The 41,841-nt window shown below is 45.8% G+C and carries 32 protein-coding genes, 5 tRNA genes and 6 pseudogenes; 7 read left to right on the top strand and 36 right to left on the bottom strand.

What is annotated here, in order from left to right; genetic code table 11:
- The 4 genes and pseudogenes from JCM12259_RS17285 to JCM12259_RS07125 form a co-directional block, all read left to right on the top strand.
- Positions 1-284 (top strand): annotated as a pseudogene (locus JCM12259_RS17285) (hypothetical protein); the annotation flags it as partial.
- 350 nt (positions 285-634) lie between these two features.
- A complete protein-coding gene (locus tag JCM12259_RS15825; protein ID WP_148299593.1) occupies positions 635-1,186 on the top strand; it encodes a DUF6261 family protein in 552 nt (183 codons plus the stop codon).
- Positions 1,186-1,455: a hypothetical protein gene (locus tag JCM12259_RS15820; protein WP_051559227.1), complete on the top strand. Its 270-nt coding sequence runs from the start codon at positions 1,186-1,188 to the stop codon at positions 1,453-1,455. The genes JCM12259_RS15825 and JCM12259_RS15820 overlap by 1 nt, the downstream gene beginning before the upstream one ends.
- Before the next feature lie 219 nt (positions 1,456-1,674).
- The gene (locus JCM12259_RS07125; RefSeq protein WP_025065936.1) at positions 1,675-2,547 is read left to right on the top strand and encodes a sigma-70 family RNA polymerase sigma factor; all 873 of its coding nucleotides are present in this window, start codon (positions 1,675-1,677) and stop codon (positions 2,545-2,547) included.
- A gap of 155 nt (positions 2,548-2,702) precedes the next feature.
- Here JCM12259_RS07125 and hutI read toward each other — a convergent pair.
- The 9 genes and pseudogenes from hutI to JCM12259_RS07080 all read right to left on the bottom strand — a co-directional run bounded on the left by hutI (position 2,703) and on the right by JCM12259_RS07080 (position 14,738).
- Positions 2,703-3,949 (bottom strand): annotated as a pseudogene (gene hutI, locus JCM12259_RS14365) (imidazolonepropionase).
- A pseudogene (hutH, locus tag JCM12259_RS14360) lies at positions 3,930-5,422 on the bottom strand (histidine ammonia-lyase). Before hutH ends, hutI begins: the two co-directional pseudogenes overlap by 20 nt.
- A gap of 152 nt (positions 5,423-5,574) precedes the next feature.
- Positions 5,575-7,584 (bottom strand): urocanate hydratase, encoded by a 2,010-nt coding sequence (gene hutU / locus JCM12259_RS07110; protein ID WP_025065935.1) that lies wholly within the window; start codon positions 7,582-7,584, stop codon positions 5,575-5,577.
- A gap of 16 nt (positions 7,585-7,600) precedes the next feature.
- Positions 7,601-9,304 carry a glutamate formimidoyltransferase gene (gene ftcD / locus JCM12259_RS07105; RefSeq protein ID WP_025065934.1) on the bottom strand — a complete coding sequence of 568 codons (1,704 nt, stop codon included), beginning with the start codon at positions 9,302-9,304 and terminating at the stop codon, positions 7,601-7,603.
- Positions 9,305-9,846: 542 nt separating this feature from the next.
- Entirely contained in the window at positions 9,847-10,926 is a 1,080-nt protein-coding gene (locus JCM12259_RS07100; RefSeq protein ID WP_025065933.1) for a relaxase/mobilization nuclease domain-containing protein, read from the bottom strand.
- Complete coding sequence (locus JCM12259_RS07095) at positions 10,910-11,341, bottom strand: plasmid mobilization protein (protein ID WP_025065932.1); 432 nt, start codon at positions 11,339-11,341, stop codon at positions 10,910-10,912. The genes JCM12259_RS07100 and JCM12259_RS07095 overlap by 17 nt, the downstream gene beginning before the upstream one ends.
- Before the next feature lie 358 nt (positions 11,342-11,699).
- Positions 11,700-12,158, bottom strand: a complete 459-nt coding sequence (locus JCM12259_RS07090) for a DUF3408 domain-containing protein (RefSeq protein WP_025065931.1) — start codon at positions 12,156-12,158, stop codon at positions 11,700-11,702.
- Positions 12,159-12,162: 4 nt separating this feature from the next.
- Positions 12,163-13,149 carry a toprim domain-containing protein gene (locus JCM12259_RS07085; RefSeq protein ID WP_025065930.1) on the bottom strand — a complete coding sequence of 329 codons (987 nt, stop codon included), beginning with the start codon at positions 13,147-13,149 and terminating at the stop codon, positions 12,163-12,165.
- Positions 13,150-13,373: 224 nt separating this feature from the next.
- Complete coding sequence (locus tag JCM12259_RS07080; protein ID WP_025065929.1) at positions 13,374-14,738, bottom strand: virulence-associated E family protein; 1,365 nt, start codon at positions 14,736-14,738, stop codon at positions 13,374-13,376.
- A 353-nt stretch (positions 14,739-15,091) separates the two neighbouring features.
- On the opposite strand from JCM12259_RS07080, the gene JCM12259_RS07070 reads away from it, so the two are divergent.
- Positions 15,092-15,379, top strand: coding sequence for a helix-turn-helix domain-containing protein (locus JCM12259_RS07070; RefSeq protein ID WP_007574553.1), 288 nt, complete (start codon positions 15,092-15,094; stop codon positions 15,377-15,379).
- 27 nt (positions 15,380-15,406) lie between these two features.
- Entirely contained in the window at positions 15,407-15,721 is a 315-nt protein-coding gene (locus JCM12259_RS07065; RefSeq protein WP_025065927.1) for a helix-turn-helix domain-containing protein, read from the top strand.
- A 77-nt stretch (positions 15,722-15,798) separates the two neighbouring features.
- Here the strand turns inward: JCM12259_RS07065 and JCM12259_RS14355 are convergent.
- The 10 genes and pseudogenes from JCM12259_RS14355 to JCM12259_RS07010 form a co-directional block, all read right to left on the bottom strand.
- Positions 15,799-16,328: pseudogene (locus JCM12259_RS14355) on the bottom strand (hypothetical protein).
- Between the two features lie 84 nt (positions 16,329-16,412).
- Positions 16,413-16,940, bottom strand: a complete 528-nt coding sequence (locus tag JCM12259_RS07055) for a hypothetical protein (RefSeq protein ID WP_007367232.1) — start codon at positions 16,938-16,940, stop codon at positions 16,413-16,415.
- Positions 16,941-16,963: 23 nt separating this feature from the next.
- Entirely contained in the window at positions 16,964-18,043 is a 1,080-nt protein-coding gene (locus JCM12259_RS07050; RefSeq protein ID WP_025065926.1) for a Gfo/Idh/MocA family protein, read from the bottom strand.
- Positions 18,044-18,048: 5 nt separating this feature from the next.
- A pseudogene (locus JCM12259_RS14350) lies at positions 18,049-19,115 on the bottom strand (radical SAM/SPASM domain-containing protein).
- Positions 19,116-19,210: 95 nt separating this feature from the next.
- Positions 19,211-20,905 carry a sigma-70 family RNA polymerase sigma factor gene (locus JCM12259_RS07040; protein ID WP_025065925.1) on the bottom strand — a complete coding sequence of 565 codons (1,695 nt, stop codon included), beginning with the start codon at positions 20,903-20,905 and terminating at the stop codon, positions 19,211-19,213.
- A 351-nt stretch (positions 20,906-21,256) separates the two neighbouring features.
- Positions 21,257-21,673, bottom strand: coding sequence for a hypothetical protein (locus JCM12259_RS07035; protein ID WP_025065924.1), 417 nt, complete (start codon positions 21,671-21,673; stop codon positions 21,257-21,259).
- On the bottom strand, positions 21,670-22,989 hold the full coding sequence (locus tag JCM12259_RS07030; RefSeq protein ID WP_025065923.1) for a site-specific integrase: 1,320 nt from the start codon (positions 22,987-22,989) through the stop codon (positions 21,670-21,672). Before JCM12259_RS07030 ends, JCM12259_RS07035 begins: the two co-directional genes overlap by 4 nt.
- Before the next feature lie 65 nt (positions 22,990-23,054).
- Positions 23,055-24,284, bottom strand: coding sequence for a site-specific integrase (locus JCM12259_RS07025; RefSeq protein ID WP_025065922.1), 1,230 nt, complete (start codon positions 24,282-24,284; stop codon positions 23,055-23,057).
- A gap of 489 nt (positions 24,285-24,773) precedes the next feature.
- A complete protein-coding gene (locus JCM12259_RS07015; RefSeq protein WP_025065921.1) occupies positions 24,774-25,064 on the bottom strand; it encodes a helix-turn-helix domain-containing protein in 291 nt (96 codons plus the stop codon).
- Positions 25,061-25,414 carry a type II toxin-antitoxin system RelE/ParE family toxin gene (locus tag JCM12259_RS07010; protein WP_025065920.1) on the bottom strand — a complete coding sequence of 118 codons (354 nt, stop codon included), beginning with the start codon at positions 25,412-25,414 and terminating at the stop codon, positions 25,061-25,063. The genes JCM12259_RS07015 and JCM12259_RS07010 overlap by 4 nt, the downstream gene beginning before the upstream one ends.
- Positions 25,415-25,692: 278 nt before the next feature.
- On the opposite strand from JCM12259_RS07010, the gene JCM12259_RS14345 reads away from it, so the two are divergent.
- On the top strand, positions 25,693-25,947 hold the full coding sequence (locus JCM12259_RS14345) for a hypothetical protein (protein ID WP_234396575.1): 255 nt from the start codon (positions 25,693-25,695) through the stop codon (positions 25,945-25,947).
- Between the two features lie 428 nt (positions 25,948-26,375).
- Here the strand turns inward: JCM12259_RS14345 and rpoC are convergent, their stop codons facing one another.
- From rpoC to rpsU, 17 genes and pseudogenes are all read right to left on the bottom strand, one after another.
- A complete protein-coding gene (gene rpoC / locus JCM12259_RS07000; protein WP_025065918.1) occupies positions 26,376-30,713 on the bottom strand; it encodes a DNA-directed RNA polymerase subunit beta' in 4,338 nt (1,445 codons plus the stop codon).
- Positions 30,714-30,738: 25 nt separating this feature from the next.
- Positions 30,739-34,551, bottom strand: coding sequence for a DNA-directed RNA polymerase subunit beta (gene rpoB, locus JCM12259_RS06995; protein WP_025065917.1), 3,813 nt, complete (start codon positions 34,549-34,551; stop codon positions 30,739-30,741).
- Positions 34,552-35,029: 478 nt separating this feature from the next.
- The gene (gene rplL, locus JCM12259_RS06990) at positions 35,030-35,410 is read right to left on the bottom strand and encodes a 50S ribosomal protein L7/L12 (protein ID WP_025065916.1); all 381 of its coding nucleotides are present in this window, start codon (positions 35,408-35,410) and stop codon (positions 35,030-35,032) included.
- 52 nt (positions 35,411-35,462) lie between these two features.
- On the bottom strand, positions 35,463-35,981 hold the full coding sequence (rplJ, locus tag JCM12259_RS06985; protein ID WP_025065915.1) for a 50S ribosomal protein L10: 519 nt from the start codon (positions 35,979-35,981) through the stop codon (positions 35,463-35,465).
- 18 nt (positions 35,982-35,999) lie between these two features.
- Positions 36,000-36,691: pseudogene (rplA, locus tag JCM12259_RS06980) on the bottom strand (50S ribosomal protein L1).
- A 90-nt stretch (positions 36,692-36,781) separates the two neighbouring features.
- Positions 36,782-37,222 carry a 50S ribosomal protein L11 gene (gene rplK / locus JCM12259_RS06975; RefSeq protein WP_025065913.1) on the bottom strand — a complete coding sequence of 147 codons (441 nt, stop codon included), beginning with the start codon at positions 37,220-37,222 and terminating at the stop codon, positions 36,782-36,784.
- 57 nt (positions 37,223-37,279) lie between these two features.
- Positions 37,280-37,822: a transcription termination/antitermination protein NusG gene (gene nusG, locus JCM12259_RS06970; protein WP_025065912.1), complete on the bottom strand. Its 543-nt coding sequence runs from the start codon at positions 37,820-37,822 to the stop codon at positions 37,280-37,282.
- Positions 37,823-37,837: 15 nt separating this feature from the next.
- Positions 37,838-38,029 (bottom strand): preprotein translocase subunit SecE, encoded by a 192-nt coding sequence (gene secE, locus JCM12259_RS16165; RefSeq protein WP_036888700.1) that lies wholly within the window; start codon positions 38,027-38,029, stop codon positions 37,838-37,840.
- An 18-nt stretch (positions 38,030-38,047) separates the two neighbouring features.
- A tRNA-Trp gene (locus tag JCM12259_RS06965) sits at positions 38,048-38,120 on the bottom strand.
- A 62-nt stretch (positions 38,121-38,182) separates the two neighbouring features.
- A complete protein-coding gene (gene tuf / locus JCM12259_RS06960; RefSeq protein ID WP_025065911.1) occupies positions 38,183-39,376 on the bottom strand; it encodes an elongation factor Tu in 1,194 nt (397 codons plus the stop codon).
- 66 nt (positions 39,377-39,442) lie between these two features.
- A tRNA-Thr gene (locus tag JCM12259_RS06955) sits at positions 39,443-39,514 on the bottom strand.
- A gap of 9 nt (positions 39,515-39,523) precedes the next feature.
- Positions 39,524-39,596: transfer RNA gene (locus JCM12259_RS06950), tRNA-Gly, on the bottom strand.
- A gap of 15 nt (positions 39,597-39,611) precedes the next feature.
- Positions 39,612-39,694 (bottom strand) — tRNA-Tyr (locus tag JCM12259_RS06945).
- 65 nt (positions 39,695-39,759) lie between these two features.
- Positions 39,760-39,833: transfer RNA gene (locus tag JCM12259_RS06940), tRNA-Thr, on the bottom strand.
- A 99-nt stretch (positions 39,834-39,932) separates the two neighbouring features.
- On the bottom strand, positions 39,933-40,232 hold the full coding sequence (gene hpf, locus JCM12259_RS06935; RefSeq protein WP_025065910.1) for a ribosome hibernation-promoting factor, HPF/YfiA family: 300 nt from the start codon (positions 40,230-40,232) through the stop codon (positions 39,933-39,935).
- Positions 40,233-40,254: 22 nt separating this feature from the next.
- Entirely contained in the window at positions 40,255-41,139 is an 885-nt protein-coding gene (locus tag JCM12259_RS06930) for a tyrosine recombinase XerC (RefSeq protein WP_025065909.1), read from the bottom strand.
- Between the two features lie 137 nt (positions 41,140-41,276).
- Positions 41,277-41,468, bottom strand: coding sequence for a 30S ribosomal protein S21 (gene rpsU / locus JCM12259_RS06925; protein ID WP_025065908.1), 192 nt, complete (start codon positions 41,466-41,468; stop codon positions 41,277-41,279).
- Positions 41,469-41,841: the final 373 nt, after the last annotated feature.

Raw genomic sequence — 41,841 nt, 5'->3', positions numbered from 1 at the left:
CTAGTGATTGGAAAATGCCATTCTCTTTAGGTTTTGCCAACATACCGGCAGTACCACAAGTTCTTCAGTACTATGACTGGTATGGTAATTTATTCGCTAGTACATTTACACAAGTGGGTGGAACAGCACTTATTCCTTACAAAGAATATTGGACGAGTTCAGAGATCAAAGACAAATGGGCCGAAACTGTTTTCTTATTCATTGAGAGGTCTGTACAATGGGGATCAGGACAGTATAAAAGTGCTATGGGCAACTACCGCGTTCGCCCCTTCGTGAAGTATTAATCTCAGCGTAGGGGTACGACGGACCCAAATTGGTGATGGGAAGCTGGCGTATCCCTACGACGGGCCGAAAACGGTAAAAAGAACGCGGCGTAGGGGTACGCGAGGCAGAAATCAGTGCCGGGAACCCGTCGTACCTCTACGACGAGCCGAAGACAGCAATTTGGAGCCGTCGTACTCCTACGCCGACCTCAAAACAAAGAAAACGACCTTTCAAACCTTTTATAAACTACAAATATTAACTTCCTAAACAACAAAACTATGAAATTAAAAGATTTTATGAGGAGTCGACTCCAAAACATGGAGCATTTTCAGTTTGCTGGGCGCGTGCTGCAGCTTTGTACCGAGCGAATGTGCCAAAACTAACGGCGGTGTTGGCCCCGCTTAAGGCCGCTGTAGATAAGGAGGATTTGGCACTCAACCAGCCCCGCGTGCTCGACGGCACCGAAGAGCTCGAGTTGCTCGACAACGCGCGCGATAATGCTTATTATGCCTTGAGCCTGCTCGTCGAAATGCAGAAACGAAGCGAGGATAAGGCCACCATCGCGGCCGCCAAAGTGCTGGCCGAAGTGATGAGCCGCTATCCGCGCGCTGCTGCCGAAAACTACGATAAGGAGACGGGCATGATCAAAAACTTGATAACTGATCTCAACGCCGCGCCCGCCGCCGCTGCCGTTACTAAATTAGGCGCGCTGGCAGCCGTTCGCCGATTAGATCGCACGAATAAAGAGTTTGACACGCGCTTCCACACCCGTATCAAAGCCGGCTCAGCATCGCTCGACGTAAAAGAACTTCGCACGGCTGTCGATCGTGCTCTTGATGCCGTCTTGCTGCGCATCAACTCGCTCAACGATCTTGAACCGTCGGCCCCGATTACCAACTTATCGAGCAATACAACACATTAGTGACCAATCGGCAAACATTGTTGAGCGGTCGCGTTGCCACGAACAAGGCACGGACCGAGAAACAACTCGCCGAGCTGCGCAAAGAACTCGAGCCGCTGATCCGCCAGTTCGAAGAAGCCAACGGCATCGCCCCCAACGTTTTACAGTTCACCGGCAAAACCAAAGGAACTGGCAAGAGCAAAGCCTATGAATTGGCGTACACCACCGATCCGAAGCGGACGATGTGGGTTGTGCGCGAGAAGGATGAGCTGAAAGAAGTGAAAGGGTGAAAAGATGAATTAACCGGGGAAAGGGTGAGAAGATGGCTGGGGTAGCTTCTTTTCACCCTTTTACTTTGCTGCGGTAGGCAGACTTTTGATTTATGATTGCGCACGAGTGCAACTAATTCCTCATTTCCAAATTTGTTTATATAAATGTTTCTTTGTATCTTTGTGCCCCTTTTATAAAGGAATAATAAGGTACTAGATCACTTTGGGGGATAAAAGATAATGAGACAATTAAAGATTCAGAAGAGCATAACCAATCGTTCGAGTGAGGCTCTTGACAAGTATCTTGTGGAGATCGGACGCGAGCCGTTGGTCGGTATTGAGGAAGAGATTGAGCTGGCGCAGGCTATCCGTAAGGGTGGAGCCGCAGGCGAACGAGCGAAAGAGAAACTGGTGAAGGCCAATCTTCGTTTTGTGGTTTCTGTTGCTAAGCAGTATCAACATCAAGGACTCTCGCTCACGGATCTCATCGACGAAGGGAATATCGGGCTGGTGAAGGCTGCCGAGAAGTTTGATGAGACGCGCGGCTTCAAATTTATTTCTTATGCCGTTTGGTGGATTCGGCAAAGCATTTTGCAGGCTATTGCCGAGCAAAGTCGCATTGTTCGTTTGCCGTTAAATCAAGTTGGGGCACTCTCGAAGATCAATAGTGAGATCAGCAAGTTTGAACAAGAGCACATGCGCAAGCCTTCGGTGAGCGAGCTGGCAGCGATTACGAATATCGATGAAGAGAAGATCGAGCAGAGCATCAAGGCCGACAATCATCACATGAGCATTGATGCGCCTTTTCAGGAAGGCGACGACAACAGTATGGCCGACGTCATGGAGTCGGACGATGACAGCAGGGCCGATCGCTTGGTTGACTTTGAATCGATGGCGCAGGAACTTAACAATGTGCTTCGCAAGGTGCTTAAAGAGCGCGAAGTGATTATTCTTCGCGAGTGTTTCGGCATCGGATGTCATGAGAAAGGGCTTGAAGAGATCGGCAGCGAACTTGGATTGACGCGCGAGCGAGTGCGTCAGATTCGTGAACGGAGCATTCTCAAGGTTCGTGAAAGCGGTTATGCCCATGTGTTGACGAAGTATTTGGGATAGGCATTGGTGCTAAGTTAGCTTGTAATTAACCGCTGTTTATAACGCGACTAACCGTTATTTGCACTGCGTTTGATCATTAAACGCGTCGCAAGTAACGGTTAGTCGTTTTCGTGTTTGTATCTGTCGGATCACAGGTCGACAGAGAGTCGTTTTGCTTAGACCACTCTTTTCCCGCGTAAATAAACCTTTTCGATGATAGGAGTTGTATAAGCGTAAGGAATGAAATCGATGCCGGGAATGGGATGGGTGATGATGAAACTGGCAGTATAACCGATGTCTAACGAGCCGAATGTGCTGCTTTCGCCCATTGCATAAGCCGAGTTGATGGTAGCAGCATTGATGGCTTCGGCTGGCATTAGCCGCATTTTGATGCACGAAAGCGATATGATGAACTTCATATCTCCCGATGGTGTGGAGCCCGGATTATAGTCGCTGGCCACTGCTATGCCTAAACCCGCATCGAGCATAGCACGTGCCGGGGCAAAGGGTAGGTTCAAAAAGAACGACGTTCCAGGCAGACACGTGGGCATCGTGGAGCTTCCTTGTAGCGTTGCAATGCCTCGTTTGTCCATACTTTCGAGGTGATCTACCGAGAGTGCGGCGTGTTCTACGCCCACCGCTACGCCTCCCGAAGGAGCCAATTCTTCTGCGTGAATCTTGGGAAGAAGCCCCCATCGGCGCCCGCTTCTAATATTCGGGCTGTCTCTTCGACGGTGAAGAACCCCTCATCGCAGAACACATCGATGTACTTTGCAAGCTGTTGGCGCCCCACTTCGGGAATCATCTCTTCGATCAACATATCTACATACGCACTCTGTCGGCCCGAATAGGCACGGCTCACGGCGTGGGCACCAAGGAAAGTAGGCACAACCTGAATGGCTGACGACTGGCCGATGCGGCGTATGACACGTAACATTTTCAGCTCATCGGCCGTGTTCAGTCCGTAGCCCGACTTGATTTCGATGCATCCGGTGCCCTTGCTGATCACTTCGTTTACACGTACCATCGCCTGCTCGAACAGTTCGTCTTCGCCCATCTCGTGTAGTTGGTCGGCCGAATTGAGGATTCCGCCACCGCGACGGGCTATTTCTGCGTAGCTCAATCCGCGTATTTTGTCGACAAATTCGCCCTCGCGACTGCCTGCATAAACGATGTGTGTGTGAGAGTCGCACCACGTAGGGAGCACTGTTCCGCCCTTGGCGTCTTCAACAGTGATGCTCTCCGGCAAGTCGATTTTCGACAGCTCGTCCATCAAGCCGTAGTCTTTCACCTTATCGTCGTCCACAAGGAGGTAAGCGTTTTGCAAGGTTTCAAGCTCTTGCATTTCTTTTCCTTGCAGGCGCAGACGACCTTTTCGCCTGATGCCTGCAAGGATTCCGATGTTAGTTATTAATAAATTCATCTTCCAAGAATTGAACAGAGGCAGCGATTAAGGGGTACATCACGGTGTCGTCTGCAACGAAAGGAACTACCCGTCGATAGTCGGCGAAGATCTTTTCGATGGCCGGCGACGATTTCATCGGGCGTCGGAATTCTAATGCTTGAGCTGCATTGAAAAGCTCGATGGCCAATACCCGCTCAGTGTTCTGTACCACTTTCCACAGCTTGGTGGCCGCATTTGCCCCCATACTCACGTGATCTTCTTGCCCCTGACTTGATGGAATGCTGTCTACGGAAGCCGGTGTACTGAGCTGTTTACTAAGACTTACCAACGAGGCTGCCGTGTATTGGGGAATCATAAAGCCGCTGTTCACGCCGGGATTGGCCACGAGGAAGCTCGGCAAACCGCGTGTTCCCGATACTAATTTATATATTCTGCGCTCGGAGATATTGCTGAGTTCGGTTAGTGCAATGGCTAAGAAGTCCATCGGTTGAGCGATAGGCTCGCCGTGGAAGTTGCCCGATGAGATGATAATGTCTTCTTCGGGAACCACCGTCGGATTATCGGTTGCTGCATTGATTTCTACTTCCAAGACCGATTTTACATACTGATAGGTGTCTTTGCAGGCTCCGTGTACTTGCGGAATGCAACGGAACGAATAGGGATCTTGCACATAAGGTTTGGCGAGTTGGCCTATTTCGCTGCCTTCCAAAAGCGTTCTCATCCGCTCGGCTGTATCCATTTGGCCGCGATGGGGCCTTACCCGATGGACAGCTGGCGTGAAAGGCTCTACCAATCCTTGGTAAGCGTCAAGCGACATAGCTGCTATGCGGTCGGCCCAATCAAGCATTTTACCTGCCCAAATCAATGCCCATATGCCGAAAGCGGCCATATTCTGCGTGCCGTTGAGCAGTGCTAAACCTTCTTTCGAGCCCAATTCAATGGGCTTCCAATTGAATTTCTGACAGAGTTCGGCACCTGTTATCACTTTGCTTGGTATTCTACCTCGCCCAATCCGAGTAAAGGCAAACTGAGATGGGCCAGCGGAACGAGGTCGCCCGACGCTCCGAGCGACCCTTGGCGATAGATAATGGGGTAGACATCGTTATTGAAAAAGTCGACGAGTCGCTGCACGGTGTCGAGCTTTGAGCCTGAATACCCATAGCTGATTGACTGTATTTTGAGCAGCATCATTATCTTGACGATCTCGTTGGGCATACGTTCGCCCGTGCCGCAAGCGTGCGACATTACCAAGTTTTTCTGTAACTGAGACAGCTGGTCGGCATCGATCGAGATGTGGCAAAGCGATCCGAAGCCCGTGGTTACACCGTAAATGGGGCGGTTGCTTACGTTCATCTTGCTGTCTAAATATTCCCGACACTTCACGATTCGTGCTTTGGCGTCATCGCTCAGTTCGATTTTGTAACCGCGGGTAATGATTTCATCGATCTTCTCTATCGTGAGATGATCGGCACTGATTTGATGAATCTTCATTCGAAAGTTTGTTTGATAAGTTCTGTTGGTAGTTGACAAGAAATCGGATTGACAAATAGTTGGGGCCTTATAATGACTTAGATAATCCCTTTTTCCCCTTGTTCACCGGTCTACTCGTTCACTTGTCAACTACTCAACTCTTAAAAAATGGGTTAAAATAAATTGTTAATGAGATTATCGTCTACCAAGTTCGGCAGGGTAACTTGCAGCTCGGGCGTGCGTGCCATTTCGCGTTTGATGGCGTCGATCGACCCCGAATTGCGTGCCCATGACCGTCGGCTGATGCCGTTGTTGACGTCCCAGAAGAGCATACTCTTGATGTGTCGGGCTGCATCGGGGCTTCCGTCGACCACCATTCCGAATCCGCCGTTGATCACTTCGCCCCAACCTACGCCGCCGCCATTATGTATTGACACCCACGTTGCACCTCGGAAAGCATCTCCGATGACGTTTTGGATGGCCATATCTGCGCAGAATTGCGAGCCGTCATAGATGTTGGAGGTCTCCCGGAAAGGTGAATCCGTACCCGAAACATCGTGATGATCGCGACCGAGAACTACCGGACCGCGAAGCTCTCCACGCTTAACGGCGTCGTTGAAAGCCAATGCTATCCGGGTGCGTCCTACTGAATCGGCATACAAAATGCGTGCCTGCGAACCCACGACGAGATGATTTCGTCCGGCTTCTTTAATCCAATGGATATTGTCTTCGAGCTGACCGGCGATGTCGGGTGTGGCATTGCGCAGTTCGTCTTCGAGCACTTCGGTGGCCAAACGGTCGGTAATTTCCAAATCGTGAGGGTCTTCCGAGGCGCAGACCCATCTGAAAGGACCGAACCCATAATCAAAAAACAGCGGTCCCATAATGTCTTGCACGTAAGAGGGATAGCGGAATTTGCCGTCCGAAAGCATAATATCCGCACCCGCTCTGCTGGCTTGAAGCAGGAATGCATTGCCGTAATCGAAGAAATACATACCGTCGGCTGCAAGTCGGTTGATTGCTTTCACCTGCCGACGAAGCGATTCTTGTACTCGATTTTTAAACTCTTCGGGGTCGTCGGCCATCATTTTGTTGGCCGATTCGAATGTCATCCCGACGGGATAATATCCTCCCGCCCATGGGTTATGTAGTGAAGTCTGATCACTTCCGAGGTCGACGTGGATGCCTTCTGCTGCCAAACGCTCCCAAAGATCGACTACATTGCCAACGTAAGCCATAGACACAGCTTTGCGTTCGGCTACATATCGGCGGATGGCCGGTATCAGTTCGTCGAGGTTTTCGTGCAGTTCGTCTACCCAACCTTGGTCGAAGCGCTTGCGCGCAGCCATCGGATTGATCTCTGCCGTGACACTAACCACGCCGGCAATGTTACCTGCTTTGGGTTGTGCTCCTGACATTCCGCCGAGTCCCGAAGATACAAACAGCATCCCGTGAATATCCTTTTGACCCGGTTTTAACTGTTTGCGGGCTGCATTGAGCACTGTAATTGTTGTGCCGTGAACGATTCCCTGCGGACCGATATACATATAAGAGCCCGCTGTCATTTGTCCGTACTGGCTCACTCCGAGTGCATTGTCACGCTCCCAATCATCTGGTCGTGAGTAGTTTGGTATCACCATACCGTTTGTTACGACAACTCTCGGCGCGTCTTTATGTGATGGAAAGAGTCCCAAAGGATGTCCGGAGTACATTACCAGGGTCTGTTCGTCGGTCATTTTACTAAGGTATTGCATCGTAAGTCGATACTGTGCCCAGTTCTGAAACACAGCTCCGTTGCCACCGTAAGTGATAAGTTCGTGCGGGTGTTGGGCCACCCGGGGATCCAAATTGTTCTGAATCATCATCATAATGGCCGCAGCCTGCGCAGAATGATGAGGATATTCGTTCACCGGACGGGCATACATCGCATAAGTCGGACGATACCGATACATATAGATTCGGCCGTAACGACGAAGCTCTTCGGCAAATTCGGGCGCCAGTTCGGCGTGCAGTTGCTTGGGGAAATACCGCAAAGCATTGCGTAGGGCGAGCCGTTTTTCCTCCTCATTTAATATGTCTTTGCGTTTCGGTGCGTGACTGACCGAGGTGTCATACGGTTGCAATGGAGGTAGTTCTACGGGTATTCCACCCGTGATATCGTTGATAAATTCTTGTTGTGTCATAGTGGTTCGTGATGTATTATAGTTTGCTTTCCACGATATTCATAATCTCTTTCTCTGCCTCGTTGGCTTTAGCAATCAGTTGGTTAGCCTCTGCTATGAGTCTGTCTGCCGTCTCGCGGTCTTTCAATCCGCCTGCGTTGATCTTGACATTAAGGCCCGCCCCGAGTACGGCAGCACGTGCGGCAAGAGCGCCGACACCGACATCCGACACGCTGTTGGGGTTTCCTTCCTCGGCCATTGCACGACAGATGTCGAATGTGCAATAAGCAGCCTGCATTGTATGCAGTGGTACTTGTGTGGCGTAAAGCGTGGCTTCCTGAATAGCTTTGCTGCGAGCCGCCTTATCTTCGGCCGTTTGTTTGGGTAGGGCGAACGCCGACATAATGCGGTTGAAAGCCTCGGTATCTTCGTCGACAAGTTCTAATAGCTCTGCGATTTGTTCCTGGCCGCGGTCTGCCCAACGGCTGAATTTCTCCCATTGCGCATCCCATCCGCGTTTGTGAGACGACAGATTGGCCACCATCGTACCCAAAGCGGCAGCCAAAGCGCCCATATATGCGGCGATGGTTCCACCTCCCGGAGCCGGCGATTCACGTGAAGTCTCCTCGGCAAAGTGTTTTACGGTGAGGTCGATCAGGCGCGATTGCTTGTCGATATCCTCCAAAAGGAACTCTATTACCTTCTCTCTTGGGTTGAAAGGTTTAAGATCCGACAGGCCCATCGAGCGTATAGCGATGTCAATGATATCTGTTTCGGGGATGCCGATAGAGCATTGTTGTTTTTCAAGAAAATACTTGCCGGCCTCGATCAGTGTGCGCTTCGGGATGAGCCCCACGATTTCGGTGCCCGTGATTCGCACGCCTCGGTTTTGCGCACAACGGCAAACCTCGTCGAATGCCACGTGCAACGGTGTGGCGTTTATATCGGTGATATTCATCGAAACCTGTGCAATCTTATATTCATCGATATACCAACCGATAGCCTTCGTGCCTTTGAGTGTGCCCGGTTGCATTACGGGCTGTCCCTGTTCGTCGGTTTTTATCTTGCCCGTCAATGCGTCTCCCTCGCGTAAAGGACGGCCTTTTTCGCGTACGTCGAAGGCTATGGCGTTGGCGCGACGCGTGGAAGTGGAATTGAGATTGAAGTTGGTGGCGATGAGAAAGTTGCGTGCTCCGACGGCCGTACAGCCCGTTCGGGCCAGCTTCTCATCATAAGGGCGCGCCCCGAAGTCGGGTTCTTTACCCGGCGTATTGACCTTTTCGGGCAGTGCTTCGTATTCGCCTTTTCGGCAAACGGCCAAATTCCGGCGTTCGGGTGTGCGTGCAGCGGCTTCGTAACAGTAGGTGGGTATACCGAGATTGTCGGCAATGCGCTGTGCCAAACGGCGTGCCAAGTCGGCGCATTCGTCCAGAGTGATATTTGAAACGGGTATCAGCGGCAGCACGTCTGTGGCTCCCATACGCGGATGAGCACCGTGATGCAGGCGCATATCGATGATCTGCGAGGCTTTCTCTACGGCCAGATAAGCCGCCTCTATTACGTCTTCGGGACTCCCGACAAAGGTTACCACGGTACGGTTGGTGGCCTCGCCCGGGTCGACATCTAACAGCTTGATGCCTTTTGAACGCTCGATGATGTCGGTAATCTGCTTGATTACTTCCGGATTTCGACCTTCGCTGAAATTCGGAACGCACTCGACGATTTGTTTTTCTTTTTTCATATTATGATTGTTTAGTTTGTAGTTAACGTTTGATATACAGTCGCAAAATTAGTAAGGTTTATCTGATTCAACAATCTTTAATCTGAAAATCATCCGTAGATTTTATTCTTTTAACAGTCAATATATTATAAGGTGGGGCGCAGCAATGCGCCGTTTGTCCTAACGGCAGGCATCGTTTCATCATGCGTTGTGCATTGATGAGCAAACGAGTGTGGTTGGTTGCCTTTCAACCATGCACACCTTTCAGTGATCATTTGTTGATTCAGCACGCACGATTGACACTCGGTCACACTGCAAGATGATTTCTAAAACGTATCTAATTGAGAAAGAAGAAGTTACCTTTTGACACAAACTAAACAGGTAACGATTTGGAAACGAGCGAAGTGCTTTCTGTCGCATGTTTCTGCATCAACAAAGAACGCTTGTTATTCTATTTGCAAAGGTAATCATTTGCTTTGAATAACAAGCGTTTTTGATAAGAATTTCGTTCATTCGCGTCATTATTGAGCTTTTTGGTGATTAAAATAGAGAAGAGCTAGCTTTTATATACCTCTTCCTCTTTTCTTCTTTTTCTTGGCTTGGCTTCTGAGTTTTCGTTGCCAAGCCATCTCTGCATAATCATCACCGTGTGTCTGTGGATTAATAAGTCCACCTGCCCCCGAAATCATTTCTTCGGCTGCATTCAAGGCAGTGCTTGCTACATTTCCTACGGCTTGTGCAATGGCTGAACTTTCGTTTGTTTTTGTAGGCGGTATGTATGAACGACTGGGAGGAACAAGTTGATAGCCTGTGTCTGATTGAACTTTATTCTTTGTAGTCTTGTCTGCTATTGTGTGAGCTTTTGTTATCGTCTCCTTTGTCTCGGCTTTATTGGCTACTTCAAAGTTCTTTTGCAAAGAGTGGTATCCGAACTCTCTGCCGATTTCGGAAGCCTTGAAAGTCTGGCCACAGTAGGAGAACTTCAAACCATATACTTTGCCCTGCTTATTCTTCATGCGCTCTATGGTAATGTTGTTCTTATTCAATTCGTAGAGAAACATGGAGTGCCCTGATATGCCACCGCCTTTATTTTTGTCCAACAAGGCATAACAGATTTGCTGTAATTCTTTCTTTGTTTGCTCTCTCGTCGGATTGGATTTTGCTTTTTGATACATCCTTTCAGCCTTTACTTCCTTTGCAATGGTCAAACCTTTCGAGCGGCTTATTTCCTCCGCCACTCTTGCTGCCCTGTTGCTCACAAAGGTAGTATCATAGACGTCTCCATACAGGCTGATGCGGTTGACAATGATATGGATGTGTCTGTTATCGGTATCCTTGTGCGTTACCGCTACCCATTGGTGGTTGTCAAGTCCCATTTGTTTGGCAAACAGATGGGCTATCCTCATAAGTTCAGATACGGGCAGTTCCTTCTCGTCTTGTGGTGCGATACCGATTTCAATGCGGAGGAACCTATTCCTGCATCGTGTGCTGTAATCGCTGACCATCTTCATTTCTTCGTAGATATCCTTCGACTCTCTGCTGCAAAGATTATGGAAGGCAAGCCGACTACCGAGCTTGCCCTCTCTGAAAATATAGTCTAAAGCCGTGCTGCCGTGCGCTATCGCCTTACACTTTCCTATCATCTCTTGTCATATTTAAGACCTTATATATCTCATCGTCCATACGAAAATGAGGGTCGTAAAATCGCTTAAATGCCTCTTTGGCACATAAGGAAAGGTTATGTGTGATATGTACCCATCTCTCATCTTTCACTTTGATGAGGTTGGAAATCTGCCCATAGAACTTTCCCGTATGCTGGAGTATGGCAATGGCTTCCCTCTCATAGTCTGTCATCTTAGGAACAGCTACCACTTCGCCATTAAGGATCATTTCACGGCAGTATTCCGAGAACTTCCGTCCCGTGCTTTCCGCCTTTGACCTAATACGCTGCTTCTCCTCTCTTGTACATCTTATCTTGATGAACTCCGTCTTGTTCATCCTCACTTCTTCCTTACCTCGTTGCTGCCACTTGGTAGTCTTTCTATTATATCTGCTCATATAAGTTTTTTTGAAAGTTAATCATTGTAGATGATTCGTTGCTTCTTAATTCCTGAATACTGACCGATGAGAACGGAGTGATTACGGTCTAACCTCCCCGACAGATGGACGAGGGGAGCAAGAGCAGTTTGTGGGTACAAACTGACGTCTTGCAATGTCAGTAATAAGGCCATTTACGCACGAGGCGTTTTGCAGTCGAAAAGTGAATGCCGTGCATTCAATACCTGCCTGCGTTTGTGAAACTCTCATCGTTCTCTTTATTCAGCAAATGTCCGTTGCTCTGTTCTCTGAAAAGGGTCGAGGGGGGTGAGTGGAAAGTTGTCCCTTTCCTGAAAGCCCTCGACCTTTTTCCTGTAAATCATAGCTTCCTCCATTTCTCTATATCCTCACCGTATTCTTCCAGATGGAGGCGCACGATGTTCTCCACGAAACTTGAAAGGTTGCTGTCCCTATCGCCCAACCTGCGTACGATGAAGTCGGCACGCTCCTGTGTCTCCCTGCTCAGATAGACCGCCTTTCGGTTGCTCAGTTTTGTTGGAACAAGGTAGGCTTGCTTGTAGGCTTCGAGCGTTTCCCTTCTCATCTTGGTACTGATACGCCTTTGAACGGGCATATTCTCTGTGTTCCGTGCAGGGTCTGAGTGCATGGTATTCTCTGAGTTCTGTTCATCCGAGGAATGAACGAGTTTAGCTCTCCTTGCCCGAAGCTCAGCAATGATATGTTCAGACGGACTTTCAATTTGATTCAGTCCTAAATATTGTTTGGCGGAATGGATAGTATTCTCCATTCCCTCGTTACTGACAGTTTTCTTTTCCATGTTTTTATCTCATTTTATGTTTGACTTGTTTTGCCTTTATAGATGTATCTTGTATCTGTCCTTGTCGTATCTGCTTCTCACGCACTCTGTAAACATGATACTCGTTGAGGTCCTTGAAGTTTCTGTAATACACGGACATATCCTCCACATTGATACCTGTTCTGATAAAATCATTGGTACCTCTCCGTCCTGCTTCATCATTGTCAAGGAAGGTACGGATATGCGTTAGGTTGTGGTCATTCAGATATCGAATAGCCCTTGCCACATTGCTTACCGAGTTTAGCACAAGACAGACACTCGTTATTTCTTCTTTCATTGAAAGGAAAGAAAAAAAATCCATAAAGCCCTCAAACACGCATACGGGCAATGTATTGTCTATTGCGTGTTCTGTTTGTTTATCCGTGAATACGGGAGTAATGTCCTTCGGTGCTATTGTTCCCTTGAACGTGCCATTGTCCCGAAGTTCATACCCACCTGACGGATTGGCAAAGTCGATGGCTTGGTAGCGTTGTCTTCTTACCTCATAGCTGATACATTTGAGAAACGGCATAGCCTTTTCCAAATCAATGCAGCGTTCTTTCGTGAGGTATTTTTGCAAATGTGGCGGCAGGGTGTCTGATATGCCTATAAGTTTTCTTGCCTCATTTACAGGAACCACAGGTTTGTGACTTTCCGGCATAGAGTTGTCTGTATTATGAGGGCAGTACGCTATATCAAAGGAAGCGGTCTGCCCTAAGTGGCGGATGGCTTCCGGCAACGTGCAGCCCTCCAAACGCATACAGAGGTCGATAATGCTTCCGCCCCTGCCTTCGGTATAGTCTATCCAAAGGTTCTTCTGTATGTCCACCTTGAAACTCGGATGCGTTTCCGCCCTCAGCGGTGATCGGTACAGGGCATAGGCAGGTGTCCTGCGTACAGGCTTGATGCCTTTCCTTTCAAGATACTCCACAATGGGGTATCGCTTGATGAGTAATAAATCTTCTTCTTTCATTGTGATATGTTTTAATTGAAGTGATTGAATAATTTTTGCTTGAATGACAATGGTGTGTTTGAATGATATTTGAATGATTATTGAAAGAAATTCTCTTTTCCCAAGTTTTTCCCTCCAAACTTTTTCATCTTTCTTCTTACTACATACTATTCTGACATAAGTGGTTGATTTCCAATATTGTTTTGTAGTACCAAATCATACTACCAACCTACTACATGCGCCTACTACATTTGGCTACTGCAATAACTTGGCAAAGGACAAGGCAGAATCTTCCTTACCTTGTACACATATATCGGACTGCCGTCCTCACGCCGCTTGCTCACTTTCTCAAAGTCTGCCTTTTTAAGGGCTTCTCCCATACGTTTGGAAGTCAGGGGCTGCCGTGTATAGATATCCAGATAGGTAAGGATTTCCGTAGTGGTCATATAGGAGCAACGGGGATTATCATCAGTCGGTTTCTCGAAGCAGCGCAACAGAAGTTCCGTTTCTACGGTCTGCACTTGGAATACCTCGCTCTCTTTGTAAAGCTCTGCTATCTCATCATCGTCAAACCAATAGTGGAAACCTGCGTTTAGCAGGGCTTTGGCTTCCGTATAGACGTTATCCATTGAGATTGCCTTTGCTCTGTTGATGTCAATAGACAATACTTCAAAGGGCAAGAAACGTCTGCTGCCTGTCGGGTCAGTAAGGAAATCGTTGCCGTTCACCGATGCCACGAAACTTGCCAAGTGGGGATGTTCCTCCACATACTTGTCGTAGGGTATGCGGTATTTGACCATTGGGCAGGTAATGAGGTTCTTCAGTTCATTCTCGTCCCTCTTGTTGAGGGCCTTGAGCTGGTCGTCGGTGTTCACGATGAGGTTCTGCCCGATATAGATGAGCGTATCCTTCTCCTGCGGATATATCTTTCCCGTGTAGCTGTAACCGTGCAGTGCCGGCGGACAGAGCAAATCCAAAAACATGGTTTTGAACTTTCCCTGCTCGCCTGTCAGCACGAGGCAGGTGTGGTTACGGCACTCACGGTCGTCCATAGCATTGGCAACTACTGCCACGAGCCATTTGGTGAGATATGGCAGCCATTTTTCATGATTGCGCACCACAACGCAACTTGCCAGTTCGGGAATGGCTTTCAGTGAAAGAGAGGAGATATTACTATTACCTTCATCACAGCCTATATCCACCAATGGCAATGCCTTGAAATACTCCTGTATGGGATTGATGCGTGGAGAGAAACTGCTCTCGATGATGGAGTACAGGTTATCCGATGAGGTTATTATCCCGATGTCATTGTCTATCTCCCTGCGGAGCGTATTGATTTCATAGCGACCCACCTTTGAGAAGTGAGCATCATTCTTGCTACGATATTCGGTTCTTCCCAATACCGTATTGTATCTGAACTCGTAGTGAGTGGAGAGATAGGCTTCTATCTCCGAGTTCTTGGAAAACTTCCTTCTTGTATGAAGTTCGCTGTTTCCGCCCTCAGATTTGCCTTTATCTGCATTCTTCTTCATTATATGATTGGTTTGGTTTCTGAGAGTGAAGTTATGAAGAGAACAGGAAAGTGCCAAGCATTCGGAGAGTGCTTGCATAATATTGCGCACATTGGCAATGAATTTCTCACGGATTTCAGGTAGGAAACTGTCGGAAAGCATGGATTTAAGCCCCAAACAAGAGGACAAGTATAGAAATGATGCAAGAAAGGAATGTGTTTATTTGCTCCAATCCGAATAGCATTGCGTCAGATAAAACGGATATGATAAAATGGAGTATGGAGGCAAAGAAAGAGAGCGACAATCCTTTTGTCTTTTCCTTGTTTTTCCCTGTATTTCCTTGCTGCTCTCTCGTGCTTTGAAGTATGGCAAACACATCATACTTTTGCAGGCAGAAACGTGCATTAAGGCGCAATACAAAAAGGAATTACAAACAAAACAACAATAAAATTATGGGATATTTTATCATTACGGATTCAAACTGGGCAAAGCTGAGGAACGAGATACTCAGCCTTGCCGAGACCTGCCACAAGGCATTCGGGGAACAAAGCAGGCATACCGATTGGCTGCACAACGGGGATGTGTGCAGGCTGCTCAACATCAGCAAGCGTACCTTACAGCACTATCGTGATACGGGTGTCTTGCCCTTTGCCCAAATCGGGCATAAGTGCTACTACAAGCGTGAGGATGTAGAATGGCTGTTACAGACAAAATCGGAGAAATCAAAAACAGACAAATAAAAGAACGAGAAATAAGACAAGAGAACGATGGAACAGGTAAGGGACTTAAACATGGAGGCTGACGACATGCAGGTGGTGCTGTCCGCTATCAGCAGTGTAAGTAGAAGGATAAAGGAAGTAGCACAAACCCACAAACCGCTGTTTGGTGGAGAACATTTCCTAACGGGCAAGGAGGTGTGCGAGCGGCTGTATATCAGCCCCCGCACCTTGCAGGACTATCGGGACAGGAGGATTATCCCCTACACGCAGTTTGCAGGGAAGATACTCTATAAGGTGTCAGATTTAGAGAGAATGCTAAAAAATAGCTACAGGGAAAAAGATAAGATGAGGTTGAAATATTGACAATGCCACATAGCACTTGAGTTGATATATACCAGCCCAAGTGCCATGGTATTGAATAGATACTTATATCTACATCTTTAATTTTCAGGTAAACCTACTTCTGGATTGAATGTTACAAAGACTTTTTTATTCTGGGCAATATTTACCTGTCCATTATATGCAATATTAGATTCATCATATTTCATGTTTGGTCTGGCATAGTACACTTTCAGGTTATAATTACCAGATGTCAATTTGCTAATCTTAAAATTAACGTCTATTTGCAAATACAATCGGCCAGTGCATCAAGGACATTATGGTACACGATAAGGGTTATCTGATTATCTTGATTAGCAATATTCACATAAATCTTTCTTACGGAACAGTTGGCTTTCAAACCTTCCAGTAGACACTGAGCTATACCGTCTTTGTCCAACTCTATACTTAATTTTGCTGGAATAGCATTGTTTTCTGCATAGAAGTCAGGACGTGTATCTGTCGGAGAGATGCTTAATTTACAATTAGAATTTGTAACATCATAAATTCTTAATGGCTCAAGAGCTACCTTCTCTGAGGAACATGCAGATAATCCACAGAAAAGGATTAGGCTGTAAAATACTTTTTTCATAATTACAAGGATTTTATATGTTGATATTTATATAAACGCAATTACAAGTTATTTCTTGCTTATATTATTACGTATTTCTGTTTACTATTCAATCAACTTCCCGTGTTTTTTGAGTATTGAGAGAAACTCTCCCCATTCTGCCGCTCTTTTTTCTTTTGCTTTTTGAATGGCCTTGTTCTCTTTAACATATTGACTATTGTCCTCAATATTGCGTGGGTAACAGTCACTCAGATAAAACTTGCCAGATTCTGAAACTAATGATAAGTCTGTGAAGATTTGACTATTGAAAGATGACACAAACGTTGAGATATGGAGTAGAACCTTACCATACGAATGTATTTCTATGTTACGATAAATGGGAAAGAGCAGACTTGTCGGCTCAAAATCTTGAAAAATAATCTCACGGGTCTGCGCGTTGAAAGACTTGATGTTGTCAAGTGTAAAGAGATAGGGGCTTGAAGCGGCTCTTGTCATTCGGGCTGTCCCTATAGCAAACAATTCCGTTTTCGATGCTTGCACTGTGGGAGTTGAAGCAGACTCATCTTCATTGCTGCAACCAATAAACAGCAACGAGAAGATGAACGCCTGTAATACACAAAAATACCTTTTCATAATTTGTTGGATTTAATTAGTTATTATAATATGTGGTCGTCAATTATGTTCATATACTTCTTTATTTCTGCCATTATGGAATAAACATGCTTAACACTTTCCAAGCAAAAGGCATGATTATCCTCGCCTCTGTTTTCAACCATATCGGCAAACGCTTGAATCTCCGAGAAGAACCCTTGTGACACAATCTGGTTATTCCCAACCGTTGGTACAAAACCATTCCTTCCGTATAGGCTGACAACGGTTGCATTATTTTGGAAGACCTTTTCCAAAGGGATTCCCCATATAGCAGAGTGTCTTGGGGAAAAATCGAGTCTTTCCATTCTGTCCAATACATATTGTCCTTTGTCCGTACTAATACTTAATTGTTCCTGTGCATCCTGCCAAGAGTAATCTGTTGATAGTTCCAACATTCCTACTATATCTTGGTGTTCTAATATAAGGAATAAGGTCTGTCCACCATCTCTACTGAGAGTAATATCCAAACCCTTTATCTTTGCCTCTCCAAAAAGGAATGTTACATAGTCAAGAGGATGGATGAACAGGTCAAGCAAAGTATCTCCTTCAGGGTATAATCCTGTCAGATAGCGATAATGGTAATGCCGTTTGCCATCATCTTTCAATCGCTTTTTCAGAATTTGAGTGGCAGGGGCAAAACGTCTTTGCAGTCCGACAACGATATGCTGTGAGCCATATAGTTTGATAGTATCAGTCAAAGACATTAGTTCCCTTTCATCCTTACAGGGTGGCTTCTCTATGAACAAGGATTTACCTGCTTTTATAACTTCAGTTGCAATATGAAAATGTGAATGTGGATTAGCTGCCACGAAGACTCCTGAGATTGTATTATCAAGCAGGATATCTTGTAAAGAAGTTGTTCCTTTGATCCCCTTGTACTTTTGAGAAATCAGTTCAGCTTTCTTTTCAGAGGTACAGCAGATATATTTCAGTGGCAGCTGAAGATACTGTATAACGGGCAGCAGGTTGTTTGCACAATGATTGCCAAACCCCACAAGAGCATACTGCTGTGTGTAGGTATATTGCAGTTCTCTCATGCTGCGTATGCGCTTGTATCTGTCTATAATGTTATCTAAATATCCCATTTTAGCTATGCTTTTATTTGCTTGAAATGTTTCTTATAGGTGGTTTGCCTATTGCTGGTCCATTGATACTTCCATAAAACAACTCTATCAGCCGTTTGGGGATTATTCTTTCTAAATTTCTCAACAGGATAATATCGTATTTACGATGATAGTTAATCCAGCATTGATTACACGCTTTAGAGTATTGACACTGGACTTCGCAGCTCTCCTTTGAGTTGAATATCTCGTCAAGCGTGTTCTCATGTATATTTCCTAATATCACATCCAGGTTTTGGCATAAGGGAACGTCTCCATTAGAATGGATGACCAATTCACTGAAAATACTATGACACCGCAGTCTTAGTCTATTATTCTTCCACTCGTCATACAAAGCTACAAAGTCAAAGTTCTCATATGTTTGATGTATGGAAGAGGGTATCTGGCTGATGAAATCAGCATCATTGGATTCCATTAAATCTTTGGTTGTGTCAAAGAATGACATTGTGCTGTAAATGCCGATACGTACGTCGATGTTGTATTGTTGGGCACAATCTATGACATGCCTCATATCCTCAAACGAGTTCCATGGAGAAAGACAGAACATTAGGGAGATAGGCACGATGTCTTTACATGTCTCTATAACCTTAATCACCTTGTCATATCCATCTCTCCCACGCATATAGCGATAGGTTTCTCTATTGCCGTCAAGTGATATGTATAGATGTTTGGGATGATGATTCTTTACGGAAGAAATTACCTTGTCTGCAGCAAGGCAGTTGGACAGCAGCGTATAGTTGGGATGATTAGTGTCAAACCATCCTAATATCTTGTCTGCTTCGGGATGGAGAATAAACTCGCCTCCTTCCAAACCGACCATCGTGCGTTTCGTTACACATTTGCTGTTCATTATTTTGATGATGTCCTCTAAACTGAGATTTTCTATCGGTTTCTTCCAAATGGCGCAGTGCTTGCAACGTGACTGACAGCTTGTTGTGGAATATATCATCAGGGATGTGAGTTCCTTATGCTGTCTGCGTACTACATTATTGACAAATACAATTCCGTTGTGGATGTAGTCATAAATACTGTACATTCTCTCTTTTGAGTTTTGTCTTTTATTGTTAAGAGCAGAAAACTACTAAAAGACTGCACTGTATTCATGACTTTTTATTTCCCCATCTTCTCCATTTACCAAGTAAGCCGCAATCCGAATGGCACCGTTATGATGAACGGATGCTCTGTGCGGTAAGTCTCAAGGTTACTGCTATTTCTGAAGTAGTAGAACATGTTTGGTTCCAGATATAGACTGAAAGGCTTGAATAGCCTATACTGAACACCGATACCTAAGTTCACAGACCATTGATAACGTGGCTTGATGTCACCCTTTAACGTGTAGGACGAGTCAGACGTTATGATATACTTCTTATCAAGTGAACTGTGAACTGGCATCTCGAATGTCACTCCACCGGTCGTATAAGCATTGAATCGTCCCTTGCTCCATATACGATAGGTCAATCGCAATGGTATACCCACATAATCAATCTTCTGGGTCTTCAACAAGGTCGCACCATGAAACTCACTCTCAAAATCAGACTTTATTCTTGTGTAAGTCAATCCTGTTCCAAAAGTCCAATGGGAACTTAGTTGCTTGTTGAGCGACAAACTAAAGGTCTGGGGGCGGTAGTGATGCGCCTTCTCACCTAAGGAAGCGTTGCCGTCTGTTGCATTATTCAGTGCTATCCATGACATTTTTGCCCTCTCGACGGAATCCATCAGTGCATTGTTCCGAACTAAATAATTTACATAATCATCCCATGTATATAATTTGGCCGCAGCCCCACCATTAGCGTAATCTACTACTGATAGGTAGTTCAAATTGGACATGGCTCCATTTGCACCGGCATTGGATGAATAACCCAAATTGAATGTCCACGGATACTTCTTCTTATTGGCATTAGGCGAGCTACTTTCATTTAATGCCATCATTTTTTCTTTGGAAATTTGTGGAATATGTAACATAGAGTCTTCTATGCTGATACCCTTTGTAGCCAAATATTTCTCTAATGAGTCCACATAGAATGATACTGTCTGCTGTCCAGCCCCCACACTATCTGTAAATGTCCCTGAAGAATTCTTTTCAGTAGGAGCAGCTGTTTCCGCCAAAATACTACCATTATTACAGTCGATACTTGATGGGATTGAAAGTCTTGGTTGTGTTTTCTTTTGAGGGGCATTTTCCTTTTGAACCCGTTTTGAATGTCTCTTATAACTGTTTACTGCTGTTGGTTTGCTATCAGAAGTGCCAATTGTTTTATCCCTCGTTACAAAATAAATATAGATAGGTATCAGGATAGGCAGCAAGAACAGCATCCAATAGTTAATCAATATTGAACGTAACATTTTCTTTGCTCTGGACAACTGGGAAGAAGAACTGTGTGGATTGATGCCAAGCAGTTCTCCGATTTCCTTATGCGAAAGACCATCTAAAACGGAGAGTTTGAATATCTCCCTATTTCCCTCTGGCAAGGATTCTATCGCTGACAACAATAGTCCTAACTCAATATCTTTCCGTTCCCCCTTAACTTCTTCTTGAATTTCTATATCCAAGCATGATAAGGGAATGGTGTCTTTTTCTGTGCTTTGGAGATATTTTAAGGATAGATTTCTTACGATTGTTATCATCCAACCTTCCAATTTTGATTCATCCTTCAAATCTCGGATAGACATGGAGATAATGATAAAAGCATCATGCAAAATATCTTGTGCTACATTATCATCCTTTACATAATGCCGACATACACCTAAAAGTCTGTTGGCATATGTCGTATAGAGTTCTCCGAGGGCTTCCTTATCCCCATTTTTACAAGCGTCAATCTGTATCATGCTATTCGAAGCAAGGGAATATCCCTTTTTGTCTAAAGGAGTCTATTTGCCCTAAAAGACTGCACAAATTTTTGTCCGTTTTCTTTGTTTTAACTTTTTGTAACACTGAAAGAAGCTTGCAGAAGCATTATGTTATTTCAGTATATCACCTTGCAAAGGTACGAATATAATGGCAAACAGTATGTTTTCCCCGAAAGATTACCAATAGAAGTAGTATGTAGTTTTTAAGTAGTAACTGGATATTTCTCTTACTAACTACGCTACAAACCTTTCTCTTTCATCGTCTTATTCCTTAGTGTAGTTATGTAGTAAGATATAGTCGGTGAAAGAAAAAGGAAATAATACAAATAATCAGTTATCCGTATTGTCCATCAGGAATATCGGTGTTATTATGAATGCAGGTTTCTTCAATCTCTGACAGACATGTTTTCTGAATAAATACGCTTCTGTGCTGTCCAATTGAAAGGACAGCGCGATGATGATTGGAAACGGATAGAGCGGTGCATAACCTCTTAGTTGTTCGTTTGCATAAATATTTTCCTCGCCTGCCTGCCTTTCATCAGGATACAGGTTGGGAGACTTCATCAACGTTTGCAGTCTGTAATTGACTTTCATCCAAGTTACACCGAAGAACTTCACGAGTTCACTCTCCGTCATGGCAATGTCTCCGTTTCCTTTGTGGATGACCTGCATATTGCAGTCCCAATCAAAATAACTGCGATGATTGGTTACGTCTGTTTTTCTTTGGCAGTTATTGCTTGCCTTCATGCCGTTTCCTCCTTTCTGCCATTTGAACTGACAACAAACGGAAGTGTTTTTGTGTTTGTTGCTGCTTCCACATCTGCATTTGTGATATTTTTGTCCTTCGCCCTGTACTTGGCGATAAGTCTGTCCATATCCGCCGAAATCTTCTTGTCCGTTACCTGTGCATATATCTGTGTGCTGGATATTGAGGCGTGTCCCATCATTTTGGCTATGCTCTCAATGGGTATTCCTGCGCTCAGACTCATCGTACCAAATGTATGCCTTCCAACGTGGTAGGAAAGTCTTTGACGGATACCGCAAGCCTTTCCTACGATGCTCAGCTTGGTAGCCATGACACTACGGCTGCAATCACGGTGAAAGACAAGGTGGTCGCCCTTTTCTTTCACCGTCAGATGTTCCTCGCTTCTTTCCTGCTCTTTCCTACAATAGCTGATGATGGCTTCCGCTATGGGATGTAACGGTACTATGAACTCAACCTTGGTCTTCTGACGCTCCTTTCTTATATACCGCTGTCCGTCCGCTGCCGTTTGGATATGGCTGTATTCTAAACTTTCCATGTCAGCGATTGCCAACCCTGTAAAGCAGGAAAAGACAAACATCAGCCGTGCCAATTCCGATTCTCTGTCGTTCATCTTCATTGCCATCAATTTCATTATCTCGCTCTTTTGCAGAAATCGTATTTTCTTCTCCTCCTTCTCATACTTGGCGTTCTCAAAGGGATTGCAACGGATTATTCTTTGGCTCATTGCCCTAAATATCAGTCGGCTCAACCAACAAAGGTAACGGTTAATAGTCGATGCGGCATATTCACGTTTTTTCAAGAAGAAACGGAACTCCTCGAACATCTCCTCCGTGATAGCAATAATGGGTATATCCTCGTTTCCTCTGTCCTTGACAAACTCCGTGAGCATCTTGTCTGAGTAGTACAGGTTCTGATAAGTTCCTTCAGTCTTTGATTTACCTACTGACTCTTTGACGGATTGCAGTTCAGCCTTGCTCATAGCAAGAAGGATTGTCGGATAGGTGGCAATGCCCTGCAGGTGGTTCTTGATAAGTTCCACGCTTACCACTCCGTCCCTTGTCAGTAAATCTCCATAAATTCTCTCAACAAGTTTCCTGAACTCGCAGATTCTTTGGTTTGTCTTCTTGTTGGTTGTCAGTCCTTGTTTGGCGTTCCACTCTGAAGATTTGCATTCTTCGCCCGTGGTAACGGCTGTATTCTTTCCGTCAATGGTGATACGGCAGAGAATGGCGGTATTGCCGTCTGCCTTTGTTTTTTGTCTGTTAATATAGAATAATGTCTTGAATGTACTTCTCATAATTTTCTTGATTGATTTGTCCGTGTTTTAATTTTCTAAACATGCTGTTGAATGAAAGCAAATGGTCAGATAGCCAACTGCATATCTTTGGTAAAAGAAAGGAAACTATCAAACTCCTCAAAGAGTTTTTGGGGTGTAACCTTTGCATAACGCTCGGTCATGCTTACATTGCTATGTCCGAGCATCTTGCTCACCGTTTCAATAAGAACTCCTTGCTCAAGCGTAATGAGCGTGGCAAAGGTGTGTCTTGCCGTATGCGTGGTAAAGGGAAAGGCTATACCCTCTCTAAGGCGCAATGCTTTAAGATACGACTGATAGGTGGCATACTTCATCTGTGGCAGCAGTCTTTCCCTTTCTTCGCCTCGATACTTCTCTATTATCCTAATCGCTTCGGGCAACAACTTAATACGGCAAAGTACACCTGTCTTCTGCCTATTGAACTTCATCCAAAGATTTTCCTCATCATCACGGACAAGATGTGTCTTACTTAATCCCATTAAATCACAATAGGCTGCACCTGTATGACAGGCAAAAACAAACAAATCCCTTGCTGTTTCCATTTCTTCCTCCAACTCTCCGAAGTGGGTATTCATTAGTTTGTCAAGTGAACGTCTGTCAAGTGCCTTTGGGAGTTTCTTATCACCTCTTGCTATCTTTACATTAGCAAATAATAAGGTGTCAGCCAATCCTTCACGGTATGCCAACCTGCATACGGTCTTTATTTGGGATGCAACTGCATAGAAACTACTTTCCTGAAACCCTAATTTGTTCAAGTAGTAGTCCCTGAAATCATAAATGAAATTTTCTGTAAGTTGCGAGAAAGACAAATCTTCCACCTTGTACTTGTCTTCGATAAATGTCCGAAGATTATTACGGGTAGTATAGTAATTGGAAATTGTTTCTCTCTTAATGTCAATTCCAATATGTTCTTTCTTCTCCCTGATGAGGATGTCCAATCGTTCGATAAGCATACATCGTGTCTGTACGCTGCCTTGAAACAGTTCCTTTACATCGGTTGCGTCAAATGGGCAACCTTTGGAAAGTAAGGCTTGATAAGCCGACTGAACAGACAACAGCAAACTCTCCAACCTGCCGTTTATCTCTACTGCCTCACGACTCTTGCCGTCCACTCTACTCTCACGGGGATTCCACAACTCTGGATTGCAGGAGAGTTTACAACTGAACTGGGCAACATTCCTTCCAAGTGTGATACGTCCCATAATCGGAGCCTTGCCCGACTTGTCAAGACCGCTCTTTTTGAGGTAGAGCAACACCTTCATTTTCTCTTGTTTCATACGCTTTAATTTTTATGGGCAAAGTTACCCGAATTAAAGCGTTCCTCACTTATGCAGAAAACTGCCGACCATAGCAAAAGCCACACGAGCGAAAATAATTCAGTTACCGAACATTACTCCATCGTTACCTATGACGAAATCGGGTAACGCTCTGGTAACCGAACTTCTGCCTAAATCTGCATATTCCTGCCCTTTTAGAAAAAGGTACTTCTATGCAAATCGTTCCGTTTCTCCCTCATTATCAGTTAGTTTACATCAACTTCGATTTCTCTTCATTTTCGTTGATTAGTTACCATGCAAATAACTATCAATTGCAATGCAATCCATCATTAGTCGCATGTCAAGTAACCGTTAATGCCGACACGACTTATAAACAACTGATTTTCAATAATGACCAAACGATCTGCAACCTCATCCACAACCATTCTTGGAAAACTGGCAAGGCGAGAATCGGGTACCATGATCACAGTTATTAAGGCATGACACAAGTCAAATGCAAACCTCTATTTTAAGTTTGCCGCCAAGCCCACGCTCCACCACATCAAACAAGGTTTTGAGCGTGATATTTTCTCCATCATTTTCGATCTTCGAAATAAAAGTCCGTTTTTTATCAATCCTATTGGCAAGTTCTTCTTGTGTCATCGACATTTGCTCTCGCGCAGAACGGATTTTAAAACCAATGCGCAGAGCCTCCAATTCACGCTCAATTCGATCTCGCTCAGAACTTCCCGCCTTGCCGTAATACTGATCCTTGATCTGGTCTAATGTTGTTATCTTCATATTTTATTCTCCTGTTTTCGTTCTTCGTAATATTCATTCATCAGCCTTTCCGCCCGCACTATCTCACTTCTCGGTGTCTTCTGTGTCTTCTTTTGAAATCCGCTCAACAGTACCACCAATCTATTTCCATCAAAAAAACAGAACACTCGAAAGATATTATTCCCTAACTGGATGCGAATCTCAAACAGACCATTCGTCCCTTCTATATATTTCAGATAGCGCTGCGGTATACGTTCGATCTGCTCCACTATATCCAAGACTTTGATGATCTTATCCCGCACCTTTTGCGTCTGTGCTTTGAAAAACTCATCGAAATGGTTTTTATACGTGACAACTTCTCTGACTTTCATCTTACAAAAGTAACTTATAAATGACAAGCATGCAAGTCTTTTAAAGATTTTTTACGTAACGGAGAGCATCCATTGGTTTCTGTCAATTAACCATCTACTATGCTTCACCAAGAATTTCTGCACAGATCAGTCACTCAACAGAAACTAACTCGACAGCGATTAACCGTTAATTGTAACTCGATTAAGCAAGAATCAAATGCGTAAAGATGGTATTTTTTACGCATAACAATCATGATTTTACTCGGTTTTGCTGTCAATATCAAAAGAAATACGTATTTTTGGGCTATCGTAAGGATCATTCAATAGGAGAAATCAACATGGCAATCTATGGATTTATTGCGCTCGTGGCCGTTTCATTGATCGGTTGGGCGCTCGCAGAGTGTAAATACAAGGTTTTCACTTATGAGAAAACCGAGGAAGAAACTGCTGTTGAAAACCGGCTGAAAGCGCAATTGCATACCGACGGATATAACGAACTGAGCATCCGAGACATTCTGAAAGACGGTAGTTATAGAGGTTTCGAAGCCATCTGAACGCACTAACCGGCAATGTGTTTCACCGTTTTTCCTCTCTTATGAGAGAGGGAAAGGGAGCGTGTCTTTCCTTGAATCGACATGCCTTTAACGGTTAATTGTTGTGCGATTAACGGCATTTCACACGATGATTCACGGTTAGTTGCGTTGCAAAGAAGTATCCTTTGTCAACAATCCTTCTCTTTGTTTCTCCCTTTTGTACAGTGTTCGGCGCATTCAACAGGATGGAACTGCTGTCTACTCAAAACTTTTTAAATCGTAGAAAAATGATGTGTTAAGCCAAAAACTGAGCAGACTCCTTTTTTCATCGCCAATTTTTGGTTTCGGTATTGATGTAAGAAACCGCAGAAAAAACACCCATCAAAAAAGTGGCTGCACCGGAATTGATCCGGCAACAGCCACTTTTGCTATCATCAAATATAAAAAACTTACTCTGCGGTAACAGGCTCTTCCTTCTCTTCGAAGTCGAGAACATTCTTCTTGTTAGCCTGCATCCGATCGTATTCTTCCTGCGATCCGACAATGAGTTTATCCCACTGACGAAGTCCGGTACCTGCGGGAATGAGGTGACCGCATATCACATTCTCTTTCATTCCCTCCAAACGATCCACCTTGCCACGGATAGCAGCCTCATTCAACACTTTGGTTGTCTCCTGGAAAGATGCAGCGCTCATGAAGCTCTTGGTCTGCAATGCGGCACGAGTAATACCTTGCAGAATCTGAGTTGACGTCGCAGGCACGGCATCACGCACTTGAACCGGACGAAGGTCGCGGCGTTTGAGCGACGAATTTTCATCGCGTAGCTTGCGCGCCGTTACGATTTGACCGGGCTTCATCACCTCACTGTCACCAGCATCGGTAACGACTTTCTTGCCCCAAATGCGATCGTTCTCTTCTGAGAAATCGAGTTTGTCGACGAGTTCTTGCTCTAAGAACGTGGTGTCTCCGGGATCATTGATCTGCACTTTGCGCATCATCTGACGAACGATAATCTCAAAGTGCTTGTCATTGATCTTCACACCTTGCAAACGATAGACATCTTGCACCTCGTTGACAATATATTCCTGCACGGCCGTTGGACCTTTAATGGCGAGGATATCACCCGGCGTGATAACGCCATCAGACAGCGGTGTACCCGCACGAACGGCATCATGCTCCTGAACCAAGATCTGTTTAGATAGGCTGACGAGATATTTCTTTTGATCGCCCGTCTTCGATGTGACGATGATCTCGCGATTTCCACGTTTCACTTTGCCCATCATCACTTCGCCATCGATCTCTGAAACAACGGCAGGATTAGACGGATTGCGAGCTTCGAAAAGCTCGGTGACACGCGGAAGACCACCCGTGATGTCGCCGGCACCACCCACCGCACGCGGTATCTTGACCAAAGTCTGACCGGTCTTAACGGTTGCTCCGTCGTCAACAACAACGTGACCGCCTACGGGGAAGTTGTAAGTTCCAACGACTTCACCCTTTGAATTGATGATGTCGCAGGTCGGAACACGCGACCGATCTTTCGAATCGGTGATGATCTTCTCTGTCAAACCGGTGGTTTCATCGGTTTCGGCGCGGAATGTCAAACCCTCGATAATGTTGTTGAACTTCAACCGTCCGGCATATTCCGATACAATCACAGCATTAAACGGATCCCACTTGGCTATCAAATCGCCTTTCTTCACCGTGTCGTCATGCTTGAAATAGAGAGAAGAACCATACGGAACATTCAGCGTAGAGAGCACAATACCGGTGTTGACATCCACGAAACGAATCTCGGCAAGACGACTCACAACCATCTGGCAATGTACATCCTTTTCACCATCGCTCTCGATAAACGGAACGGTACGCAGCTCATCAAATTCAATTCTGCTGTCATTCTTAGCTACGATAGACGCATTGGCTGCGGCATTTCCCGCCACACCACCAGCGTGGAACGTACGAAGCGTAAGCTGGGTACCGGGCTCTCCGATGGCTTGTGCAGCAATCACGCCGACAGCTTCACCCTTCTGAACCATTCTGCTCGTAGCGAGATTACGCCCGTAACACTTCATACAAACCCCATGTTTGCTTTCACAGGTGAGCACGGAACGAATTTCGACGCTCTCAATGGGTGAATTTTCAATGATCTGCGCCTTATCTTCGGTGATCTCGTCACCTGCTGCCACGATGAGTTCTCCCGTCGTGGGATGAATAATATCGTGCACAGAAACACGCCCCAAAATGCGTTCGTAAAGCGTAGAGATCGTTTCATCGCCGTTTTTCAACGCCGTGCAAACCAATCCGCGCAGTGTTCCACAGTCCTCTTCGGTGATAATCACATCGTGAGAAACATCCACCAAACGACGTGTCAGATAACCGGCATCGGCCGTCTTCATAGCTGTGTCGGCCAAACCTTTACGCGCTCCGTGTGAAGAAATAAAGTATTCGAGCACCGACATTCCCTCTTTAAAGTTAGAGAGAATCGGGTTTTCAATAATCTGCTGACCTTCGGCACCGGCTTTCTGAGGCTTAGCCATCAGACCGCGCATACCCGAAAGCTGTTTGATCTGATCCTTGGAACCGCGGGCTCCGGAGTCAAGCATCATATAAACGGCATTGAATCCTTGGTCGGCTTCGGTCATCTGTTTCATCAAGACATTACCCAGGTCATTGTTAACGTGTGTCCACGTGTCGATAACCTGGTTATAACGTTCGGTATCGGTAATGAATCCCATGTTATAATTCTCAGTGATCTGGCGCACTTCTTCATTTCCTCGCTCCACGATTGACCCTTTCTCCTCAGGGATAATGATGTCGTCGAGGTTGAAAGAAAGGCCTGCCACATAAGCCATTCGATAACCGAGGTTCTTGATTCCGTCGAGGAATTCGCATGCACGAGCCATACCCACGTTCTTGATGACATCTGCAATGATGCTGCGCAAAGTCTTCTTCGAGATAATATCATTGAAATAACCTACCTCTTCGGGAATAATTCCGTTGACGATCACACGGCCGACAGATGTTTCGACCATGCGCTTCTGTAATTTTCCATCAACCAAATCGTTGACCATCACTTTCACAAGAGCGTGTAAATCACACTTACCCTCGTTGCGCGCGATAATGGCTTCTTCCGGTCCATAGAATGTAAGGCCTTCTCCCTTGGCGCCGGGACGAATCTTAGTGATGTAATACAAGCCGAGCACCATATCCTGCGAAGGCACTGTGATCGGTGCCCCGTTGGCCGGATTCAGAATGTTGTGACTCTGGAGCATCAGTATCTGCGCTTCGAGAATAGCCTCATTACTCAACGGAAGATGCACAGCCATTTGGTCACCATCAAAGTCTGCGTTAAACGCCGTACATGCCAACGGGTGCAATTGGATTGCTTTACCTTCGATTAATTTAGGTTGGAAGGCTTGGATTCCCAGTCGGTGAAGCGTCGGAGCACGGTTGAGGAGCACGGGATGACCCTTCATCACGTTTTCAAGAATATCCCAAATCACCGGTTCGCGACGGTCGACAATCTTCTTAGCGCTTTTAACCGTCTTCACAATTCCGCGCTCGATAAGTTTGCGAATGATGAACGGTTTATAGAGTTCGGCTGCCATCAATTTCGGCAAACCACATTCGCCCATCTTCAATTCGGGGCCGACCACGATGACAGAACGTGCAGAGTAATCAACACGTTTACCCAAAAGGTTTTGACGGAAACGACCGGCTTTACCTTTTAATGAATCGGACAAGGACTTCAAGGGGCGATTCGATTCGCTCTTCACGGCCGAACTCTTGCGCGAATTATCGAACAAACTGTCGACAGCTTCCTGCAACATACGTTTTTCATTGCGCAGTATCACCTCGGGAGCCTTAATCTCCACCAGTCTCTTCAATCGATTGTTACGAATGATGACACGGCGATAAAGATCGTTTAAATCCGAGGTTGCAAACCGTCCTCCATCCAAAGGAACCAGCGGACGCAACTCGGGCGGAATCACTGGAATAATCTTCATGATCATCCATTCGGGCCGATTGTAATCCTTGCTGGAACGGAATGCTTCGACAACTTGCAATCGTTTCAAGGCTTCTGTCTTGCGTTGCTGACTCGAATCACTATTGGCACGGTCGCGCAACTCATACGAGATGGCGTCGAGATCGAGGCCGGCCAAAAGATCATAGACTGCCGCAGCACCCATCTTAGCAATAAACTTGTTAGGATCCGTATCGTCCAAAGAAACATTATTTGGTTCAATCTGGTGATCAATAATGTCGAGATATTCGTCCTCAGACAGCAAATCGAATTTGTGAGAGCCGTTCATCTCTCCGCCATCAGCATCTTTTCGCCCTTCCATCACACCCGGTTGGATCACCACATATTTCTCATAATAGATCACGGAATCCAATTTCTTAGTCGGCATACCCAGCAAATAACCCATCTTATTGGGTAGAGAGCGGAAATACCAAATATGTGCAACGGGCACAACAAGCTCGATGTGACCGGAGCGCTCACGCCGAACCTTCTTCTCAGTGACTTCGACTCCACAACGATCACAGACTATTCCCTTATATCGAATACGCTTATACTTACCGCAAGCACATTCATAATCCTTGGTCGGACCAAAGATGCGCTCACAGAAAAGGCCGTCGCGTTCGGGCTTGTATGTACGATAATTAATTGTTTCCGGCTTTGTTACCTCACCGTACGAATTTTCCAGGATCTCCTCGGGAGAAGCGAGTCCGATGGTAATCTTCGTAAAATTATTCTTTACCTTTGTATCTCTTTTAAAAGCCATTTTACTTTCTGATTAAGAATTCACATTAATCCATTTTGATACTGAGACCCAAACCGCGAAGCTCGTGCAGCAAGACATTGAGCGATTCAGGTATGCCCGGAGTCGGCATCGGCTCTCCTTTGACGATCGCCTCATAGGCCTTAGAGCGGCCCACGACGTCATCACTCTTGATCGTCAGAATCTCTTGGAGCACATGGCTTGCACCGAATGCTTCGAGTGCCCACACCTCCATCTCTCCAAAACGCTGACCACCGAACTGCGCCTTACCGCCGAGCGGCTGCTGAGTGATGAGAGAATACGGACCAATGGAGCGCGAGTGCATCTTATCTTCAACCATGTGTCCGAGTTTCAAGAAATAAGTAATGCCGACAGTAGCAGGCTGGTCGAATTTTTCGCCAGTCTCACCATCATATAAATAAGTGGAACAAAGATGTGGCAAACCTGCCTTATCCGTCCACTCCGACAAATCATCAAGCTTGGCGCCGTCGAAGATGGGAGTAGCAAACTTCACACCGAGTCTCTTACCCGCAGCACCGAGAATGGCCTCGAAGATTTGGCCGAGATTCATACGCGAAGGTACACCAAGCGGATTCAAAACCAAATCAACAGGGCGTCCGTCTTCAAGGAACGGCATATCTTCCATACGAACCACCTTAGACACGATACCTTTATTACCATGTCTTCCCGCCAACTTATCACCGACGCCAATCTTACGCTTCTTGGCGATATAAACCTTCGCCATCCGAAGAACGCCCGTCGGAAGTTCATCGCCGATCGTGATGGCAAACTTGCGGCGCTTCATTTCGGCGTCGAGCAATTTATACTTGCGGATATAATTCATAATGAGTCGCTGAATCAGATGATTAGTCCGCTCATCCTCCGTCCAATCATTGCTCTGAATCCCATCATATTCGAGGTTCTTCAAGGCCGCAGCAGTAAACTTACTACCTTTGGTGATAATCTCAGCGCCGGTGTAATCCTTCACACCATTAGACACTTTATCCCCCGTCAGCATAAGAAGTTTGTCCACCAAAATGTCTTTCAAATCAAAGTTCTTTGCCTCATACTCCTCATCGATGTTAGCAAGCGTAAGTTTATCCTGCTTCTTCGAATCACGAGTCTTGACAGCACGAGAGAACAACCTCTTGTCGATCACCACACCGCTTAATGACGGATTCGCCTTCAACGAAGAATCCTTCACATCGCCCGCCTTATCTCCGAAAATAGCACGAAGCAGTTTCTCCTCAGGCGAAGGATCGCTCTCACCCTTCGGCGAGATTTTACCGATCAGAATATCACCCGGCTCCACACGCGCACCAATCCGAATAATGCCGTTATCATCGAGATCTTTCGTCGCCTCTTCACTCACATTGGGAATATCACTGGTAAACTCTTCCATCCCACGCTTGGTTTCCCGCACATCCAGCGAATACTCGTCCACATGCACAGAAGTGAGCACATCATCGCGCACCAAACGTTCAGAGAGCACGATCGCATCCTCATAGTTATAACCCTTCCACGGCATATAAGCCACCAAAAGATTACGTCCCAACGCCAATTCACCGTTCTCCGTGGCGTAACCTTCCGTCAGAATATCGCCCTTCTTCACACGCTGTCCCTTATTACAGATCGGGCGCAAGTCGATCGTCATATTCTGATTCGTACGCCGGAATTTCGGAATACGATACTCTTTCATCGCCGGTTCAAAGCTGACAAACTCCTCGTCTTCCGTGCGGTCGTAAAGAATACGGATCGTAGTAGCATCGACATAATCTATCACACCGTCGCTCTCGGCCGTAATCATCGTACGAGAATCCTCGCACACCTGCTTTTCCAAGCCCGTGCCCACGATCGGCGCATCGTTGTGCAACAACGGAACAGCCTGTCGCATCATGTTACAACCCATCAACGCACGGTGACCATCATCATGCTCCAGGAATGGAATCAGCGCAGCCGATACCGAAGCAATCTGCTGCGGAGAAACATCCATTAAATCCACCCGGCTCGGCTCAACAACAGGAAAATCGGCGTCCTCGCGACATTTCACGTAATCACGAATGAATGTGCCATCCTCCCTCAGCGGCGCATTACCCTGACCGATAACATGATCCTCCTCCTCTTCCGCCGTGAGATAAACCACGTCATCGTTCTTCAAATCAACGACGCCATCGGTCACCTTACGGTATGGAGTTGAAATAAAGCCCAACTCATTGATCGTAGCATACACACACAACGAAGAAATCAGCCCGATATTCGGACCCTCCGGACTCTCGATCGGACAAAGACGACCATAGTGTGTGTAATGAACATCGCGAACCTCGAAACCGGCACGCTCACGAGAAAGACCGCCAGGACCCAGCGCAGAAAGTCGACGCTTGTGTGTCACCTCAGCCAAAGGATTAGTCTGATCCATAAACTGCGACAACGGATTCGTACCGAAGAACGAATTGATCACGCTCGAAATGGTCTTGGCATTGATCAAGTCCATCGGCGTAAACACCTCATTGTCACGAACATTCATGCGCTCACGAATCGTGCGACTCATCCGAGCCAATCCAATAGAGAATTGATTACTCAACTGCTCACCCACCGTGCGCACACGACGGTTACTCAAATGGTCGATATCATCAACCGTAGCATTCGAATTGATCAACTGAATGAGATACTTAATAATCTCGATCACATCGTCGCGCGTCAACACCCGAACATTTGCATCCGTGTTCAAACCCAGCTTCTTATTGATACGATAACGCCCCACCTCGCCCAGGTCATAACGCTTCTCCGAGAAGAACAAGTTCTGAAACACCTCTCTCGCGCTGGCGTCGTCCGCAGGATCAGCATTGCGCAACTGGCGATAGATATAGAGCACAGCCTCTTTCTCCGAGTTACTCGGATCCTTCGCCAGCGTATTAAAGATAATACTATATTTATTAGCGGCCTCCTCGTCCTTATGCAAAAGAACAGAAGACGCACCGCTCTCCAAAATTTCGCCGATATTCTCCTCCGTCAGCTCCGTCTCGCGCTCCATGATCACCTCATTGCGCTCGATCGAAACAACCTCACCGGTGTCTTCATCCACAAAATCCTCGTTCCAACTCTTCAGCACGCGCGCAGCCAACTTCTTACCGATAGCAGCCTTCATATTCCTCTTGTTGACCTTCACTTCCTCAGCCAAATCAAAGATCTGAAGAATATCCTTGTCACTTTCGAAACCCATAGCACGAAGCAAAGTGGTTACAGGCAACTTCTTCTTACGATCGATATAAGCATACATCACACTGTTGATGTCCGAAGCAAATTCGATCCAAGAACCCTTAAACGGAATAATGCGCCCCGAATAAAGCACCGTGCCATTAGCATGAAGCCCCTGTCCGAAGAACACACCCGGCGAACGATGCAGCTGCGACACCACAACACGCTCAGCACCGTTGATGATAAACGTGCCATTGGCAGTCATATAAGGAATCGTACCCAAGAAAACATCTTGAATAAAAGTGCCGAAATCTTCATGATCCGGATCCGTGCAATACAGCTTCATCTTCGCCTTTAAAGGCACGCTGTAAGTCAGCCCCCTCTCCAAGCACTCCTCAATGCTATAACGAGGAGGATCAATAAAATAATCCAAAAATTCAAGAACAAAATTATTTCGCGTGTCCGTAATCGGAAAATTCTCTGCGAAAACCTTATACAAGCCGTCGTTTTTGCGCTCCTCAGGGGGCGTGTCTAACTGTAAGAAGTCTTTGAAAGACTTCAATTGCACGTCAAGAAAATCCGGATAAGGCATCGGATTGTAGACGTCTGCAAAATTTACTCTGTTGTCAATAACTTTTGAAGCCATTAGAGTCTCTGATTTATTAAACCTAACTTATACCTTTATCTCTCTATATCAAATATGATTCCTGCAATGTAGCCCTGCAAAACGCATTTCCCATTGTCGCGGACAAATTGTAGACCTACAACGCGCACTTTCCATTGTCGCGGACGAATTGTAGACCTACAAAACGCACTTTCCTTTTTCGCGGACGAATTGTAGGCCTACAACGCGCACTTTCCATTGTCGCGGACGAATTGTAAGCCTACAAAACGCACTTTCCATTTTCACGGACGAATTGTAGGCCTACAACGCGTTCCTTGCTTTGCGCGCTCCTCCATATGGGAAACCAACGGGCTGCCGCTCATCATATTTACACTCCGTAGACATAAAAAGGTTAGGACTCACCGACTGGGTAAATCCTAACCACTTTTATTGAATTAAGCAATGATCGTCTGTTCGTTTCTTTCAAACCGAGTACAGATCAATCGCTAACGAGCGACGATTACTTCAGCTCAACCTTAGCGCCAGCTTCCTCGATCACCTTTTTCAGGTTCTCTGCTTCCGCTTTAGCCAAGCCTTCTTTCAACGTCGACGGAGCACCGTCTACGAGATCTTTAGCCTCTTTCAGACCTAATCCGCAAGCCTCCTTAACGGCCTTAACAACTTGAAGTTTGGTTGCGCCTGCTTCAACGAGGACAACGTCGAATTCCGACTTCTCCTCAGCGCCGCCTTCAGCGCCACCGGCTGCAGGACCGGCTGCGACAGCAACAGCTGCAGCAGCGGGCTCAATACCATACTCGTCTTTCAAGACTGTTGCCAACTCATTTACTTCTTTGACTGTCAAATTTACCAATTCTTCAGCAATAGCTTTTACGTCTGCCATTTTATTCTAAGTTTTAATTGTTTTAATTGATTTTGTGAGTGACTTTAATGAATTATTCAGGACGCTCGCCTAAAGTCTTCAGCACACCGTGGATGGTGTTTGCGCCCGATTGGAGTGCAGAAACAACGTTCTTCGCAGGCGACTGCAACAATGCAACGATCTCTGCAATAACCTCGTTCTTGCTCTTGATGGATGCCAATTCGTTGAGCTTGTCGGCACCGATATAGATACCTTCTTCTGCATAAGCGGCTTTCAGAACAGGAGTTCCCTCCTTTGCATATTCTTTCAACAACTTCGCCGGAAGATTGGGCACGTGTGAGAACAACACGGCCGTGCTGCCTTTGAGCGTATCGTATAAAGGTTCGAAATCTACTTCCGAAGCTTCGAATGCTTTGTGAAGAAGCGTATTCTTCACAACGATCATCTTGATTTCGTTCTTGAAACATTTACGACGAAGCGCGCTCGTAGCTTCTGCATTTAGCCCGGCAACATCCACGAGGTAAAAGTGAGCATACTCTTTCAGCTTCTCACCAAGTTCAACGATTATCGTATCTTTTACTTCTTTCTTCATTGTACAAAACTTTTAGAGTTATTCAACTGATTTAGGATCAATCTTGATACCCTTACTCATTGTGCTTGAAATAAAGATACTTTTCAGATATGTACCTTTAGCTGCAGCAGGCTTCAGCTTGATTACCGTAGCGATAAACTCTTTCGCATTCTGATAAATCTGCTCAGAGGTGAAAGATACCTTACCGATCGAGGCGTGAATAATACCCGCCTTGTCGACCTTAAAGTCTATCTTTCCTTGCTTTACTTCTTTCACTGCCTTAGCAACATCCATCGTTACAGTACCACTCTTCGGGTTCGGCATCAAGCACGAGGACCGAGCACACGGCCCAAAGGACCGATCTTACCCATACAAGAGGGCATTGTGATGATGACATCAATATCTGTCCAGCCCCCCTTGATCTTCTCGATATATTCATCGAGACCGACATAGTCGGCACCTGCTTCTTTCGCAGCAACTTCCTGATCAGGAGTACAGAGACAGAGCACACGCGTTACCTTACCGGTTCCGTTGGGAAGCGACACGACACCGCGCACCATCTGATTGGCCTTTCGTGGGTCTACGCCTAAGCGCACATCAATATCCAGCGACGCGTCGAACTTGGTGGTGGTGATTTCCTTCACCAGTTCTGCTGCCTCTTTCAACGTATATGCCTTCCCCGCTTCAACCTTTTCAGCCACTGATTTCTGATTTTTTGTCAGTTTACTCATTTTCTTAATTGAAGTTTAATTGGATTAGTGATTTCCGAATATAGACGATTGATTGTCCTCATCCATACATCATTCATCCCTAATCATTAATTATTTACCAGGGAAGTCCCCTTTTACGGCGATACCCATACTTCTTGCCGTACCGGCAACAAGCTTCATAGCACTCTCGACAGTAAAGCAGTTGAGGTCTGACATTTTGTCCTCGGCGATAGCCCGAACCTGATCCCAAGTAACAGATGCTACTTTCTGGCGGTTAGGCTGTGCAGAACCCGTCTTTACTTTGGCTGCCTCTTTCAGCTGAACAGCTGCGGGAGGAGTTTTGAGAACAAAGCTGAATGACTTGTCGGTATAGTAAGTGATAACGACAGGAATAATTTTTCCGGCCTTATCCTGGGTTCTGGCGTTGAACTCTTTGCAGAATCCCATAATATTAATACCCTTAGAACCCAATGCAGGTCCTACTGGAGGTGAAGGATTCGCAGCGCCACCTTTAATCTGTAATTTGATTAATCCAGCAACTTCTTTAGCCATTTTCGTTCATATTAAAATTTAGAAAATATAAAAGAATAGTCCCATCCGTAACAATGGTTATTCTTTTTCTACTTGCATAAAACTTAACTCTAACGGAGTTTTACGTCCGAAGATCTTAACCATTACTTTCAACTTATGTTTCTCGGCGTTGACTTCTTCAATCACACCACTGAAACCGCTGAATGGTCCGTCCATCACTTTGACTGTCTCATTAACTGAATAGGGGATAGTGGAATCATCCACCAACTCAGCCTCTTCGGCATTACCCAGCATACGGTTAATATCGGCTTGCGGAACGGGCGACGGATTATCCAACCCACCGAGGAAGCCCAAAACATTCGGCATAAACCTTAACGTATGTGCAACATCGCCTACAAGGTTGGCTTCAATAAATACATATCCAGGGAGGCTAATCTTCTCTTTCACCACACGCTTACCGTTACGCAGAGATGCGTGCCGTTCTAAGGGGATCAGAACCTGTGATACGTAGGTTTGAAGCAGCGTGTTGTGTTTCATCTCAGCTTCGATGTATTCTTTCACCTTAGCTTCCTTTCCACTAACAGCACGAAGCACATACCAGTTTTTTCCTGTTTCAGACATCTTCCTTTGTGTAAATTAGTTGGGATAGATCGTGCTCATCACAAACCTGAATACGGAGTCCATCGCGAACACCACAAGTGCAATGACAAGGGAAGCAGATAATACAACCATTGCACTATGCGTTAGTTCGGCACGCGTTGGCCAAGTAGTCTTATGCGCAAGTTCATCGTAACAAGCCTTGCAATAATTTGCTATCTTCTTAAACATTATGATTTTCTTACTTTGCACGGGAAGGAGGACTCGAACCCACGACCCTCGGTTTTGGAGACCGATGCTCTACCAACTGAGCTATTCCCGTAGAAAGTTCCCGCAACCGCAGTCGCGGGAACTCTTAGTATTTTATTGCAAACTGTTGCAAAATTAATCGTCGATGATCTCGGTGATCTGACCTGCACCAACCGTGCGGCCACCTTCGCGGATAGCGAAACGCAGACCGACATTCAGCGCAACTGCATAAATCAGATCGACAGTGATCTCTACATTATCACCCGGCATAACCATCTCTACGCCTTCGGGCAGAGAAATCTCACCGGTGCAGTCCATTGTGCGGAGATAGAACTGAGGACGATACTTGTTTCCGAACGGTGTATGACGACCGCCTTCCTCTTTCTTCAACACATAGATAGAAGCCTTGAACTTCTTGAAAGGTTTGATCTGACCCGGATGGCAAAGCACCATACCACGTTTGATTTCAGCCTTATCTATACCGCGAAGCAACAGACCTACGTTATCACCTGCTTCACCCTCATCAAGAAGCTTACGGAACATCTCGACACCGGTAACAACAGACTTCTTGTCTTCACCAAGTCCGAGGAGTTCAACTTCATCACCGACCTTGATTCGACCTGTCTCAATACGACCCGTAGCAACAGTACCACGACCCGTGATAGAGAATACATCCTCAACAGGCATTAAGAAAGGTTTGTCCACTTCACGCGGAGGCAGAGGAATCCAAGTGTCAACAGCATCCATCAATTGCATTACGGAGTCAACCCATTTTTCAACACCGTTCAATGCACCGAGTGCAGAACCGCGAATGATTGGGGTATTCTCGCCATCGTACTCATACTGATCGAGAAGTTCGCGCATTTCCATTTCAACGAGTTCGAGCATTTCCTCATCCTCAACCATATCGCACTTGTTCAGGAAAACAACCAAACGAGGAACGTTCACCTGACGTGCGAGCAACACGTGTTCACGTGTCTGAGGCATAGGACCGTCCGTTGCAGCTACCACGATGATTGCACCGTCCATCTGAGCAGCACCAGTAACCATGTTTTTCACATAGTCGGCGTGTCCCGGACAGTCAACGTGTGCATAGTGACGATTAGCTGTTTCATACTCAATGTGTGCGGTATTGATGGTAATACCACGCTCTTTCTCCTCGGGAGCGTTGTCGATCTGATCGAAAGACTTAACATCTTCCGCGCCGAAACCCTTCTCGTGAAGAACCTTAGAGATGGCAGCCGTCAAAGTAGTCTTACCGTGGTCAACGTGACCAATAGTACCGATGTTAACGTGCGGTTTGGTACGCACGAATGTCTCTTTAGCCATAGCTTTACTTATTTAATTATTAATTATAAAGTCCTGTTTTTCTTCTGCTCCACAAAGCCGAAGTAGAGCTGTAACTGAGAGTTGAACTCAGGACCTCTTCCTTACCAAGGAAGTGCTCTACCACTGAGCTATTACAGCGTTAGTTAGAGCGGAAAACGGGGCTCAAACCCGCGACCCCCAGCTTGGAAGGCTAGTGCTCTATCAACTGAGCTATTTCCGCAAAACCGTACTGAAGTGGGTGGTGATGGATTCGAACCACCGAAGTCGAAAGACAGCAGATTTACAGTCTGCCCCATTTGGCCACTCTGGTAACCACCCTTATACAACAACTCGTCTTAGCGTTTTGTGAATCTCAGAAACCTTGCAACGTTCATCGAATTTCGAGCCTCTTGTCGGATTCGAACCAACGACCCCGAGATTACAAATCACGTGCTCTGGCCAACTGAGCTAAAGAGGCAAATCCTTGCAGCCGTATGGCATCGCATTAGGACGTGTTGTAAAACGGCTGCAAAGATACGGATTATTTTTTAACCGCCAAAACTTTTCTAAACTTTTTTCAATGATTCCTCATTTTTTCCTTGAATTTCGTCAATTGGACTTTCATCGAGTCTACACATTGATCCACACTTTCCTCGAATGAATCGCACGTTTTCTCCACAAACAAGGTCGTTCCGGGTACAGCCACTGTGAGACTTGCCTCTTTATTCAGTGCTGTTGCAGGTTTGACAACTTTCAGTTGCACCTCCACCGTCCGAATATCTTCGTAAGACTTCTCCAACTTGGCGACTTTCTTTTCAACAAACGCCTGTAATTTCTCGGTTGCGTCGAAGTGAATCGACTGAATTTTTACTTCCATAGTGATCTCCTGTTTTTAAAGGTTAAGCCCTGGGATGGGCATTCGTATAAACTCGTTTCAACTGTTCAAAAGTGGTGTGCGTGTAAATTTCGGTCGTTGAAAGGCTTTCATGACCCAGCAACTTTTGCACGCTTTCCAATCCGGCTTCATTGTTCAGCATCGCCGTTGCAAATGAATGACGCAGCACATGAGGTGTCCGTTTCTTCAATGTGCACACTTTCGAGAGATGTTTTTTCACCTCGTTGCGCACCTGTCTATGCGTCATCCGATCGCCGTTTGCGGTCAGAAACAACGCGTCGGAATGCTTCTCCACTTCCGAATCGCGCAGCTTCATATAGTTGATGAGTGTTTGCTGCAACTCCTCACCGAATGGGATGATGCGCTGTTTATTGCGTTTCCCCGTCACTTTCAGTTGTTGATTGACAAAATCCACATCCGAATCATCCAGTCCGATCAACTCAGCGAGTCGCATACCCGTCTCATAGAACGATATAATTATAGTACGCGCGCGCATCTCTTGATAATCATTCACATTCCAAGGGAGCACGTCCAGCAGTCGGTTCATCTCTTCTTCGCGCACAAACTGTGGCAGTGGCTTGTTCTTTTTCGGTCCGATGACGCAGCGGGAAGGATCTTTCTCCACCAGTCGATGCGACAAAGCAAAACGATAAAAGGAACGCACAGCACTCAATCTTCGATTGATCGAGGTCGCAGTGTTTCCTTTATCCATCATGCTCTCCATCCAATCACGGATGACATCGGCGTCTATCGACTCCCAAGAGAGATGATCTTCCAAACTTTTGAAATACGACTCAAACCCGTGCAGATCATCGCCGTAACTCTTGACCGTCAGTTCCGAGCGGTTGAGCTCATATCGCAGGTAGTTCAAAAATTTTTCCGTCATCATGCCACCTTGTTTCGATCATCACAATATTCTGATCTTTTGCAGATGCTATCGACTGCTATGCAGACAAGCGAACCGCATCTTTTCGGCAACGAATGTACGAAAATTAATTCAAACCACCAAACTTTTCGTGAAGAATTTTACTCCTCCACCGAGCGCAACTTCTGAACGTAGATAGCGTGTTCCATCTTGAGTCTCTTCAAAACAGATGGCTTATCATACTGCTGACGTGCGCGCAATTCTCTTACAACACCTGTTTTTTCGAATTTTCTCTTGAACTTTTTCAAAGCTCTTTCGATGTTCTCGCCATCTTTAACTGGTACAATAATCATTCTTGTTTATTTTAAAATCTTGTTAGTACAACGGTTTTTGTGACACGCGGCCACGATTAGCGGGTGCAAAATTACAGCTTATTCGCCAATAAAACAAGTTTTTAGCTGTTTTTTTGCCACTCTCCTTCGCAAATCGTCCGTTTGTAAAAAGAAACACCTTTCATAACATCTCGCTATACAGATGATTCACAACGAGTTAAGAGAAGATATTCGATCGTATTGCAACTAACGCCTTTTCGCAGAGCAACTAAGCATGAATTGGCGTGCAATTAACGGTGAATCGCGCACTGATTAACGCCTTTTCGCAGTGTAACTAATCAATGAAAATGAAGAAGTATAGGAGTTGGCGCAAACTAACTGATAATGAGGAGGA

The organism is Hoylesella enoeca JCM 12259, from assembly GCF_000613405.1.
Lineage (GTDB): Bacteria > Bacteroidota > Bacteroidia > Bacteroidales > Bacteroidaceae > Prevotella > Prevotella enoeca.
This window is presented reverse-complemented; position numbering and strand designations above follow the sequence as displayed.

Excerpts from the sequence above, each read along its gene's own strand:
- JCM12259_RS07125 (WP_025065936.1), top strand. The coding sequence starts at position 1,675 with ATGAGACAATTAAAGATTCAGAAGAGCATAACCAATCGTTCGAGTGAG.
- hutU (WP_025065935.1), bottom strand. The coding sequence starts at position 7,584 with ATGACACAACAAGAATTTATCAACGATATCACGGGTGGAATACCCGTA.
- ftcD (WP_025065934.1), bottom strand. The coding sequence starts at position 9,304 with ATGAAAAAAGAAAAACAAATCGTCGAGTGCGTTCCGAATTTCAGCGAA.
- JCM12259_RS07100 (WP_025065933.1), bottom strand. The coding sequence starts at position 10,926 with ATGATAGGAAAGTGTAAGGCGATAGCGCACGGCAGCACGGCTTTAGAC.
- JCM12259_RS07095 (WP_025065932.1), bottom strand. The coding sequence starts at position 11,341 with ATGAGCAGATATAATAGAAAGACTACCAAGTGGCAGCAACGAGGTAAG.
- JCM12259_RS07090 (WP_025065931.1), bottom strand. The coding sequence starts at position 12,158 with ATGGAAAAGAAAACTGTCAGTAACGAGGGAATGGAGAATACTATCCAT.
- JCM12259_RS07085 (WP_025065930.1), bottom strand. The coding sequence starts at position 13,149 with ATGAAAGAAGAAGATTTATTACTCATCAAGCGATACCCCATTGTGGAG.
- JCM12259_RS07080 (WP_025065929.1), bottom strand. The coding sequence starts at position 14,738 with ATGCAAGCACTCTCCGAATGCTTGGCACTTTCCTGTTCTCTTCATAAC.
- JCM12259_RS07070 (WP_007574553.1), top strand. The coding sequence starts at position 15,092 with ATGGGATATTTTATCATTACGGATTCAAACTGGGCAAAGCTGAGGAAC.
- JCM12259_RS07065 (WP_025065927.1), top strand. The coding sequence starts at position 15,407 with ATGGAACAGGTAAGGGACTTAAACATGGAGGCTGACGACATGCAGGTG.
- JCM12259_RS07055 (WP_007367232.1), bottom strand. The coding sequence starts at position 16,940 with ATGAAAAGGTATTTTTGTGTATTACAGGCGTTCATCTTCTCGTTGCTG.
- JCM12259_RS07050 (WP_025065926.1), bottom strand. The coding sequence starts at position 18,043 with ATGGGATATTTAGATAACATTATAGACAGATACAAGCGCATACGCAGC.
- JCM12259_RS07040 (WP_025065925.1), bottom strand. The coding sequence starts at position 20,905 with ATGATACAGATTGACGCTTGTAAAAATGGGGATAAGGAAGCCCTCGGA.
- JCM12259_RS07035 (WP_025065924.1), bottom strand. The coding sequence starts at position 21,673 with ATGAAGGCAAGCAATAACTGCCAAAGAAAAACAGACGTAACCAATCAT.
- JCM12259_RS07030 (WP_025065923.1), bottom strand. The coding sequence starts at position 22,989 with ATGAGAAGTACATTCAAGACATTATTCTATATTAACAGACAAAAAACA.
- JCM12259_RS07025 (WP_025065922.1), bottom strand. The coding sequence starts at position 24,284 with ATGAAACAAGAGAAAATGAAGGTGTTGCTCTACCTCAAAAAGAGCGGT.
- JCM12259_RS07015 (WP_025065921.1), bottom strand. The coding sequence starts at position 25,064 with ATGAAGATAACAACATTAGACCAGATCAAGGATCAGTATTACGGCAAG.
- JCM12259_RS07010 (WP_025065920.1), bottom strand. The coding sequence starts at position 25,414 with ATGAAAGTCAGAGAAGTTGTCACGTATAAAAACCATTTCGATGAGTTT.
- rpoC (WP_025065918.1), bottom strand. The coding sequence starts at position 30,713 with ATGGCTTTTAAAAGAGATACAAAGGTAAAGAATAATTTTACGAAGATT.
- rpoB (WP_025065917.1), bottom strand. The coding sequence starts at position 34,551 with ATGGCTTCAAAAGTTATTGACAACAGAGTAAATTTTGCAGACGTCTAC.
- rplL (WP_025065916.1), bottom strand. The coding sequence starts at position 35,410 with ATGGCAGACGTAAAAGCTATTGCTGAAGAATTGGTAAATTTGACAGTC.
- rplJ (WP_025065915.1), bottom strand. The coding sequence starts at position 35,981 with ATGAAGAAAGAAGTAAAAGATACGATAATCGTTGAACTTGGTGAGAAG.
- rplK (WP_025065913.1), bottom strand. The coding sequence starts at position 37,222 with ATGGCTAAAGAAGTTGCTGGATTAATCAAATTACAGATTAAAGGTGGC.
- nusG (WP_025065912.1), bottom strand. The coding sequence starts at position 37,822 with ATGTCTGAAACAGGAAAAAACTGGTATGTGCTTCGTGCTGTTAGTGGA.
- secE (WP_036888700.1), bottom strand. The coding sequence starts at position 38,029 with ATGTTTAAGAAGATAGCAAATTATTGCAAGGCTTGTTACGATGAACTT.
- tuf (WP_025065911.1), bottom strand. The coding sequence starts at position 39,376 with ATGGCTAAAGAGACATTCGTGCGTACCAAACCGCACGTTAACATCGGT.
- hpf (WP_025065910.1), bottom strand. The coding sequence starts at position 40,232 with ATGGAAGTAAAAATTCAGTCGATTCACTTCGACGCAACCGAGAAATTA.
- JCM12259_RS06930 (WP_025065909.1), bottom strand. The coding sequence starts at position 41,139 with ATGATGACGGAAAAATTTTTGAACTACCTGCGATATGAGCTCAACCGC.
- rpsU (WP_025065908.1), bottom strand. The coding sequence starts at position 41,468 with ATGATTATTGTACCAGTTAAAGATGGCGAGAACATCGAAAGAGCTTTG.